Here is a 46,860-nt window from a genome sequence, read left to right as displayed (position 1 = left end):
TGACGGGCAGGATCTCGGCGTCGAAGAGGCCGTCCTTGCGGGCGGCGGCGGCGCGCTGGTGGCTGCGCAGCGCGAAGCTGTCCTGCCGTTCGCGGCCGACACCATAGCGCTCGGCGACCTCCTCGGCGGTCTCGCCCATGGAGAGCACGCCGTGCAGCTGGTGCATGCGCGGGTTGGTCAACCGCCAGCCGAGCCGGGTGTCGTAGGTCTCGACCTTGTGCGGCAGTGCCTCGTCAGGGCGCGGCAGTACGAAGGGGGCGCGGCTCATCGACTCCGAGCCGCCGGCCACCACCACCTCGGCCTCGCCGGCGGCGATGGTCCGAGCAGCGGCGGTGACCGCCTCCATGCCCGAGGCGCACAGCCGGTTGACCGTGGCTCCGGGCACGGACTCCGGCAGGCCGGCCAGCAGCACCGCCATCCGGGCGACGTTGCGGTTGTCCTCGCCCGACTGGTTGGCGGCGCCCCAATAGACGTCGTCGATGCGGACCGGGTCCAGGGCGGGCACATCGGCGAGCAGGCCCTTGAGGACGGTTGCGGCGAGGTCGTCAGGGCGGACGGTGGACAGGGCGCCACGCAGCCGGCCGATGGGGGTGCGGCGGGCGGCGGCGAAGTACACGGGGCGCACGGGGACTCCTGGTTGGGTGGGCGGTGGTGGTGGGGAACGGTCAGCTCGACCGATGCCGTCGACACCGGTGGAGGCGGCTGCGATGAGCGACTTCCGGACCTGACTGGTACCTCGTAGAGGGGCATCTCGCCGGCGTCGGGGGCAGCTCGCCCACCGGGTACTCGTCGGTGCGTCCCCAGCCGCCGGAGATGTGGAGGGCGTTGTTCCCGCACCGCACCGCGGCCTCGCTCGTGTACGGCTTCGCCACCGTGGCTCGGTGACGAACCGGGGGCCCGCAGCCGATGTGAGCGGCGACCCGCCAGGTCGGCGGCCGGGCGGCGCCGATGTTTTCGATCATCTTCCGGAACACCTGGTGCCCGGCGGCCGGCGTGCCGGCCTTCTTCCGCTCCCCGCGTAGCGCACGGCTGCCTCCAGGCTGGTCCCAGCGCGCCGGCACAGCGGGCCGGCAGGGACGTACGGACCTCGACCAGGTCGCGCCTGCGGCCTGCTCCGCTGTGAGTACATGATCCATGGAGGTACACCTCGCCGTCGGGTGCAAGGGAACGCGCTGTGAGGGCGACGGGCGCCGACGAATTAAACTAGCGCTGCAAGTTTTTTTGGACTGTAACCCGTAGCGCCACTGGTTGTGAAGGGGGACCCGCCCCGGGCACGCCGCACCGCGCCCGCGGCGGGGCCCATGGCGCCGAACCGTCGCCGCGCGACGCGAGGGAACCGGTCGCCGCGTCGGCGCTGGACAAGGGCCGGAGGCCGGTCGCGGCCGGTCGTGTGGGCATCGCGAGCGCGACCCCGGCGGTCCGCCGGTGAGCGCGAGCAGCCGTCGACCCTTGTAACCGATCGACGTTCGGTTTACTCTCCCCAGAAATAACCGAACACTGATCGGTCACCCCCGAAAGCTGCCCGACGCACAGAGCGCGGTTCACGACCGTTACCGCGCCGCCACCGGGCCATCCCCCTCGTGTTCATCCGTTGCATCCGTCCGGCGCAGCCGACTCTCCGACTCACTGAGCCGCCTGCGGGCTCGCTCCGAGTCTCGTCAGGCCGTCGGTCCCGGACCCCATGTCCGCCAGTCCTCAGCTGACCCATGTCAGCGCTTTTCGTGTGATTGCAGGAGACCGTATGGCAGCCTTGTCACTTGCGGCTACGCTCGCCGAGCCCGCCCGCCGCTCCCCCGGCAGTCCCGCGCTGGTCGAAGGCGGCGTCCGCCTGGCCTATGGCGAGTTGTGGGCCGATGCCCTGCGCTACGCCGCCGCGCTGCGGAAGCAAGGCGTGCGCCCCGATGACCGTGTGGCCTTGCTGTGCCCCAACACTGCGGACTTCGTTCGCGCCTACTACGCCATCCTGGCCCTCGGCGGTGTCGTCGTGCCGGTGCCGACGCTGCTCAACGCGGACGAAGCCGCGTATGTCCTCGAGCACTCCGGCGCCCGAACGCTCGTCGCCGAGGTGAGCTATCTCGATCTCGGCCGGGAGGCGGCGCACAAGGCGGGGGTCTCCTTCCTCCCCCTCGGGGACCGTCACAACAGCGGGTCGTTGGACGCGCTCGCACGCTCGGCCGACCCTCTGCGTACGTACATCCCCCGGGACACCGAGGACCCAGCCGTCATCTTCTACACCTCCGGCACCACAGGACGTCCCAAAGGTGCTGTACTCACCCACTTCAATCTGGTCATGAACGCGACGGTGAATGCGTTCGATGCCAATGGTCTGCGCTCCGACGACGTGGTGCTCGGCTGCCTGCCGCTGTTCCACACCTTCGGCCAGACCGTGGCCATGAACGCCACCTTCCGCGCGGGCGCCGCGCTCGTGCTGCAGCCGCGGTTCGACCCGGACGGCGCCATCGCCCTCATGCGGGACCACGGGGTTACCGCGTTCTACGGCGTACCGACGATGTTCGTCAGGCTCCTGGACAGCGCGGCGGGTCGCCAGGATCTCCCCCAGCTTGGCATGTGCATCTCCGGTGGTGCGTCACTGCCGGTCGCGGTGCTTGAGCGCTTCGAGGAGACCTTCACCACCACCGTGTACGAGGGCTACGGCCTCTCGGAGACCTCTCCGACCGCGAGTGTCAACCAGCCCGGGTACGGGAGGCGGCCGGGAACCGTCGGCCACCCCCTGTGGGGCGTGGAGGTGGAAATCGCCGACGCCGACATCGAGGACTGCATCGAGTTGCTGCCGCCCGGCGCGACCGGTGAGGTCGTCATCCGCGGTCACAACGTCATGGCCGGTTATCTCGGCGACCCGGAGGCCACCGCCGCGGCCATCGTCGACGGCTGGTTCCGTACCGGCGACATCGGGCGCAAGGACGCCGACGGGTTTCTCTCGATCGTCGACCGCAAGAAGGACCTCATCATCCGCGGCGGCTTCAACGTCTACCCCCGCGAGGTCGAAGAAGCCCTGATGCGCCACCCCGACATCGCCCAGGCAGCCGTCATCGGCATCCCCGACGACGAACGCGGCGAGGAGATCTGCGCCGTTGTCGTGCCGCGCACCGGCCGTTCCATCGATCCCGACGCCCTCATCGCGTGGACCCGCGACCGGGTGGGCCGTCACAAGTACCCCCGTCGCATCGAGGTCGTCGACCAACTGCCGCTCGGGCCCAGCCACAAGGTGCTCAAGCGGGAACTGCGTCGGCAGTTCACCCAGCAGGCCACCCCCCGTGCTACCGAAAGGACCGTCACTTCATGACTGCTCAGAACACCACGACAGACCCTCAAAAACCTGTCGATACGGGGGCGGTTCCGCGCTCCGAGGTGCGCCGTGCGGCCCTCACCGCCATGGCCACCTCCGCCATCGAGTGGTACGACTTCTTCATCTACGGCACGGCAGCCGCGCTCGTGTTCAGCACAAAGTTCTTCCCGTCGTTCAGCCCCGTGGCCGGAGTGCTCGCGGCTTTCGCGACCTTCGCCATCGGCTTCGCCGCCCGCCCGCTCGGGGGCATCGTCTGCGGCCACTTCGGCGACAAGTTCGGCCGCAAACCCGTTCTTGTGGCGACACTGATCGTCATGGGCGGGGCGACCACGCTGATCGGTCTGCTACCCACCTTCTCCGTGATCGGGATCGGGGCACCCATCATCTTGGCGCTGCTCCGCTTCGCCCAGGGCCTGGCGGTCGGGGGGCAGTGGGGCGGTGCGATGCTCGTCGCGACGGAGTACGCACCGCCCGGGCGGAGAGGACTGTACGGCAGCTTTGTGCAACTCGGCGTGCCGATCGGCCTGATCCTCGGCAATCTGACCTTCCTCTTCATGACCAGCGTGGTCGCCAAGGACGACTTCGAGGCGTGGGGATGGCGGGTGCCGTTCATCTTCAGCGTGGTGATGATCGCGCTGGCCATCTTCGTCCACAAGCGGCTGGAGGAGACCCCGGCCTTCCAGCGCGCGGAGCAGCGGCTGGCCGAGGGCAAGGAAGCCCGGCGGCGCTCGCCGGTGCTGGAAGTGCTGCGCACCCAGCCCAAGCAGATCCTTCTCGCCGCCGGCTCGTTCCTCGTCGTCAACGCCGCTTTCTACCTGCTGGTCACCGGGATGCTCGACTACGGCAGCAGGCACCTGGGAATGAGCCAGAGCACCGTGCTGGCTGCCGTGCTGCTGGGCAATGCTGCCCAGCTCGTCGCGCTCCCGGCCTTCGCGGCGCTCTCGGACCGCATAGGCCGCCGCCGCGTCTACGCGGCCGGGGTCCTGGCCCTGGGCGTCTGGGCATTCCCGATGTTCCAGCTCATCGACACCAAGCAGTTCCCGCTCGTCGTCCTGGCCCTGGTCGGGGGCGTCACGTGCCTGTCGGTGGCGTACGGTCCGCAGGCCGCGCTGTTCGCCGAGATGTTCAGCGCCGAGGTTCGCTACTCCGGCGCCTCCCTCGGCTACCAGATCGCCTCGGTGCTCGGCGGCGGTCTGGCACCGTTCGTGATGGTTCTGCTGCTGGAGGCCACGCACACTTCGATGTCGATCTCCCTCTACGTGGCCGTGATGGCGGTCGTCGCTCTGCTGTCGCTGTGGCGGATCAAGCCAGTCCGCGATCCGGCGGAATAGCCGTCGCTTTCCCCTGCAACCCGGTGACGGGTGGGTTATGGACGTGGCGGCCACCGCGCGATGCTTCGAGTACGACCACGTACTCGGGTGTGCGGTGGCCGTCATGCCGTACACGCTCGCCAGGGCCCGGTCCGCCCAGCCGCCCCGGCCCGCCCAGCCGCTCCGGTCCGCCGGTCGGACCGGCGCCCTGCCCTCGAGTTGTTCCTCGACGGTCGCACGGCACTGCACGCCCGGGTTGCCGCATCTGCGGAGGATCACGGGGAGTCCTGACGGTCCGGCCGCAAGGCCGCTCGATGTGCGAGTGGCGGGAGGAGCAGCCGCGGCAAGGATCGGCGATTGCCCGGCAGCGGTCGGCGGCCCGGCAGCGGTCAGGCGGTTTCCTCGGGGTGCAGGCGTCCCAGCAGCTCATGGAGACTGCGGCGGCCCTCCTCGTCGAGACGCGCGAAGGCTGCCGAGGTGGCACGCATGTCGGCGCGGATGCGGCGGACGGCCTCCCTTCCCTCTTCGGTGGCGACCACGTTCTTGATCCGCCGGTCGGTCGCATTGAGGTGCCTGGAGACCAGTCCACGTGCCTCCAGCCGGTCGACGAGCCCGGTGATGTTGGAGGCGTCGCAGGCGAGCAGTCCTGCGAGGGCGCGCATGGGCAGCGGTTGCCGTAGCAGGATGAGCATCTTGGCCTGGCTCAGGGTGAGCCCGTGTTCTGCGGCCGCCGCTGCCAGATCCCGGTAGTAACCGGCAGCGGCGCGCGCCAAGCGCTCCATGAGTTCGTCGGGGGCAAGGGCGTTGCCCAGCGGGGCGGAGCGGTCGGCGTGCGGGACAGGGGTACGGGCCATGTCGCAAGTGTAGGCGAAGCTCAAAGTTTGACTTTCTCAACCATTGAGGTTTAACGTCGGGCCACTGCTTGGTTGTATCAAGCATCTAATCATTGACCGATCCTCGTCGTCGATCTCCCGCCACGACGCCCGCACCGGAGAAAGCGCCCGTGTCACAACCCCTTGTTCCGCCGCCTGGCCGACGCCGAGTCGAGACCGCAGTCGTCCTCACCCTGAGCCTCGCCGCGATGATCGTGTCGATGATGCAGACGCTGGTGGTGCCGATCCTCGGCCTGATGCAGAGCAGCCTCGGCGCCAGCTCGGCGGAGGTCAGCTGGGTCACCACCGCTACCCTGCTCTCCGCTGCGGTCTTCACCCCGTTGCTCGGCCGCTTCGGCGACCAGCGCGGGAAGAAGCCGACCCTGATCGGCGTGCTGGCGGTGATGATCGTCGGCTCGGTCCTGGCCGCCACGACCGATTCGCTGCTCTGGCTGATCGTCGGCCGCGTGTTGCAGGGTGCCGCCACCGCGATCTTCCCGCTCGCTCTGTCGGTGCTCCGCGAGGAGGTACCTGCCCGCCGGCTGCCGGGAGCGATGGCGCTGGTCAGCGGCACCCTGGCATTCGGCAGCGGCTTCGCGCTGGTCACCACCGGCCTGCTGACGCGAGGCGAGAACGCCGACTATCACCGCGTCTTCTGGCTGGCCGCCGGCCTCGCAGCGGTCACCCTGCTCGCCGTCGCCCTCCTCGTACCGGCGAGCCGCAGCAAGACGGGCGGACGCACCGACATACTCGGCGCGCTCACCCTCGGCCTCTTCCTGGTTCTGCTGCTGCTGCCGATCTCCCAGGGCCACGAGTGGGGCTGGACCTCCGCCCGTACGCTGGGCAGCTTCGCAGGAGCGGTCATCATGGCCGGCGTCTGGAGCCTCACCGAGAGCCGCGTCCGCGAACCCATGGTCGACATGAGGATGTTCCTTCACCGCCCGGTGCTCTTCAGTAACCTCGCGGGCCTCTTTGTCGGGTTCGGGATGTTCACCCAGTTCCTCGGCATCTCCTACCTGGCGCAGATACCGGAGAACGTCGCGGGCTACGGCTTCGGCGCCTCCGTGCTCCGCGCCTCCGTCGAGTACCTGCTGCCCAGCACCATCGCCTCCCTCGTCGCCGCCCAGTTCGGTGGCGTGCTGATCCGCAGGATCGGCCCACGCCGCACCCTCGCCCTCAGCGCAGTGATCGGCATCGCGGGCTTCGCCTGGCTGGCCGCCGCACACTCCTCGACCCCCTCGGTCATCGGCGCCGGAATGGCCGTCGGAACTGCCATCAGCCTCGGCTACGCCGCGATGCCCGCCCTGATCGTCGCGGGGGTGCCACCCCACCAGACCGGCATCGCCAACGGCATCAATTCCATCTCCCGGTCCGTCGGCAGTTCGATCGGCAGCGCGCTGATCACCTCACTGCTCGCCTCCAGGACCATCGAGCACCTGCCGGCCGGAGTGCCCCCGCTGCCCGCCGAGAGCCAGTTCACCCTGAGCTTCACCATCGCCGGTGTCGCCTTCGCGCTCGTCCTGGCCGTCGCGCTGGTCGGCCTCAGGCAGCACCAGCAGGTGCCCCGTGAGGAACACCACGTGCCCACCACCGAGCCGGCCGCTGCCACGACCGCTGCCTGACGAGCCCCACCGCACCACCGCACCACCGCACCAAGGAGCACCACCATGAAGGCCATCACCTACCGCACCTACGGCGGCCCGGACCTCCTGGACGAGCACGTCGTGGCGGACCGCAATCTGCACACCCGCCAGAACCCCGCTTCCTCGGCGCAGCTCGCGCGGAACCTCATCGACATCCTGAACCGCCGCTGACCCCCTTTGCGGCCGCCGGCGACCGGGTCTGCCCGCGGACTTCCGCGCCGGCAAGCGACCGGCGTCCGCCCGTACCGCTGCCTTGTGCGCCGGCAACAGCGCCCACCCGTCCACGCATCGCACCCACCCAGTGAGGGGACCATGAGCAACTCTGTGTCCGAGCAGCCCGCCGAGCTCGTCGCGCGGCTGCGCGCCACCTTCCGCACCGGCACCACCAAGCCTCTGACCTGGCGCACCGGCCAACTGCACCGGATGCGCACCCTGCTCACCGAACACCGCGACGACATAGCCGCCGCCCTCCGCGCCGACCTGGGGAAGAGCACCTCCGAGGCATACCGCACCGAGGTCGACTTCGTCATCCGCGAGATCGACCACACCCTCGACCACCTCGAGGGCTGGCTCCGCCCGGAACCCGCCCCGGTCCCGGCGCACCTGGGAGAGGCGACTGCGTGGACCCAGTACGACCCGCTCGGCGTCGTCCTGATCATCGCCCCCTGGAACTACCCCGCGCAGCTGCTGCTCGCTCCCATGGCCGGTGCCCTCGCCGCAGGCAACGCCGTGGTGGCCAAGCCCAGTGAACTGGCCCCGGCCACCTCCGCGGTCCTGGCCCGCCTCCTGCCGCAGTACCTCGACACCGACGCGGTCGCCCTGGTCGAAGGCGGCGTCCCGGAGACCACCGCTCTCCTCGAAGAGCGCTTCGACCACATCCTCTACACCGGGAACGGCACCGTGGGGCGCATCGTGATGGCCGCAGCCGCCAGGAACCTCACCCCCGTCACCCTCGAACTGGGCGGAAAGTCCCCGGCGTTCGTGGACCGCGACACCGACCTGGACACGGTCGCCGCCCGCCTGGCGGCAGGGAAGTTCCTCAACGCCGGACAGACCTGCGTCGCCCCCGACTACGTCCTCACCGATCCCGGAACCGCCCGCGCCCTGGAAACCGCCCTGGCCAAGGCCGTCGACACGCTGTACGGGCCCGACCCGGCCGCGTCCGCGGAATACGGCCGTATCGTCAACGACCGCCACTTCGACCGGCTGACCACCCTCCTCGACTCGGGACGGCAGGTCATCGGCGGCGGGTACGAGCGGGAGGCCAAGTACATCGCTCCGACCGTCCTGGCCGAGGTGTCCCCGGACGCGCCGGTCATGCAGGAGGAGATCTTCGGCCCGATCCTGCCGATCGTCGAGGTGGCCGGTCTGGACGAGGCCATCGCCTTCATCAACGACCGCGACAAGCCACTGGCCCTGTACGCGTTCACCGAATCGGACACCACCCGGGAACGGCTGACGGCCGAAACCTCCTCGGGCGGCCTCGGATTCGGTCTGCCGGTGGCCCATCTCACCATCCCGGACCTGCCGTTCGGTGGCGTCGGGGAAAGCGGCATGGGCAGCTACCACGGCCGCTACTCCATCGAGACCTTCAGCCACCGCAAAGCCGTCCTCACCAAGCCCCTCAGCTGATCCGACCCCAGCCGTGCACGAGACGGCGGAAAGCGACATTCCCACCATGAACACCCTCCCCACCACCAGCCGTGAATGGCATCTGGTCGCCCGCCCGAACGGTGTGCCCCGGCCGGAGGACTTCGCCCTGCGCGAGGTTCCCGTCACCGAGCCCGGCTCCGGTCAGATCCTCGTCCGCAACCTGCACCTGTCGGTCGACCCGTACATGCGCGGCCGGATGAACGACGTGAAGTCCTACGTCGCTCCTTTCCAGCTGGACCAGCCGATGGACGGCGGTGCGGTCGGCGTCGTCGTCGCCGTGGGCGATGACTCCTCCGCCGGGACCGTCGCAGTCGGTGATCACGTCCTGCATGGGCTCGGCTGGCGCGAGTACGCTCTCCTCGACGCGGTGGACGTCGTGAAGGTCGACCCCCGGAAGGCCCCGCCGAGCACGTACCTCGGTGTCCTGGGCATGCCCGGACTGACCGCCTACGCAGGCTTGCTGCGCGTTGCGGACTTCCACGAGGGCGACACCGTCTTCGTCTCGGGCGCGGCCGGTGCGGTCGGCAGCCAGGTCGGGCAGATCGCCAGGCTCAAGGGCGCCAAGCGGGTCATCGGCAGCGCGGGCTCGGACGAGAAGGTCGAACTCCTCCTCGAGAAGTACGGCTTCGACGCCGCCTTCAACTACAAGAACGGGCCCGTGGCCGAGCAACTCAAGGCGGCGGCCCCGGACGGCATCGACGTCTATTTCGACAACGTCGGCGGCGACCACCTCGAGGCCGCGATAAGCGCCCTCAACGTGCACGGCCGCGCAGCGCTGTGCGGGGCCATCGCCCAGTACAACGCGACCGCGCCGGCCCCCGGCCCGCGCAATCTCGCCCTCGCCATCGGCAAGCGCCTCACCCTGCGCGGCCTCCTGGTCGGAGACCACTACGACCTGCAGCAGCAGTTCGTACAGGAGGTCGGCGGCTGGATCCGCGACGGGTTGCTGCACTACGAGGAGACCGTCGTCGCGGGCATCGACAACAACGTCGAGGCATTCCTCGGCATGCTCCGCGGCGACAACACCGGCAAGATGGTTGTCACCTTGCCGGCACAGGCCGCGGTCGACAACTGACGACCGCGGGCGGGCTGCCCGGCAGAGTCCGCACTCCTCTCAGCCCCGTGGGCCCGGCATCCTCCTGCCGGGCCCACACCGGGGTACGCACGGTGTCAAGAAACGGACGTCGGCTCTGGTCTTCCGCATGAGGTTGGCCGCTCACAGCCGGCCTCTGTCGTCGGCGGCCTCCTGGACGGGCAGGAACCGCTCCACGGTGACCCGGCCGTCGTGGGGGTGGACTCGCCGAACACGGACCACCGGACGGCATCCACACCGAGAGACGTGATCGTCAGTCGACCAGCCCGGGCTCTTTGACCGGGCGGATCAATGTGTATGCATGGACATCGCGCGGCCAACGGTTGAGCTTGGCGCGTCCTTGGTCTTTGAAGAGTCACTTTCTTTTGCCGGTGCAGTCGCAGGGGGAGTTTCGCGGCTGTGGGCGGTGCATACGAATGCGTCCTTTTCCGGCCGCCTTTGCCTCGTACATGGCCAGGTCGGCGTTGTGCAGGAGTTCCTCCGGTGTGATCCCTGGAGTGGCTACCGCGATTCCGATGGAAGCCGAAACCACCGCCTCAGTGCTGCCGATGCGGTAAGGCGTCGTCAAGGACGACAGGACTCGCTCAGCTACTTCCCTGGTCCGTGAAGGGCATCTCCCCGCCTCTCCCTCCAGTAGTGCGGCGAACTCGTCGCCGCCCAGGCGAGCGACCGTGTCGCCTGCCCGTACAGCTGCCTGGAGCCGACGGGCAGCCTGGACAAGCAGGGCATCGCCTGCCGCGTGTCCGGCCGAGTCGTTGACGGCCTTGAAGCCGTCCAAGTCCAAGAAGAGCACTGCAGGCGGAGTAGTGTCGGCGCTCCGCTTCAGCAGTGCGTGTTCGACTCTGTCAGCGAACAACGCACGGTTGGGCAGGCCGGTCAGCGCGTCGTGGAATGCCAGGTGCTCGAGCTGTGCCTGCAGTACGACGCGCTCGGTCACATCGCGACTGTTGAAGATCAGCCCTTCGGAGTGGTGGCTGATCGTCGACTCGACGTGACGCCATCGCCCATCAGCGGTCCGAACCCGACAGGACACGCAGCGCCCAGGGCCACGAGTGCCTGACTCGGCCTCCTGCCGCAGCGTCTCGACGGCTTCCAACAGCGGCGCCAGGTCGTCAGGGTGGCTGTAGAGGGGCAGCCGGTCGCCTACGAGCTCCTCGGGCCGGTATCCGAAAATCTCGCGGACGGCCGGACTGACGTAGAGCACGCGGCCATCCAGACTGACGACGGTGATCACATCGCTCGAGCCATCGACCAGCGTGCGGTAATGGGCCTCGTGGGCAGCAGCCTCTCGCGTGAGACGCAGATGGTCGGCGTGGGTGACGCCTTGCCGGGCGCCGAGCCCAAGAAGCACAGAGCCTGCCAAGGTGACCATCACAACATCGGTGTGGCCACCGGCAAGCGTGTGCGCCGCCATGGCCAGCGCGCAGACGACCACGGGTGCAAAGGCCGCCACCACCCCGATGACAGGCATCTCCCGCTGATCGACTCCCACGACGCTGGCACCGCCAGGCATCCACGGCGCGGCGGCAACGAGGAACAAGCCGGTCATCGAGCAGGTCGCCACGAGAGGAATCCCGCACCAGGTGCCGGGTGCGGACAGGAGGATGCGCAGCATGTCGCTCACGGCCAAGAGGGCGAGGGCCACGGCCGCCACAGTGACCGCTGTTCGCTCCCTGGGCCTCAGGCAGAAGCGCAAGGCGACCAGTAGTCCCAGGACGAGGATGTCTGTCACCACGCGTCCGAGATCCAACAGCGAGCCCGACACATCAGCGCCTGGGTCGGCGCGGTGCAAGAGCAGCACCCAGCCCAGCGTGAGCAGCGACCCTGCGATCATCCATCCGTCCAGGAGCCGCCGTAACCAGACCAGGGTCGTGCCGCTGTCCGTGGCTGCCACCACCAATCCGGCGACAGCCAGCCCCAGACAAACGGCGATCCCGGCGACCGCCAGCAGTTCAACTCCGGAATGAAGAACACCAGCAGACCATCCCCGAGACGAAGGAAGCTGACCTGCCACCAGGTGGTGCAGACCGCCTGCTGCCACCGAAACAGCGAGCAGCAGCAGGCGAAGACGCACCCTCCCCGTGGCCGTTCGGGCACGTGCGAGGTGGGAAAGGGCAGCTACCGCGTGCGCAGCCGACACGCCTGTGTCGACTCCCAGCAACGCTGCCAGCGCCCCACACCCTCCCACGGCAGCAGCAACCGCAGAGCCCATCCACATGGCCTTGACCACCCCTGCCCCCTGCAGCCAGCCGATACGGGCAACATGATGCAAACCGCCTCGACCAGCCCATCCCTGCAACATGCGAACCCCCGAGGGTGATTGAGCTCAAAGGGCTGACACAAACTCCCGGGATTGCTCGGGTGGGTTGAGAGGGTATGAGGATCTATTCCCCGGGTCGCATGACTGCTTGGGGTTTCACCTGAAATGGCGACAGCCTCTGTGTACCGATGACGTCGCCGAGGTCGAACTGGTAACGATGACGACCGGTCGGCCGTGGGCGGAGATGGCTGTTGCATTCAAGGCAGTGTCCTTGCTGGAGTGCTGAACGGTCCGGCCCCACCGTGGCGTGCGGTGGGACTCGGGAGGGAAGGACGTTACGGCTGCTGCTCGCAGGCGCGCGGGGCGCTCAGTGACAGAGGCCGACACGTGCAGCCACGGCGGTTGCGCAGGCTCGACACGGGGCCGAGCAGCGCGCACAGCTCGCTCTCACGGCGCGTGCCGACGGCGCGCGCCCGCCGGGCCCGGGAGCACGCACGGCTTCAGGGCCCACCAGGGCGCTCTCAGAAGACCGGCGGTGGTCTGCCCTCACGTGTGCCCTGCTTGACCTTCCGGCCGTACCTGCCTGCAGGAGATCGTCGTGCAGGCAGGCGCGGCACAGTACGCGAACGCGCCGGGGAACGCCGGGGAGCCACCATGCACGCGAGCAGGTTGCAGGGACACGACGCGGACCAGAGCCGCACAAGGTCGGCCTGCTCGCCGGGGTCGGCGATCGCCCCTTCACTCTCGACGACCCGGCAGGGCTCGTCCCCCCACTGAAGTGAGCCAACCTTCATGCACGAACTGACCGCCCCAGCTCAATACTTCCTCGATCTGCTCGGTATTTACGGTTTCGCGTTGTCGGGTGCATTTCTCGGCGTGCGCAAGGACTTCAACCTCTTCGGGACGGTCGTCGTCGCCGAGGCCGCCGGACTGGGCGGTGGCCTGGTACGAGACCTTGTCCTCGACGTCCCCGCGATCGCCTTCACCGATCCCGGCTATCCACTCGCGGCACTTGCCGCAGCCTTGATCGCCTACCTCGGTCGGCCCCTTCGACGTCAGCCCTATCTGTTGGACGTACTGGACGCGGTCGGTCTTGGTCTGTTCAGCGTCACCGGCACGATCAAGGCCCTCCAGCACGGCATGGAAGCCGTCCCGTCGGCCGCGCTGGGAGTCACCACCGCCATGGGAGGAGGCATCCTCGCCAGCGTGGTGGCGAAGGAGCTACCTCCCCTGGTGCGCTGGGACAGTGACCTGTACGCCACCCCTGCCATGACCGGTGCCGGAGGGGTGTCCGCGCTGCACGCGGCGGGGGCACTCAACGTCACCACGGCAGCCGGCGCGGCCCTCACGGCGTTCACCTTCCGCCTGCTGGCGGTTCGCTTCCACTGGCGCCTGATCCGTTCGGCCACCTGGCAGACAGGCTTCTCTCAGCCGACTCTCCTCCCCGACACCGCCCCCCGCCGCACACCGTCCTCGGCCACCGCCTGCGCGGACACACTCCGCCTGAGAGCCGTCGGCGTCCCCTCCAGCCGGACCACCCAGCTGCCGCGCGGACCGATACGGCTTCCCGACACGCTGCCCGCAGTGCAGACCGGCCCCGCCGGGGCATCGCGCCCGGGAGCCATCGATCCCCGACTCCGCATGACACTCCATGGCTCGGAATCCCCGCAGACACCAGATGTCAGCGGTCACGGGATTCCCCCTCGCCCCGCATCCTGAGCACCACGTCGTGCCGTCGCGGCATCGGACAGCGGTCAGGCGAGGCGGTCGGGAAGCGCCGCGAGGCTGACGTCGGTCCAGATGAAGCAGTCCCTCTGGTGAAGCAGTCCCTCTGGTGCTGGTCGGCGCCGAGTTTCACGACGTGGTCGGCCTTGGCAGCCGGACCGAAGTGCCATACCAGCGCAACGTAGGTGGTGCGGAGGGCACGCTCTTGGGCACTGCGGCCCGGTGAAGGCCTCTCCGTGCGCAGCCATGGGTGGTGGATGCCTCGCGACCCCGTGGGTACGCGACAAAGAGCGTCCGTGACGCCCGCGTTCGTGAACCGCAGCCACGCAACCAGTAACGGGAGGCCAGATGAACGCCCGTCAGTCACCGTTCCGACCGGAAATCAGGGTTTCCGGCGAGACCGTGGCCGGCCGGTACCGACTGGACCGCCCCGTCGGGTCGGGAGGAGTCGCCGACGTTTACCGGGGTGTGGATCTGCGCCTCAGGCGGTCGGTGGCCGTGAAGGTCTTCCGGCCCGGCACAGAGGTGGAGATGGAGGAACGCTTCACGGAGGAAGCCGTCCTCCTGGCCCGTCTGCAGCACCCGGGGCTGGTCACCGTCTACGACGCGGGACGGCACGAAGGCTGCGCCTACCTGGTCATGCAGCTCATCGAGGGCCCGACCTTGCAACAGCGCATAGCCACCGCGGCCATGACCCTCACGGAGGTCTGCGAGCTCGGCACCGTCCTGGCACACGCGCTCGCGCATGTGCACGCGGCTGGGGTCGTACACCGTGACGTCAAGCCTTCGAACATTCTGCTGGACGCGGCAGGCAGCCCGTATCTCACCGATTTCGGTATCTCACGGCTGGTCGACACCGCAACGCGCACCGCCTCCGGTGCGCTGATCGGCACCGCCGCCTACATGGCACCCGAACAAGTCCTGGGCCGGGGCGCCGGACCCGCCTCGGACATCTATGCCCTTGGCCTTGTCCTGCTGGAGTGCGTCAAAGGCGATCTCGAATATGGTGGCGCTCCCCTGGAATCCGCGGTAGCCCGACTTCACCGCTCGCCGGTCGTTCCCGACTCGCTGCCGGAGGAACTTGCCGGTCTCCTGCATGCCATGATCACCCTGGACGAGAACGCCCGCCCGGACGCCCACCGCTGCGCCGAGGCCCTGGCTGCCCTGTGCGGTTCCCGTGGACTCACCCGGGTCCCGGCCACCGCCAGGAACTCTCCCGGTGACGCGGATGCGGGAGGAATCGGTACGGTCCCCGCCGAGGTGAGGACCACGAAGAAGAGGGCCAGGCCGCAATTCCCGGAGGCGGCGCCGGGGCGGAGCCGTCGCCTGCTCCTGACCACCGGCACCGCCCTGCTCGCCGCCATCCTGGGTGGCACGCTCACCGCTTCGGACGGGCCTCGGAGTCCTGACAGAGACGAAGCCGCCTCCCGGTCCTCGGAGTCTGCGCCGGCGGCGGGGCCCACTTCCCGGGCTCCTTCCACCGAGAGCAGCGAGACAGCAGGGCGACCGGCCGCATCCCCCTCCGTCGCCCCCGCCTCCCGGGACCGGTCATCCGCCGACAGAGCCGGTACGGCGAAGGCCTCCCAGGGAGTGCCAAGCGGGCCCAGCAGCGGCTCGGACACCGGGACCCCTGTCAGCGGTGCGGGTGATCGCCGTGGCAACCTGCGCCCGGGTGCAGTCCCGCAGAAGGAGGCCAAGCCGCAGAAGACACAAGGGGGAAAGGCCACCAAGGGAGCAAAGGACGACTGACGCCACCGCAGCGGCCCGGCGGCTCCGTGACGAGCCAACGCAAGAAGCTCGGGTATCGACGCCGCAGCCCGTCTCTTGAGCGGCCCGGCGGACCTCGCGCAGGTGCGCCCCCGCCATGTCTCACCCCGCGCGCACCATTCTCATGAATCGACCGGCCGGGGTTGATCCGGACCTCCTGCGCACACCGTACTCCGCGGCCGGTCACACCCACTCCGGCCAGGTCCTTTGTCAGTGCCCGGCCGTAGAATCAAGGTAGTTCGTGAAGGTCCAACCGCCGCGCCAGGAGGTCGCCGAATGGCCGTAGCCGCAGTCACGAAGAAGCCGACCACGCAGCACACGACGAAGCCGACGATCGAACCGCTCCAGCCTTTGAAGAAGAAGCCGTTGCCGGCCGGGCAGCCGCGCGAATGGTACGAGTCCCACAACCGCAAACTGAAGGCCATGCGCCTGGCCATCGCCCTGCTCAACGCGGGTGTCTATCACACGGAGCAGGCCCCCAACCGCAGGATACGCACCACCGCGGCCCGGATCGGCATCCACCCGCCGTCCAACGCAACCTGCCGACTGGTGCGTTCACTGATCCGCGACGGGCGCTGACCCGCTGGTCGGCGGCCTGCCCGCATCGCAGGATCGGGCAGGCCGCCGGTCTCGGCGATGCGCTGCTTCCCTGGCGGACACGCCCCCAGCCGTCGTGCCCCGACGCCACCCCTGGGCCACCCGGGCCACCGGCACAGGCCAAGCGCCGACACGCCGTCGCAGGGCTCACCGACGCATACCGCAGCCAACCCGGCCATTTACCAGCAGAACCACATCAGAGTCGATCACCGTCACAGAGTCCTGCTCGGTCGGCTCACCGGCCCGCTCCTCGTCCTGGACGAGGCGTCTTCGACGGCCAGGACCCGTACGTTCGGCCACACAGGATGCGCGCTTCCCCTGCGAGCACTGCGGCAGCGACGATCAGCACCGCTACCGAGCAGTTTCCGTCCAGCGACGTAGTGAGGGGCTGCATGGTTCTTCCCTCCCCCGCCAGGCGGAGCGCCCTGCGCGAACACTCGCCCGCCTCTGGCATGCCCATGCCGCACGGTCACCCGCCACCGTTGGAACCGGACATGACGAAGCGGACATGAAGCGGGGTATCGGCTCTCTTGTTCGATATTGCCGAACCCTGGTCGATGATGCCCAGGAGGCGACGCGGGCATGCCAACATCTGCGTATTCCCCGAGTGCCATTGGAAGTCCAATACAAGGTATTGATTTCCTCATTGGAAACCAATGAATAAGCGGCCTACCTTCGAGTCATCGCCTCGCTGACGATCTGGGTTCAAAGCGTCAGGCACCACAGAGCGTCGGCGTGCGCAAGCCACCATCCCGGGCCTCGAAGGCCCTTCTTTCCCGGAGTGACTCACCATGTCGAAGATCCTTTTCGTGATGACCGGCGTCGACTACTGGACGCTTGCCGACGGCACCAAGCACCCCACCGGCTTCTGGGCCGAGGAGGCTGTCGCCCCGTACGAGACGTTCAAGGCCGCAGGGCACGAGATCGTCGTCGCCACCCCCGGCGGCGTCGTACCCACCGTCGACAAGGGCAGCCTCGCCCCCGAGGTCAACGGAGGCCAGGAAGGCGCCGACAAGATCGCGAACACGCTCGCCTCGATCACCGAGCTCCAGCACCCGATCACGCTGGAGGACGTCAACCTGGACGACTACGCGGCCGTCTTCTACCCCGGTGGCCACGGCCCCATGGAGGACCTCGCCGTCGACCCCGCCTCCGGGCAGATCCTGATCGACACCCTCGCCTCCGGCAAGCCGCTCGCCGTCGTCTGCCACGCCCCGGCCGCGCTCCTCGCCGCCACCACCGAGGACGGCAGCAACGCGTTCGCCGGCTACAAGGTCGCCGCCTTCACCAACGCCGAGGAGACCCAGGCCGGCTTCGCCGACAAGGCGAAGTGGCTGCTGGAGACCCGTCTGGTCGAGGCCGGAGTCGAGGTCCGGGCCGGCGAGCCGTGGGCCCCGAACGTGGTCGTCGACCGCAACCTCGTCACCGGTCAGAACCCGTCCTCCTCCGCCCCGCTCGCGGTCGAGGTCCTCTCGAAGCTGGCCTGACCCATGGGTACCGACCGGCTCGACGAGATCCTCGACGCCACCTACGACTGCCTGACCCGGTACGGCGTACGGCGCACCACGATGGACGACATCGCCACCACCATGGGCGTGTCCCGGTCAGCGGTCTACCAGTACGTCCGCAGCAAGGACGACGCCTTCCGGCAGCTCGCCGGGCGCCTGCACGACCAGGCGCTCGTCCGGGCCCGGGAGGCGGCCTGCGACCAGGACACCCCGTACGCCGAACGGATCCGGGGCGTCCTGGCCGCCAAGCTGGACCTCGTCCTTCACCTCGCCGGGGATTCCCCGCACACCGCCGAACTCCTCGACGCCAAAGCCCGGCTCTTCGGCGGGATCTGCACCGCCTTCACCGCCGACCTGCGGCGTCTGCTCATCGGCCTGTTCACCGAGACCGGCACCGCCGAAGGCGTGGAGCCCGCCGAGGCCGCCGACATCAGCATCGCCCTGGTCATCGGACTGGAGAACATGCCCGATGCCCGGCGGCTCCTGGGCCCCGCGTCCGGCGCGCTCACAGCCGGGCTCCTGGGCGCGCCCGCAGTGGTCCGCTGACCCGTTCCGCCCCTTTCTCACTCCTGTTGGAGCGTTGCCATGCCCGTTTCCAGCCGTGAATGGCACCTCGTCGCCCGTCCGGCCGGTGAGCCGACCCCGGCGGCTGCGTCGGCGAGAGCGGCAAGGGCAACCACCACGGCCGCTACTCCATCGAGACGTTCAGCCACCGCAAGGCCGTCCTCGACGCGCCGCTGAGCTGGACCCCTGACCCCGGGCAGCGGCCGGTGCACTCCTGGACGCGCCCAAGCACCGGCCGCCGCCCGGCCCCCTTCGGCCGCGCCCGGCCTCGTACCGCGCGCCGACGTCCGGCGTCATCGCCGAACTCCTGGTCCCCGGCCACGCGGTCCGTACCACCCTCGGACTCTCCGAAGGCGACACCCCCGTGGCGGACGGCCGTCGCCCCCCGAAAGGACTGACCCGATGCAGCACGTCACCCTCAACAACGGCACCACGATCCCGCAGCTCGGCTTCGGTGTCTGGCAGGTCGCGGACGACCAGGCGTACACCGCCGTCACACACGCCCTCGCGGCCGGCTACCGGCACATCGACACCGCCCGCATCTACGACAACGAGCGCGGCGTCGGCCGCGCCGTCCGCGACTCCGGGCTCGCCCGCGAGGACGTCTTCCTCACCACCAAGCTGTGGAACGACGACCAGGGCCACGACGCCGGCCTCAGGGCCTTCGACGCGAGCCTGGAGCGCCTGGGCACCGACTATGTCGACCTGTACCTGATCCACTGGCCCACCCCCGAGCAGAACCTGTACGTCGAGACGTACAAGGCACTGGAGAAGATTTACGCCGACGGGCGCGCCAAGGCCATCGGCGTGTCCAACTTCACCCGCCGTACGCTCACTCGGCTGCTCGAGGAGACCGGCATCGTGCCCGTCCTCAACCAGATCGAACTGCATCCGTACTTCTCGCAGGAGGAGATGCGCGCCCTCGGCGCCGAGCACGGCATCGCCACCGAGGCGTGGAGCCCGCTCGGTCAGGGCGGAGCCCTGCTCGCTGAGCCGGCACTCGCCCGGATCGCGGCGAAGTACGGCAAGACGCCGGCCCAGGTCGTCATCCGCTGGCACCTCCAGCTCGGCAACGTCGTCATCCCCAAGTCCGTGACGCCGTCCCGGATCAGGGAGAACGTCGACGTCTTCGACTTCGAGCTGACCGCCGGGGAACTCGGCGACATCGCCGCGCTCGACAACGGCGGCCGGATCGGGCCCGACCCCGACACCTTCAACCTGCTCGGCTGAGAGGAGACCCTGATCATGTTCAGCCGCTTCGTCACCGTGAAGATCAAGCCTGGTGTGCGGGAGGACTTCCTCGCGGCGATCACCCGCAACGCCGACGCGTCGGTACGCGACGAGCCGGGCTGTGTCCGCTTCGACGTGTGCGCCGACCGCGAGGACCCGCTGCGCTTCCACCTCTACGAGGTGTACACCGGCGCGGAGGCCGCCGAGGCCCACCGGTCCACCCCGCACTTCCTCGCCTGGCGGGCCGCCGCCGACCAGTACGTCGCGCCCGGCACCCAGGTCAACCACAGCACCGATCTCGTGCACTCGGCACACTGAGGAACCCCCATGAACGCCATCGAAGACGCCGACGTGCTGGTCGCCCGGCTGCGGGCCACATTCCGCAGCGGTCGTACGAAGCCGATCGCCTGGCGCCGCGAGCAGCTCACCCGGCTGCGTGCCCTGTTCACCGAGAACCGCGAGGCCATCGCGGACGCGCTCCACGTCGACCTTCACAAGCCGCGCGCCGAGGCATACGCCACCGAGGTCGACTTCCCGGTCAGGGAGATCGATCACACGCTGGAGCACCTGGAGGAGTGGCTGCGCCCCGAGCCTGTCGACCCGGCCGCGCTGGCCCATCTCCCCGTGGGGTCATCCGCCGGAACGCGGTACGAGCCGCTCGGCACCGTGCTCGTCATCGCCCCCTGGAACTACCCTGTCCAGCTCCTGCTCGTCCCGGTCGTCGGAGCGCTGGCTTCCGGCAACACGGCCGTCCTCAAGCCGAGTGAACTCACCCCCGCCGGCTCGGCATTGATCGCCCGCCTCGTGCCGCAGTACCTCGACCCGGACGCCGTCGCGGTTGTCGAGGGCGGTGTGCCGGAGACGACGGCCCTGCTCGCACAGCGCTTCGATCACATCTTCTACACCGGCAACGGCACCGTCGGCCGGATCGTGATGCGCGCTGCCGCCGAGCACCTCACCCCCGTCACCCTCGAACTCGGAGGCAAGTCACCGGTGTTCGTCGACCGGGGTGTGGACCTGGCCGTGGTCGCCGACCGGCTGGCCGAAACCAAGTTCCGTAACGCCGGCCAGACCTGCGTGGCCCCCGACTACATCCTGACCGACCCGGTCACCGCCCGCGCCCTCGTGGCCGCGCTCGCCGAGGCAGTCGAGATCCGCTACGGGCGCGACCCGCAGACCTCGGATACGTACGGCCGCATCGTCAACGAGAGGCACTTCGACCGGATCGCCGCGCTGCTCTCCTCCGGACCGATCGCCTTCGGCGGAGAGACCGACCGCGCCGACCGCTACATCGCACCGACCGTCCTGGCAGACGTCAAGCCCGACGCCCCGGTGATGCGCGAGGAGATCTTCGGCCCCGTCCTGCCGATCCTGACCGTGGCGGACCTGGACGAGGCGATCTCGTTCATCAACGACCGCGACAAGCCGCTCGCCCTCTACGGCTTCACCGAGAACGAAACCACCCGGCAGCGCCTCGCCGACGAGACCTCCTCCGGCGGCATCGGCTTCGGACTGCCCATCGCCCATCTCCGCATCCCCGAGCTGCCGTTCGGCGGCATCGGCGAAAGCGGCATGGGCGCGTATCACGGCCCGCACTCGATCGCCACCTTCAGCCACCGCAAGGCACGCCTCGACGTACCGCTGGGCTGATCACTCCCCCGACCTGCTCCGCCGCACTCACCACCGGGCTCCGGCCGCGAACCGGGAGCGATCGCTCGTCGCCTTCGTCGCCCTCACGGGGCTGCGGATCGACTCCGCACCGGGCCTCCTCGCGCTCCGCGCCACAAGCGATACCGAGCCGGCCCCCGCAAGCCGTCTCTGTCTGAAAGGACCGCTCCATGAGCACCCCGACCACTGCTCGTCCCGCTGACGCCTCCGGCACCTTCGACCTCGGCGGCGACCTGACCGTCAACCGCCTCGGCTACGGAGCCATGCAGCTCACCGGCCCCGGCGTCTGGGGCGACCCCAGCAACCCGGAGGAGGCGGTCCGCGTCCTGCGCAGCGCCATCGAGCTGGGCGTCAACTTCATCGACACGGCCGACTCCTACGGCCCCTTCGTCAGCGAGCGCCTGATCCGTGAGGCCCTGCACCCGTATGCCGACGACCTCGTCATCGCCACCAAGGGCGGCCTGACCCGTCCGGGCCCCGGCGACTGGCGTCCGGTCGGCCGCCCCGAGTACCTGCGCCAGCAGCTGGAGCTGAGCCTGCGCCATCTCGGCCTGGAGCGCATCGACCTCTACCAGCTGCACCGCATCGACCCCCAGGTCCCGCTCGCCGACCAGCTCGGCGAACTCGCCAGCCTTCAGGAGGAGGGCAAGATCCGGCACATCGGCGTCTCCGAGGTCTCCGTCGAGCAGCTGAAGGAGGCCCGCAACCACGCGGAGATCGTCTCCGTGCAGAACCTCTACAACCTCGCCGACCGGTCCGCCGAGGACGTCCTGGAGTACGCCGAGGCCGAGAACATCGCCTTCATCCCCTGGTTCCCCATGGCCACGGGCGAGCTCGCCCGCACAGGCGGCCCGCTGGACGCCGCCGCCAAGGATCACGGCGCGAGCCCGTCACAGCTCGCCCTCGCCTGGCTCCTGCGCCGCTCACCTGTGATGCTGCCCATCCCCGGCACCTCCCGCGTCGCGCATCTGGAGCAGAACCTCGAAGCAGCCAGGGTCACGCTCACGGACGCCGAGTTCGACGCACTGAGCAACGCCGTCTGACCACCGCGACCCACCCTCGACGAAGGAGCACCTCATGAAGATCGGCATCATCGGCGCAGGCAACATCGGCGGCAACCTCACCCGGCGCCTCACGGCTCTCGGCCATGACGTGTCCGTGGCCAACTCCCGCGGCCCCGAGACCCTCACCGCCCTCGCCGAGGAGACCGGCGCCACCCCCGTCACCGTCTCCGAGGCGGCCCGTGACGCCGAGATCGTCGTCGTCACCATCCCGCTCAAGAACATCCCCGACCTCCCGGAGGGCCTGTTCGGACACGCGGCTGCGGGCTTCGCCGTCATCGACACCGGCAACTACTACCCGCGCGAGCGCGACGGCCGGATCGACGCCATCGAGGACGGCGGCATGACCGAGAGCCGCTGGACCGAGCAGCACCTCGGCCACCCGGTGGTGAAGGCGTTCAACGGCACCTATGCCCAGGACATCCTCGACAAGCCCCGCCCCGCCGGCGACCCCGAGCGGATCGCGCTGCCGGTGGCCGGAGACGACGAGGCGGCCAAGGAGGCCGTACGGGCACTGATCGACGAGCTGGGCTTCGACACGGTCGACGCCGGCGGCATCGACGAGTCCTGGCGCCAGCAGCCCGACACCCCCGTCTACGGCCTCCGGGCCGGGGTCGAAGCCGTGACCAGGGCCCTTGCCGACGCCTCCCCGGAGCGCCCGGCCGGCTTCCGCGCCTGAGGCCGGTCGCGGCAGGGTCGGCGGGGTCGCGGCCGGACGGTCCGGCGGCGGCCCCGCCGACCCATGGCCTACGAAGCGACCGTCCAACTCACCCTTGTACGCCAAGCGTTGTCCACACATCTCATACACGGCCTGGTACCCCCGTATCGTCGCTTCGCGGCTCGTCCTCGATCGCCGGCCGGACTGTTCATAGCCGGTCCGGCGATCGAGGACGAGCCAGGCCGAAGGCCGCGATCAAGAGGGCGGCCCTGGGCGGCGGAAGCCGTTTCGGGAAGGGGCGGGACTGGGGAAACCAACCCTCACCGCTCCACCAGCATCCGCTGCAACTCCCGCGCCGCCCGCGGCGGAGCCACATCGCTGCGGTGCGCCAGCGCAATCGTGCGGTGCAGCCCTGGCCGGGCGAGCTCAGCGACCCGCAGGCCGGCCCCGGCCCGCTCCGCCACCATCCGCGGCACCACGGCCACCCCGAGCCCCGCCCGCACGAAGCCGAGCACCGCGTCCATCTCGCCGCCCTCCACCGCGAACTCCGGCTCGAAGCCCTCGGCGCGGCACGCCGCCACCGTCAGCTCCCGCAGGTCGTAGCCGTGCCGAAACATGACGAGCCGCTCGCCGCTCAGATCGGCCACGCGCACCGAGCGGCCCAGGCCCGGAGCGTCCCGGGACGAGACCACGACCAGGTCCTCGCGCAGCAGCTCCACCGTGGTGAGGGCGGGCGAGGGGGTGGGCAGGGGGCGCACCACCAGGGCCAGGTCCAGGGCGCCGCGGGCCAGTTGGCGGACCAGGTCGTGCGAGCCGCCCTCCTCGATCAGGAGCTGGATGCCGGGGTGGCGGTCGTGGAAGGCACGAAGCACCTCGGGGAGCAGGCCCGTGCACACGCTCGGGGTCGCGCCCAGGCGGATGCGGCCGCGGCGCAGCTGCGCCAGCTCCTGCACCTCGATGCGAGCGGTGTCGGCGTCGGCGAGGATACGGCGGGCCAGAGGGAGCAGGGCCTCGCCCGCGTCGGTGAGGGCGATGTTGCCGCGGGCCCGGCTGAACAGCTCGACGCCCAGCTCCTTTTCCAGGGCGCGGATCTGCTGGGAGAGGGAGGGCTGGGAGACGTGCACCTCCTCGGCGGCGCGCGTGAAGTGCCGCGTCTCGGCGACCGCGACGAAGTACTGGAGCTGCTGGAACTGCATGTACGCCAGCCTAGACAGGACGATAGGCAGCATCTATCGAGATGAGCAGTTCCATGTCTTGGCCCGATCGGGACTTCCGGCCTTAGCGTTCCTGACATGGCTCTGGCAACGCGGACGGAGAAACGGCCGTCCATGACCCGCACCGTGTGGAACTCCACCATCGGCAAGAAGACGGTGATGGCGGTGAGCGGCGTGGTGATGCTGCTCTTCCTGCTCGCCCACATGGTCGGCAACCTGAAGGTCTTCTTCGGCCCGGGGGACTTCAACCACTACGCGCACTGGATCCGCGAGATCGGCGAGCCGGTCCTGCGCCGGGAGTGGGCGCTGTGGATCCTGCGTGTCGTGCTCGTCGTCGCGGTCGTGGCGCACGCCGTCTCCGCCTACCAGCTCACTCGGCGCGGCATCAAGGCGCGCCCGAGCACGTACGTGCACCAGCGGCCGGGCGCCGGCTATGCCACGCGCACCATGCGCTGGGGCGGCATCATCCTGGGCCTGTTCGTCGTCTGGCACGTCCTCGACCTGACGACCGGCACCGTGCACCCGGGCGAGTATCAGCACCTGCACCCGTACCAGAACGTGATCGACACCTTCTCCACCTGGTACGGCAACGTCGTCTACATCGTCTCGGTGCTCGCCCTCGGCTTCCACGTGCGGCACGGCTTCTGGAGCGCCGCGCAGACCCTCGGCGTGGGCAACGCGCGCCGCGACCGCGTCCTGAAGGCCCTCGCAAACGTCCTCGCCCTGGTCCTGACCGTGGGCTTCGTCTCCGTCCCCGTTGGCGTCATGACCGGAGTGGTGAGCTAGCCGATGAACTCTTTCGCCGAGTACGAGACCGGGGAGCCGGTCGTCGACCGCAAGGCCCCGGAGGGCCCGATCGCCGCGCGCTGGGACACCCGCCGCTTCGAGGCCAAGCTGGTCAACCCGGCCAACCGCCGCAAGCACACCGTCATCGTGGTGGGCACCGGGCTCGCGGGCGGCTCCGCCGGGGCCACGCTCGCCGAGCAGGGCTACCACGTCGTGCAGTTCTGCTACCAGGACTCGCCGCGCCGCGCCCACTCGATCGCCGCGCAGGGCGGTATCAACGCCGCCAAGAATTATCGCAATGACGGGGATTCCATTCACCGCCTCTTCTACGACACCGTGAAGGGCGGGGACTTCCGGGCCCGGGAGTCGAATGTCCACCGGCTCGCGCAGATTTCGGTGGAGATCATCGATCAGTGCGTGGCCCAGGGCGTGCCCTTCGCGCGCGAGTACGGCGGGTTCCTCGACACCCGCTCCTTCGGCGGCGTGCAGGTCTCGCGCACCTTCTACGCCCGCGGCCAGACGGGCCAGCAGCTGCTGCTCGGCGCCTACCAGGCCCTGTCGCGGCAGATCGCCGCGGGCAACGTCGAGATGCACCCGCGTACGGAGATGCTGGACCTGGTCGTCGTCGACGGACGGGCCCGCGGCATCGTCGCCCGCGATCTGGTCACCGGACAGATCAAGACATTTCTCGCCGACGCGGTGGTCCTCGCCTCCGGCGGCTACGGCAACGTCTTCTACCTGTCGACGAACGCCATGAACTCCAACGCGACCGCCGTGTGGCGGGCGCACCGGCGCGGCGCCTACTTCGCCAATCCCTGCTTCACCCAGATCCACCCGACCTGCATCCCGCGCACCGGCGACCACCAGTCGAAGCTGACCCTGATGTCGGAGTCGCTGCGCAACGACGGCCGCATCTGGGTGCCCAAGGCCAAGGGTGACAACCGTCCCGCCCACGAGATCCTCGAGGACGAGCGCGACTACTACCTGGAGCGCGTCTACCCGTCCTTCGGCAACCTGGTGCCGCGTGACATCGCCTCGCGCGCCGCGAAGAACGTCTGTGACGAGGGCCGCGGAGTCGGCCCTGGCGGCCAGGGCGTGTACCTGGACTTCGCGGACGCCATCAAGCGCATGGGCCGCAAGGCAGTCGAGGCCAAGTACGGAAACCTCTTCGACATGTACCAGCGGATCACCGACGAGGACCCGTACGAGGTCCCCATGCGGATCTACCCCGCGGTGCATTACACGATGGGCGGCCTGTGGGTCGACTACGACCTGCAGACCACCATCCCCGGCCTGTTCGCCATCGGGGAGGCCAACTTCTCCGACCACGGCGCCAACCGCCTGGGCGCGTCCGCGCTGATGCAGGGGCTCGCCGACGGCTATTTCGTGCTGCCGTCGACAATCAACGACTACTTGGCGCGCCACATGAAGGACACGCCGGTCGACGACACCCACCCCGAGGCGGTCGCCGCGGTCAGTGAGACCAAGGAGCGCCTGGAGAAGCTCCTTGCCGCCGACGGCGACCGCACCCCCGACTCCTTCCACCGGGAGATCGGCGAGCTCATGTGGGAGTACTGCGGCATGGCCCGCACCGACGAGGGCCTGCGCACGGCGCTCGACCGCATCCCCCGTATCCGCGAGGAGTTCTGGGGCCGGGTCAAGGTGCCGGGCACAGGCGAGGAGTTCAACCAGTCCCTGGAGAAGGCCAACCGCGTCACCGACTACCTCGAACTCGCCGAGCTGATGTGCCTCGACGCGCTGTACCGGTCGGAGTCCTGCGGTGGCCACTTCCGCGAGGAGTCGCAGACCCCGGACGGCGAGGCCTCCCGTAACGACGACGAGTTCAGCCATGCCGCCGCCTGGGAGTTCACCGGCTCCGGCGAGTCTCCCGTCCTGCACAAGGAAGAGCTGGTCTTCGAGTACGTCCACCCCACCCAGCGGAGCTACGCATGAAGCTCACCCTGCGCGTCTGGCGCCAGAAGAACCATGACGCCGAAGGCGCCATGTGCACGTACGAGGTGGACGACATCTCGCCGGACATGTCGTTCCTCGAAATGCTCGACGTCCTCAACGAGGAGCTCATCCTCAAGGGCGAGGACCCCGTCGCCTTCGACCACGACTGCCGCGAGGGCATCTGCGGCGCCTGCTCGCTGGTCATCAACGGTGACGCCCACGGTCCGGAGCGCACCACCACGTGCCAGCTCCACATGCGGTCGTTCCAGTCCGGCGACACCATCGACATCGAGCCCTGGCGGGCTGCGGCATTCCCGGTCGTGAAAGACCTGGTCGTGGACCGGTCGTCCTTCGACCGGATCATCCAGTCCGGCGGCTACATCACCGCCCCGACCGGCACCGCCCCGGACGCCCACTCCACCCCGGTGCCGAAGCCGGACTCGGACTATGCCTTCGAGCACGCCGAGTGCATCGGCTGCGGTGCCTGTGTGGCGGCGTGCCCCAACGGCGCCGCCATGCTGTTCACGTCCGCGAAAATCAACCAACTGAGCGTCTTGCCGCAGGGCTCGCCCGAGCGCGAGTCCCGTGCCTTGGACATGGTGGGCCAGATGGACACCGAGGGCTTCGGCGGCTGCACGCTCACCGGTGAGTGCGCGACGGTGTGCCCCAAGGGCATCCCGCTGACCTCCATCTCCCAGATGAACAAGGAGTGGCTGCGCGCCCATCGCAAGCCGAGGGCGGCCCGTTCGTAAGCTCGCGAAGGAACTGAGATCGACCCCCGGGAGCGGACGTCATGGTGGCAGCCCGCCGGGTGATCCACCCGTCCGCGGGCTGCGTGGACGCTCCTTCGATCTGATTCACGCGCGTGCGGTTCTCTGCCATCTCCCGGCCCGAGACGAGGTCCTTGCACGTGCTTTCGAGTGGCTCACTCCCGGCGGTTGGTTGCTCGTGGAAGATGTCTACACTCTCCCTGTGGGCTCCAGTCCGTACGCAGCCATGAACCGCTACGCCAAGGCCGCCCAGAATGCTGCACAGATGCGCGGTGCGGACATGCAATGGGGTAACAGAGTTCCAGGAATCCTGGCCACGCTCGGATTCGGCCACGTCGCCGCAGAAGCCAAACCCCGTCTCGTGGGTACGGGCGGACTACCGGATGACCTCTGGCGAATCAACCTGAAGCAGGCCGGAAGGCGCCTGGTCAGCGACGGGCTACTCACGCAGGACGACCTTGACGAATGCCTGGCTCTCCTCGACAACCCGAGCTTCGTCGTATCCGGTATTTCGGCATCGCCGCCTGGGGACAAAAACCGCCGGCGTAGCCACGACAGCGGGCGAATATCCGGCAGCAGCCGTAGCGCGGCACCGGGAGCCGGCTCGACCGCCCGCTCCAGCCGCTTCCCCCTACACCGCCCCGAAGCGACCCGCCCGGTCGTAGCGTGCTTGCCGAGCGTCGTCCTGGCAGCAACTCGATGTGGGTTGGGTCGTTCCTGGGTGCCGTGCACCAGCACTCCCGAGGCAGCCATTGCCCCGCGGGCATCGCGAAGGGACTGACGGCGGCGGGATTGGCATCCGCCGGTGAGTGGGCGCGGACACGCAGTGAGCCGATAATGAGCGGAAAGTGGGCGTTGAATGGTCTGGCGGCCCCCGGCCCGACTGGCACATCATTTCGGTATATCCAGGTGCTGCATCCCATGGCCGGGTCCGCGGTGTGATCGTGGCGACCGGCAGCAGTCCCGCGAACGTACTCATGACTACCGGAAGTTGACCATGGTCGAGACACGGCGTGATGCCTCCCCGAAGCCCGCGAAAGAGAATCCTCTTCCGCTGATCGGCACTCCTGCCTTCAAAGCCGAAGCCCACACGCGGTATGCCGAGCTGCGGGCTGCCGGCCCGATCCACCGGGTCCGACGGGCCGACGGCTTTCGGGGCTGGCTCGTCGTCGGATACGAATTGGGCCGCGAAGCTCTGGCGCATCCACTGCTGGGCAAAGACCCCGCCCCCTTCGCGGAACGGCTCAAGTCGGTGGGGCAGCACATCCTGCTCGCAGGCACAGGTCTGGGCGGCAACATGCTGATGTCCGATCCGCCGGAGCACACCCGGCTCCGGCGCCTCGTAGCGGGTGCCTTCACTCCTGCCCGGGCCGAGGACTTCGCGCCGAGGATCCGGGCCATCGCCGACAAGTTGCTGGATAGCATTGCGCCGCTCGGAAAGAGCGATCTGGTCGAGACCTACACCGGCCCCCTGCCCATGGCCGTCATAGCGGAGCTCCTCGGTATTCCCGCCGAGTGCAGGGACGACGTTCGCAACTGGACACGCACGGCCATCGGCAACCCTTCCGATGCTCAGCGCACAAGTCTGTTGTCGCTCAACACCTTTCTCCGTGAACTCCTCGAGGAGAAGCGCCGCCATCCTGGCCCTGACCTGCTCAGTGAGCTGATCCATGTTCACGAAGGCGAGGACCGCCTCTCCGACACCGAACTTCTGGGAACGGCAGTGATCCTGATGGCCGCCGGTCATGAGACAACCGTCAATCTGCTGGGAAATGCCGTGGTCGCCCTGCTCGAACACCCGAAGCAGGCAGGGTTGTTGCGGAAGCATCCTGAACTGCTGCCTGGCGCGGTCGAGGAGTTTCTTCGCTACGACCCCCCGCTGGAGAACACGCCGACCCGGTTCGCGGGTGAAGAGGTGGTGCTGGGCGGTGAGGTCATCCCCCGCGGTGGTGTGGTGACGATAGCCCTCACCTCCGCCGGCCGGGACGCACCGATGGGGGCGGGCGAACGTCCGGAGGAACTGGACGTCACACGCAGCCAGGTGAAACACCTGGCGTTCGGCCACGGCATCCACCACTGCCTGGGCGCGCCGCTCGCGCGCATGGAAGGTGCCGTCGCCCTGGGCGCGCTGCTGGAGCGCCTGCCCGATCTCACCTGGGACGCACCGGAGGAGCCGCTGCCCTGGATACGGGAAGGAATCACCCGTGGTCCGCTTTCCCTGAAGGTGCGTTACACACCACAGCCATCGCTGTCCGAGTCTTCGAAGGGAGCATGACGCCACGCGGTGAGGAAGTAGCGGAACCGGTCGGCGCGAGCCGCGGACGCGGTGCGCCTGCGGCGCCCCACGGCACGCGCCGTCGATCGCAAACGTACAGTGGACGTCATGCCTTCGCAGGACTGGCCGGTGCCGCGTCTGTCCAGCCGCCTGCGCGCCTCGGCGGCGCGTGGCTTCGTGGGCCGGGCGAGCGAGCTGTCCCTGTTCCGGTCTTGTATCAGGAACTCCTCGGGCTCCTCGGACGCGTACCGCGTGCTGTACCTCCACGGTGTCGGCGGTGTGGGCAAGACGACCCTTCTGCGGCGGTATGAGGATGAGGCATGGGCCGCGGGCCGGCAGGTCATGCGTATCGACTGCCGTACGATCGCCGCCTCACCCGCGGCGTTCCTGGCCCACGCGGCACCCGCCCTCCGGGACCCACGGGCAGTGCTGTTGATCGACACCTTCGAACGGTGTCAGGGTCTCGAGGCATGGCTCCGCGATGAGTTCCTTCCTCAGCTCCCTGAGGGCGCCCTGGCCGTCCTGGCCGGGCGGCGGAGACCGGACCCCATGTGGCAGGCGGATCCGCGGTGGCGAGGAACGTTGAAGGTCGTCGATCTACGGGACCTCTCCGGCGAGGAGGCCTCCGCGTTGCTCACGGCCCAAGGCGTGCCGCCGTCGCTGCATCCGTCGGTTGTGGCCCTCGCGGGCGGTCACCCCCTGGCGCTGTGCCTGGCCGCCACGGTGGCCGACGGCAGGCCCGGGGCGGCCGCGCCCTCGTGGGAACCGGCCCACGATGTGGTGGGAACACTCCTTGCACAGCTCGTCGGTGATGTGCCGTCGGCCGTGCACCGGAGCGTATTGGAGATCTGTGCGCATGCTCTCTTCACCACCGAGGGGCTTCTGCGTGCCGCCCTGCCCGGACATGACAGCGGCGCGCTGTTCGCGTGGCTGCGCGAGCTGCCGTTCGTCGAGGCCGGCCCGTTCGGTCTCTTCCCGCATGACGTCGTACGCGAAGCCCTCGACGCCGACCTGCGATGGCGCGACCCCCAGGGGTATCGGGACATGCATCACCGGGTGCGGCAGCACCTGGTCGACCGCGCCCACGAGGCGGAAGGGCCGCATGTCCTGCCGGCCATCTCGGCTCTGACCCATCTGCACCGCAGGAACGGCTTCCTGTCCCGCTATCTGACCTGGCGGGACGACGGTGAGATCTACGAAGACGGCGTGCGGCCGGACGACACCTCGGCGGTGACCGAACTGGCCCATGCGTGCGCGGGGCCGGAGACAGCCGCGATCACGGATTTCTGGATACGGCGCCGACGCGAGGCGTTCCGGGTCTGCCGACGATCGGACACCGGGGAACTGGTCGCGGTCCTCACCTTTCTCCGCCTCGCTCAGGAGGATGAGGAGGAGAATGCGGCGGATCCCGTCACGGCCGCCGCATGGAACGATGCCCGGAGCACAGCGCCACCGCGTCCTCGCGAACACCTCCTGATCGCCAGGGTGATCACGCGGCAGGAGTTCTCCACGGGAGCCTCCCCGGTCATGGATTTCTTCCTGCACCGCATGGTGTCCGAGTTCATCCATGTGCGAGGTCTGGCCCGCTCGTACGTGGTGCTGCCCGAGAACGCCTTCTGGGAGCCGCTCATGGGCTATATCGACCAGCACCTCCTGCCGACGCGGGAATGTGTCGACAACTCGCCCTACTCGGTGTTCGCACACGATTGGCGTATCGTCCCGGCGGAGCGGTGGCTCGAGTTCAGCAGAAAGGTCGAGATCTCAGGACCTCGGCGGAGTCGGCTGAAACCCGGAAATGCCCCGGCGATGATATCCCGCCCGGACTTCGACGGCCATATTCGCCGTGCCCTGCAGTCCCTGAACCGCGCCGACGACCTGTCCGCCAATCCCCTGGCACGGAGCGAACTCGTGAGGGATGCGGCGACTGATGATCCTGCCGAGGCCCTGCGCACCATCATGACCCGGACGATTCATTCCCTGCGTGAGGATCCGCAGGCGATGAAACTGCACCGAGCCGTCGAGATGACCTTCCTCCGTGGTGCACCGACGCGGGAAACTGCGGCCGAACGGCTTGGCCTGCCGCTGAGCACCTACCGAAGGCACCTCACCGCCGGCGTCCAGCGCGTCGGTGACCTGCTCTGGCACCGCCTGCACCAGAAGCGACCCGACATCAACGACGCGGTCGGTAGCCGGCCCCATCCATGACGCGGACCGGTTCATGCCGCGTTCCTTCGGCAGCCCAAGGGCCTGAGTACCGCCCATCCCGTCCTCACAGCACGGCGGTGAACCGCCCGGTCGCGGTCTTGCGCAGCCGGCCCCGGTCGGCCAGCCGCTTCAATGTGCTCCGCATCGACTCCCGCAACCGCGGCTCCGTGCCCACGCCGAGGAGTCGGCGTACGTCCTGGGCCATCTCGTCGGCCGAGCGGACAACCCCGAGGACCTTCTGGTACTTCTCGGGCCGAGCGGTCTCGTCCATGCCTTTCTCCCGGTGCGGCCCCAGCAGCACCGCCCGGCCCGCCACTTGCCCGGGAGCCGGTGCGAGAGCCTCGCTAGCCTCGGCCTCGGCCTGCTCGTTCAGCCGGACCAGCACGCGCTCCGCGACGACGAGTTCCTCTCGTTCGGCACGGGCCGCCTCCAACTCCTTGACCAGCCGTTTCTTGCGGCAGCTTCGGCCGTTGTGGCGCGAACTGGTCGAGGCAGTGCCCGACGTCCCCCTGGCGCAGCACCGCCAACGCGGGCTTGGTCTTCTGCGGCGATCTGACCCGCTGGACTTGCGCCTCTACCGGACAGTGATCGAGATCCGTGACGCGATGCTCGACCTGCGTGCCTTCGTCCCCCAGGCAGTGCTGGACGATGTACGAGCCCACCGTGAACATGGAAGTGCGCCCTCCGCCGAGGTCTGTCCCCGCGTGACCGCCTGCTGGTTGCGGATAGCGCGACATGCGAAGGCAGGCAGCGTGCCCCCGCTGCGCGGTGATCTGACCGGCCCGGTCCTCGGAGGGGCGGACCGGCCCAGCGAGATCGAGTTCCTGCGCCAAGTCGCGAAGGCGGACACCTCACCCCGCATCCGCGAACTTTCCAACCCGCCTCTCAGCCGCCCGATAGCGACACACAGAGATCGGAGAGCTTGTACGACATGGAGATTCATGGCTGTTGCAGCGACCAGTTCAGCGCCGTACGGGAGGTATTCGCCAACTCCCTCCGTGAAGGAGCAGACCTTGGTGCCTCGGTCGCGATCTACCTCGACGGCGAACCCGTCCTCGACCTGTGAGGAGGATACGCCGACCAGGAACGGACCCAACCATGGCAATGCGACACCATCACCAACGTGTGGTCCACCACGAAAACGATGACCGCGCTGTGTGCCCTCGTCCTCGCCGACCGCAACGAACTCGACCTGTGCGCCCCGGTCGCGAAATACTGGCCCGAGTTCGGTACTGCAGGGAAAGACCACATCGAGATCCGGCACGTGCTCAGCCACACAGCTGGACTCCCCGACTGGGACCAACCTATGACGCTCGACGACCTGTGCGATTGGGAGAAGGCCACCACCCTGCTGGCCCGCCAGTCGCCCCGCTGGGACTCCCGCACGACGTCTGGCTACCATCGGTTCACTCATGGCTTTCTGATCGGCGAGGTCATCCGCCGCATCTACGGCGAATCGACAGGAAGGTTCTTCGCCGACCAGATCGCTGCCCCACTGAACGCCGACTTCCACATCGGCCTGGCAGCCGAACATGATCACCGTGTCTCCGAGGTCATCCCGGCACCCGGCCCCGCGCCCGCAGCCAATCCGCGGGTCAGCATTCCGGTTGGCGCGTACGTGACTGCCCAGGACACCTGGACCACCCAGTGGCGCCGCGCCGAGATCCCCGCGGCGGGAGGCTACGGAAACGCACGCTCCGTGGCCGCAGTCCAATCGGTACTCGCCTCGGGAGGCCAGACATCCTCGGCACGCTTGCTCTCCGAAGCTACCTGCCGCGCCGTGTTCGACGAGCAGTCCCACGGCATGGATCTCGTGCTCGGCATCCCCCTACGCTTCGGCATGGGCTACGCCCTCAACGCACGTGACGCACCGGTCAACACTGCCAGTCTCCACACCTGCTACTGGGGCGGAAGGGGCGGATCACTGGTCATCAACGACCTCGACGCGCGCATGACCATCGCGTACGTGATGAACCAGATGACCCACCTTGGCCTCACCGACCCGCGCAGCCACAAGCTCCTCCAGGCCGCATCCAAGGCCGTGACACGCTGATTGACAACGTGTCCTCCCGTCGGCCTGCGATCCCGCGCTGATCTGCCCTTGCCGGAATCCGACCCGTGATCCAGACCGGAGCGGTCGCAATGGACCGCATCTTCCACGCCGGCGCGGACCGACAGTCACGCAGCTGGTCACGCACATGCGGTAGGGGCGGTATCCCGAGAAGGGATACCGCCCCTGGCCTGCGTCTGCACCATCGGGACGACAGGATTTGAACCTGCGACCCCTTGTCCCCCAGCGCCGACACGGCCTGACGCCCTGTTATCGCCGCTCCTGCTGCGTCCAGGTGGTGCAGGTCAGGTCCTGTGCGTGCGGCCCTGGAGCGGGATCTCCTTTCAGAGAAGGGATTTGAGCTGCTTACGCAGCTTCTTCATTGCCCTTGACGATCACGATGTAGTGGGCTTCACGACCCAGGAAGCAGGCGGCGTGCGCGCGGCGTCGCTGGTGACGACCACGCTGGCCAGGTCGGCGACGGTCTCCAGCAGCGGAGGGAAGCAGGTGATTTTCGTTGGTCTTCTCCTGCACGTCCAACTGCGCCCGGACCAGGCCGGTGACGTGGTCCAGGGCGGCGAGCAGGTGGATCCAGCGGCCCCCTGGCGGCTCCGCGCAGGCTCTTACCGTCCACGGCCAGCCCGCGCAGCTCGCCCGTGTCGATGCTGGGGCGACGGTCGACGAGCCAGCGGCCGACCGCCTGGTCCAGTACGTCGCCGTCGATCCGGGCCAGAAGACGCCGCACGGTCGTGTCGGCCGGAAGGCAATGCTGCGGACCTCAATGGTATTGGATGGGCCATCGGCCCGAGTGGCCGGGCGGCAGAGCGACGTCGCGCCGCGCTGCGGTGTAGAAACTCTCGCGAGTCGCACGCTGATTCACGAGCAACGTCGACCACGCATTGGGGTTGTGGATCCGGTCGCGTACGAACCGCTCCATCTCGGCGACCGACCCAGCCCATCCGCGAGCCAGTCGACAACGATCTGTGCGCCGAGCAGCAGCATCGCCTCCCACGCCAGATCGCGAGCTTCGGACGCACCGCCCAACCGTGTGCCGCCCCTCGTCGGGTGTCAACGGATGTGGGAGCCCCCCAGAGCGAGCGCCGCGTGGCTCCCCCATCTTCAGGGGAACGCTGCAGCTCTCGGGCCGCCGGATAGCCAGCCCCGAATCCAGGGCCACGCAGCACCACTGCGCACCCCCACCAGGCCCACCCCCCGACGGCACAGTCATCCATCCCGACCGACTCGGCGGTGTGATCCACTACGCCCTGGGCACATGGGTGGCCGAGTATCGTGCACCCGCAGGGCCACCGGGCTCGCCAGTCCGGTGACGCGGCGCCGTCGCCGACAGCACCCCGCGGCTGGCGGCAGCGCCGCCGGGCCCGACCGCCGGCAACGCCAAATGGCATGTGCAAGAGCCCTTGTGCAACCTGCGCCAACTAGGTACTTTCCGTTTCCACGTCATCCGGCAAGCCGACCAGGCCGCGGCTCACCGACGAGCGGGACAGGGGCCTCCCACGTCCTCGTCCGGCTCGCCTCCCTCTAGGAAGCGACCGCGACCGTATCCGCCCTGCCGGACATCGCCCCTCAGTCGGGAGACGGTCCGCCGACAGGCGATATGAGCCGTTGGCATGCCGGGCTCACGTCAGGGCGGTGAGGAGCAAGGGAGCGCACGTGGCACATCCGACACCTCCGCCCGACCCGACCCCCCGCCTCGAGCACCTCGACCTGATGCCGCCCGTCGGCGCCGACCGGCTCGGACAGCGCCCGGACCCCCCTGAGCGCTGGCCCGGCACGGTAGGCCCGCCGACCTCGCCCGGCTTCCTGCAGTCGGCAAAGACCTGGCTGTTCGAGTTCGCTCCACCACGCTGGCGGCACGAGGAGACGCTGCACCGGCATCCCGTCGAGCTGGCCCACGTGGTCAGCCTGCACCTCCAGGCGGACATCATCGCGATGCAGGCGGGCCTGAGCGAAGTCGCCCAATCGGTCCTGGCGGAACCCGCTCGGGCAAATCCTTCCGAAATAACCGACTTCTACGCATGCGAACGTGACTGGGCCTGCGCCATGCTCGAGCAGGTCAAGCTGGTTGAGCAGGCGTTGAGGGCCGTGTGCGACAGTGCCTCAAGGAGGCTCCCGACCGCCGGTACGGGCAGGGCACGTAGCCGCGCCCCGATGCCGCGGCAGCGACCGGCCACAGCCTGAACTGGGCAGCTGCAGGCGCCATCGTCTGCAACCAGCCGCGCTCCCGGTCGTCGCGTCGCGCGCCGAGGCAGTCCACTGCACACCGTGCCACCGCCCGGGCGGAGGCGGCGGCACGCGGTCCGGGCGGAGCCGCCGGTGCCTGCCGGACGGCTCGGCGCGGGCCCAGGGCCGGGGGTCTCGAAACCCAGGCCACACGGGTTGACCTGTGGGTTCGCGAAATTGAGCCATAAGCGGGCCAGTATCACTGCTCATGCTGTGCCGGCCGAACGCGGCGAGGGAGCCGTGGTCTGCCGATCATCGAGAACGCCACCACGGCCACGCAGAGTAGTTTCCAGGGAGCGGAGCGTTTGAGATTATGCGCAGCTGGCTGATCGCTCTCGGCATCGCCGTGGCCTGCATGCCGGCCTGCTGGGGCGTGCTCTTGCTGCTGGCCCGCCGCCTGCCTCCTGGCATTTGCGCGACCTGGCCGCCTTCCTCCCCGACTGCCTCACCACCGTCCGCCGCCTTCGCGCGACCCGCGGGTCCCGCGCCGGGCGAAGATCGCCGTGCTCATCGCAGGACTGTGGGTGGCCAGCCCCATCAACCTGATCCCCGAGTTCCTGCCCGTCATCGGCCCCCTGGACGACATCGTGGTCGTCGCCCTCGCGCTGCGCTACGCCGCCCGCCAGGTGCCGGGCGATGCCCTCCTCGCCGCCTGGCCCGACGACACCCATCTCCTGGAACGGCCCCTCGGCCCCACCAAGGCCCCCCAACCACTACCGGGCCGGCCAGACAAGGAATACAAACTCTCCCCCTGCAAGAATCTTCAACGATCACGCACGCCACGCACTTAGGGACTCGGCATGCTGGGAAGGGGTGCGGTCAACACTGGCACAAGGAACTGAACCGGGTGAGGAGAGCACACCGCCGTCCTCCCGGCTGGGTCGACGCCCCTTTCGCCGAGGACGCGCAGATCCCGGCATTGTCTGAGATCCTGTCCGAGTGCGCTGGGCACTCTCGCCTGCTCCGCCCGGTGACCGGGCCTGAGCGGAGCGAGGCCCAGCAGTCCGCAGCCCTGGCGACAGCTCACCGCTACGGCTGCGGGGTCGGCATTCGTGTACGCGTGCCAGGGGAGTGGGACGGTCGTACGACAGAGGCCGTCGGCCAACTCCTGGCCCAGGCAGACCCGGACGTGCCCGTCGATCTGCTGCTGGACCTGGGCAGTGTCCTCCTCGGCCGCCCCGGCGCGGGCAAGGAGGCATTGCGAGCCCTGGATGCCGTGCTCCCCCTGGCGACCTGGCGGACCGCCGCCGTGCTCGGCGGGAGCTTCCCCCAGGTCACGGACGACATGCTGGAACTGGGTGAGCTGCACGAAGAGCCCCGCGGCGACTGGCACATGTGGCACGAGATACGGGCGAGCGGCCGCGACTACCTGTCACGGCTCGCGTATGGCGACTACGGCGTGCAGCCGGTCACCGCTCTCGCCCAGAAGCGGGGCGGCGGAGGCCCGCCCTGGGGTGTCCTCCGCTACACCACCGGCAACTGGTGCGCGCTGTGCAAGGTGCTGAACGCAGGGCCCGACCGCACGGCGGGCATCCGGACGGCGGCTCGCCGGATCCGCGATCTGCCCGAGTTCAGGGGAGTGACCGCCAGCGCCGGGGCGACCTGGCTGCGTAACTGCGCCGAGGGTCCAGTGACGTCCAGTAAGGGCACGGGCCAGGTCATGGACTGGCTGCGGGCCGGGAACGTCCAGCACATGACGTACATCGTTCGCTGCCTACTCCAGCGCTGACCCGGCCTCGCACCCTCCCGGCCCGGCACTTCGCGGGCTCAGTCGAACAGCGGCGCCAGCGTGTCCTCGCCCGCCAGGACCCGCCACGCCGGCACCCGCACCGTCCGGATCACTTCGCACGCTTTCGCCCCATGGCCGCCCGACGGCAGACCAGTCAGCAGGTCGCCCCGCGCATGCGTCAGCCGCAGATGCCGCGCCGGGTCCCGGCCGGGTGGCGGGCCCGTGTCGATCAGCACCGCCGTGTTATCGCCGCCCGCGGTGAACAGCAGATCCACCGTGTGGCCGCCGACCACCGCCGCGCGCTCCAGATCGGTGATGCCGCGTCCGCCGAGGTACTGGTGGAGCCGGTCGGCGAGCTCCTCGCGGAACGCGATTCCCGGGCCGGCCGCACCCTGGGCGCCGCCGATGCCGTCCCCGGCACCCGGGCCGCGGTCATCTCCGGTCCCCGCCCCCAGCAGCACCGAGCGCCCGGCGAGCAACGCCGGAAGACCGCTCTGCCCCTGCCAGAACGCGTGGCTGCCCACGGTGATCAGCTGTGACTTGGCCCGGGTGATCGCCACGTTCCACAGGTTGACCTGGCTCGCCACCCAGTACGTCGTCCTGGGCGGGGTGTTGAGTGTGGCCACCGGGCTCAGCACCATCACGTCGCGCTGCCCGCCCTGGAACGCGTGCACCGTCCCGACCCGCACCCGGTCGTCGTCGCGCCACACCCGCGCCAGCGCCTCCTTCTGCGCCCGGAACGGCGTCACCACACCCACCGTGGCGTCCTGCGGCAGCCGCGCGAGTAGTTCGTCCACCACCCGCCGCGCAACGGCCGCCTCGGCGTCGTTGCGCCACGACTGCCCGCCACCGCCCCGCGCCGATTCGCCGCCTGGCACGTCCACCCAGCCCAGCACCGGCGCCGGAGCGGCCGCACCCACCGGGTCGAGCGCCGGAACCCGTCGTCGTACGTCGGTGAGCACCCGCAACTGGCCCGCGTAGCAGTAGCCGTTGACGACATCGGCGATCTCCGGGTGGCACCGGTAGTGCTCGTCGAGCAGCAGGGCGGTGTCGCCGTGCTGCGCGGCGGCGTGGTACGCGGAGTACACGTGGTACGTGAGCCGGTGGTCCTCCAGCTGCGCCGCACTCAGCCCGGCCCGGACCCGTGCCTGCCGCTCCTGCTGGGGCGCGATGGCGGCGATGTGGCCCAGCTGCATCGGGTCACCGATGATCAGTGCCCGCCGGGCCCGGAAGAGCAGCGGCAGCACCGACGGCACGGAGCACTGGCTGGCCTCGTCGATGACGACGAGGTCGAACAGCTTCGGGGTGAGTTCCAGCTGCCGAACCGAGTGGGTGCTGATCGCCCATCCCTTGATGTGCGTCATCAGGTTCCGCTGGCTCTTCTGGTACCCGGAGCGTCCTCGCAGCGCCTGAAGCCGCTGGCCCATCAGCCCGCGCGCCCGCGCCAGTGCCTCCGCCGACACCGCCCGGGACAGTTCCGCGGACAGCTCCGACAGCGAATCCGCCATCTCCAGCCGCGACTGCTTCAGCAGTTCCTCGTCCCACCCGGTGTGCCTGGGTACGAGCTCCCGCAGTCGGCGCTCCACGGCCACTGCGTCCGCCAGGGCCTCCAGCAGCTCCGGCAGCACGGGCTGCTCGCCGGCCCACCCCGGCCACCGCGCCCCGTCGCTCTCCGAGGTACCGCCCGCCGCGACCAGCGCGGCCAGGGCCCGCGCCCTGCGCCACCGGCCGAGCAGCCACCAGGGGGCCCCGGCCACCTTCCGGGCCCTGCCCTCCCAGCGGCCCAGCGCGGCCGTGCCGTCCTCGGCCGCAGCCGCAGCCCAGACGCTCTCCAGGAGCGCCAGCGGCAGTTCCAGCGAGTCGGCGCGTTCCCCCCGTTCCCGGAGCAGATCCAGCAGCTGCTCCTCTTCGCCGACGCGGAGTTCCGCCTCGGCCTGGTGCCCGGCGGCCCGTCCACGGGTGTTGCGCAGTTCCCCGCCCACCGTCGCCGAACTCCGTCGCGGTCCTTCCACGGGCTCGCCGAGCAGCCGCTCCAGCTTCGCCGCTTCCCGCTCCAGCGCCTCCGCGTTGCCCGTCCGCATCAGCAGCCCCGGCGCTATGGCGTCGCAGCGTTCGGCGACGACGTTCACTGCCTCGTTGTTCGTCGAGGCGACCAGCACGGACTGCCCCGCGGCGACACAGGTGGTGACGACGGCCGTGACCACCTCACTCTTGCCCGTTCCGGGCGGCCCTGTGGCCACCGTCAGCGCCCGCGTCATCGCCGAGGAGACCACCAGCTCCTGGCTCTCGTTGCACGGCCCCGGCGCCACCACGACGGCCGCGGACCCCGCCCCCGCGTCCGCCTCACCGCCGCTCAGCAGTGCGTCCAGCGCGGTGCCGGGGATCTGCCCGGTCCGCGCCGACATCTGCAGCAGGTTGTCCACCAGGGCCTGTGTGGCGTTCGCCTCCACACCCGACGGCACCAGCAGCACGGCCGCGTTGTGCACGCCGGGCCGCAGCGCCTGCATCACCGTCCGCTCGCTGAGCGCGTACGGATCGAGCGGCTCCAGCTCCGGCAGCCCCAGCTCCTCGAGCAACTGCCGTACGGCCCGCAGCATCTGCGTGTCGTTGCCCTCCTGCCAGGTCGGCTGCCAGCGCGCGACGAGGTCGGCCGCGTCGTCCTCGTCCAGCAATTCCGAGACGACACCGGTGTGCAGGGACGGAACCCCGGTCGGCCGGAGCACGTCCCGGCCGTTCTCGTCCGGTGCGAGCTCCATCTGCTGGATCAGCAGCGGCGCGATCCGCACCGCCGTACGCCTCCCCCGGCCGCCTCCCTCGCGTACGGGGAGCGTGACGGCCGGATAGCCGTACCAGTACTCCTGCTGCGTTCCCGTATCGCCGCCCGCCTTGCCCCGCCGGGCCTGGGGCCTGGGCAGTTGGGCAGGAGCCGGGAAGGTCGAGCCCCGCCCCGACTGGATGGTCTCCTCGCCCCTGCCCAGCAGGAAGTACCCCGCATCCCGCCCGCTGTCGCGGTCGGGCAGCATGCCGGCCGCCGCCTCGGAGGTGAGGCAGTGCACGTAGTAACGCATCAGGCGCTGCCAGTCCACGCCGTCCCGAGCGTCCAGCGCCGCCAGTTCCCGGGCCTTCGCCAGGGCGGGGGAGAGCCGCGGCGCGTCCGCGGCGTCGCGCGGCAGTGCAGGGAGGTGGACGGGGCGCGCCACCGACCGCGCGAACGGCAGGCTCCGCGTGGCCCGGATCGTGGACTTGGTGGGCCGCTGCTCCTCGGGCACCCCATTGCGCGCCATCTGCGCCGTCAGGTAGTCGAACAGGTCGTCCGGCGTGATCCAGCCGCCGCCCTTGATCCGCCCGTTGCGCAGTCCCTCCACGATCTCACCGGTGAATCGGGACGTGCCGAGCGTGGACCCGGGCGGCGCCATCGCGGACGCGGACTGCAGCGCGTCGGACGCGGTGATGAAGTACACGCCGGTCGGCCGCAGCAGGGTGCTGGGCGCGGGCTGCTGGTCCGTGCCCGGGGCGCCCTTGGCGGTCCAGCCCTGGACGACGGAGCCGCTGGAGCAGCAGTCCAGCAGCACGAGCTTCGACGAGGCCCGGCAGGACTGGAGCATCCGCTCCAGGAACTCCGCCGGCACCGCCGTGCCCGGCAGATCCTCCGGGTCGGCGTCCCGGGTGAGGAAGTACAGCTGGTTGTCGTCCTCGCAGAACTCGCCGTGCCCGCTGAAGTACAGCAGGGCCGTCTCGCTCGGCTGCCGCTCCTCCAGAAACGTCTCCACAGCGTGCAGCATCTCCGCGCGGGTCGGCTCGGCGACCATCGCGCAGTCGTTGTACATGCCGATCTCGGTGTTCTCCAGCACCGCCCGCATGTAGTGCAGGTCGGCCCGGACGGGCGGCAGATCGTGGTAGGCGTCGCTGTCGTACGTGGAGACGCCGATGAGCATGGCGTACCGGTCGTTGTCGGTCATGTGCGCTCAGCCCGTCGCCGTTCCGTTGCCGTCGCCGTCCGCGTTGTCGCCGGGAGCCCTGCCGCCCGCGTCGTGCGCGTGCCCGGTGCCGCCCGCGAGGAACCGCTCGATCCGCTCGTCGTCCTCGCGCGCCTCCTTCCCGGCGATGTGGAGGGTTGCGCCGTCGGGCCGCTTCACGACGATCGTCCGCTGCGGTACGCGGGCCAGCCAGATCTGCACCCCGGCCGCGACCAGTGAGCCTGCACTGATCACCACCCCGATCGTGTCGACGGACAGCCCACCCTTGTCCGTACCACCGGGCGTGCGGTGCCCGGGGACGTCCAGCACTGCGCCCGGGTCGTCGGCGATCGCAGCGAGGAGTTCGCGCGCCTCCTTGCGTGCGCGTAACGGGTCCTCGTCGAGGATGGAGATCCGGTACCCGGGGCGGTCGTCGGGCATGGTCGTCACAGCACTTTCCCTCGGTCTTCCGCGGTGTGGACGGGTCGCATGGCGCACGACCGCACGGCCGCATGAGGTTAGTCCGCGGGTCGGACAACGGGCGTGTCCTTGCCGAAAACTGCTGGTCGTTGGCGTGAAAACGGCTGACCGGTGGCGGTCGCCCGTCCTTCACCGGAGGTGCAGCTCCGCCCATACGGTTTCCCGGTGCGCCGACGCGCGGGTGACCGTCCAACGGGTCGCCATCCGCGCGACGATGAGCAGGCCCCGGCCCGATGCGGCCTCGCCCGGCGGCTCCTGGGAGGACAGCACGGCTACGCGTTCGGTACAGGTGTCGGTGACCTCTACGCGGAGGGTGCCCCCGGTCTCGGTCAGGCGGACGTGGAAGTCCCGGCCGGGTACGTGCCCGTGGCGGGGTTGGCGGCCGGCTCGGCGTTGATCAGCCCAGCGCTCCTTTGGCCTGGCAGTCGTACCGGTGGCCCCAGGCATCGAGCCGGTGCGAGACAAGGCGGCGGGTAAGGCGGGCGCCGCGCCGCGAGGACGTGAACCGCATCGAGAACTGCGTGTGTCAATTTAACGGCATGGAGGCAGAGCTGCTGAACTCCGGGGGCCGCCAGCGCACCGATGCCACCCATGTACTCGCAGCGGTCCGCACGCTCAGCCGGCTAGAGCTGGCCGGGGAGACACGGCGGACCGCGCTGGAAGAGCTGGCGGGGGCCGACGGGGACTGGCTACGTCGCCGTGGAACGCGTCGGATGAACTGTGGGATGGCGCCGTTGATGCAGGAGCTCGTCCGACACTTCCGCCCTCCCGGCCTGCGGAAACCGGAAGAGGCCGGCTCGTGGCAGCGACTGCACGAGGCCTGCAGATCCCCTCGCCCGCAGAGGACAGAGGATAGGTCGTCACTCACCTCATTCAATCGCATGTACAGGTATGGCTAGTTTCTGGTAGGAAGTCCACCGTGACTTTGAGCGCCTATGAACGGAAGGCCCGGCTTACCCCGGGCTTGTTGGGCATTGCGCCCGTCACTATCACGGCCGTAACGCTCGGCACGAAGGCCTACCCAGCTGTGTCCATCGCACTTGGTGCTCTCTCGGCTGTATCGGCGGTTACCTGTTCTCAGTCCAGGTAGGCAACGCGGGACGGGCCGCCCAGGACGGGATGTACGAGCAATGGGGCGGCCGTCCCACGCCCCAACTGCTGCGCACCTGCAGGAAGGCGGCAACCCGACGCAGCGCGACATCTGGCGACGGGCGATCGCGGCGGTCACTGGGGTGCAACTGCTGAGCAGGCGGCGCGAAGCGGCCAACCCTGTGGCCGCCGATCAAGAGATCGAGGCTGCCACCGATCAAGTGCGCTACCTAGGGCAGGACTCCCGCTTTCCGATGGTGGCCAACGAGAACGCCGCGTACGGCCTTGAGCGCAACATGTGGGGCTTCCGTTGGGTTGGGCGCAATGTGGCGCTGGCCTGCCTGGTAGCTATCGTGCTGGCCTTCGTCTTCAGACACACCTCCCTCCACGTGGGAGCGTCCGTGCAGGTTGGAGGCCTCTCCCCCGACTACGCCATACGGGTGACACTGAAGGGCGGAATGACGCGCTCCGTGCCCGTACTGGTGAAGCACGGCGAAGGAGCGGAACAGGTCGAGGACTAACTTGCTGTCACCCTGGACAACATCCCCGCCAACGGCTTTCAGATATACATCAGGAGTGATCAGATGCAAAGTTTGCGCTTGTCTGCGCGCTTTGATCAGGGATCGTTGGGAACCACCAGCTGTCGTTGAGAGGTGTGTGAGTGATGTCGGCTACGGCAGGCGGAGAGTTCAACAGGGTCGTCAATAGTGATCTAAAGCCGGTTGCAGTGGTGGCTCAGTGCCTTGACAACCAGTGGGTACCGCGGGAGCTGCTCGGTTCCATGCTTGAGCATGGCCGGTCGTTGCGGCACGCCAAAGTGGCCGACGCGCGCCTGCGAGCAGTACGTCACGAGTACCTGCGGGCACTCCTGAATTCTCAGCAGGTCATCGTCAACCGCGCATTCTTCCTCAATAATCATGCCGTGTATCAGGATTTCCAGAATGGCGGCGTTTCACGCGAGGCATTCAAGGCATTGCTCGGCGATTCAGTGATCGTTCCCTATTTGTACAACGAGACCAGCCTGGTGGAGGAGCGGGAGTTCACTGTTCAGTCCGAGGGAGAACGGGCGTGGCGGGAGGCTGTCGGTGATGTAGCGACAGGGAGCTGCCTGCGACTGTCCTGGGACAACGATGAGAACGCACGGCTCACCCGCCTTAAACTCGGTACTTCATTCCACCGACACCTGCTGACCATGTCAATGTTCGAGGCCGAGCCCCTGCAGCGTGACTTCGAGCTCGATGAGGAGGACACACGGCGGTTGCAGGCCCGGCTGAGAGACGTCTCCCGGTGGGCGCTAGACAGTGAATCAGTTACACGAGAGCGCTTCTACAAGGCGTTTGTCGTAGCTGACGATACCAACCCGGCAGAAGGTAAATACGATCGGACGAAACCATTTGCAGCCGAGCTCAAGCAGCTCGGCGATTTGAAGTACAACACCGCCCTGGCAGATGCTTTGAGCCGTTACCCGCTGACACCTGCAGACTCACTGGACCGTACGGCTCTGCAAGAGGATCGCATCATCTCCAGGAGCGGAGGTGTGTCGGCGGACGAACTTCTTCATATGCTCCAGCAACAGGCGTTCGCTCTGATTCAAAACCCACTGAATGTCGGGTTTACCGGGCTCGAGCTTGACCACGTGTGGCGGGCGAGGGGAACTGATGAGTGGACGCTCTACAAGGACAGTCTCCTGTATCTCCTCCAAGAGCCTGAGCGCCTGCTGGAGACGCCTGAGGAGTTCACGGCCCGCGGCCAAGACGTATACAACCGGTACGTGTCTCTTGCCGAGCAGCTCAGTGGGATCGTTGGTAGGCGACGCGAAGGTGTAGTAGATCGGTGGCAACCGATCATCAAGTTTAGTATTCACACGCTAGGTTCGGTCATCTCCGTCATGTTCGATACCGACCCGTACATCGAGGTAGCGGGAGAAGTAGCCGATTCCATCGCGGCGGAGGCCTCTAAGGCCGTCGTCCGTTTCGCTGTGGTCGGCCGGGATCAGCGGCGGGCGGGAAAGCAGCTCGAGACAAGCGTCGATCTGATGCAGGTGAAGTTCGACAGGACCAGAGACGAGTGGAACGGCCTGATCAGGCGAATGGAAGAATCAGGCTTTTCATCGCATAGGACGGTTCACCGACCTGACGACGATGCCACCCTCAACGCTCCTGACGAGAGTGAAGACACCGGTTGAGTTTCAGAGAAGGTGTCGGAGGCGGGCTTGAGTGAGGGCGGCGAGGGTGAAGCCGTCAGTGATGGTGCCGTCGATGATTTTTCTGTCGAGTTCGTCGGGAGTGAAGGTGACCAGGCTGCGGATTCCCGCTGCTGTCTCCAGTGGGCCTGTGGCGGTCAGCCGGGCGAAGAAGAGGTGCACCAGTTGGGAATGCAGGCCGGTGTCCGGATGGACGGTGCCGATGGGTGTGATCGACTCCACCCGTGCCGAGAGTTCCTCGTCGAGTTCCTTCAAGGCGTTGCTTTCTGCGGTGAGCCCGTCGGTACCGAAGCCGCGAGGGATTTCCAGCGTCCAGGCGCGAATGGCGTGGCGATAGTTTTCCAACAAGAGAATGCGGCCATTTACGACAGGCAGGATCGCGCCGCTGGGGGCATCAGCGGTGCTGAGGATCCGCAGGTAGGTGCCAAGGCGGCCGTCAGGGAAGCGGACCGGGTCCCGCAGCAAGCGGAGGTAGGGGTCCTGATACACCAGGCCTAGGGCACCGGCGTTCGCGGGGGCCTGGCTGGGATCGACAATATCGATCGCACCCGAGCCTTCCTCGTTGCGGAATAGATCTGGCTGTTCCCGTCGCAAACGGATATAGCCGTCCATGGGGTCGTTCTCCTGAACATAGGTCACAGACGAAGTATGAGGCGGCTAAGCCCGCACAGGGAAGTGACCTGCCTGCGCAGTCAGGTCGGCGGAGCGGCTTTGGGCTGGAGCTGCTTTGGGCTGGAGCTGCTTTGGGGCGAGTGATCATGGCCCCGTAAGCTGATGGCGCGTCGGGCAGTCTGTGGACCTGCCCGGTAAAGCACGACGTTGGGGCCATGATCTTCGAGGCTCGCCCCATGGTGGCTGCCTAAAGCCCAAGACCGGGAAGTTAGCCGGGGGACGTGGCGTGTCAAGGGCGGAGATGGGCTGGGTTGACGTGGCAACGGAGCCCCTGTCGGACTGTGAGTGTCGAAGTCGCAGTTCGAGGGAGCTCCGTTGTCT

At 68.8% G+C, this 46,860-nt stretch carries 37 protein-coding genes and 3 pseudogenes; 30 read left to right on the top strand and 10 right to left on the bottom strand.

The genetic code is table 11. The features are described from left to right. Positions 1–625: thiolase family protein (locus tag ACTWQE_RS20505; protein ID WP_443330444.1), on the bottom strand; the 625-nt coding region annotated here is incomplete at its 3' end. A 40-nt stretch (positions 626–665) separates the two neighbouring features. Then, entirely contained in the window at positions 666–1,136 is a 471-nt protein-coding gene (locus tag ACTWQE_RS20500) for an acyl-CoA dehydrogenase family protein (RefSeq protein WP_443330443.1), read from the bottom strand. A gap of 605 nt (positions 1,137–1,741) precedes the next feature. Between ACTWQE_RS20500 and ACTWQE_RS20495 the strand changes: the two genes are divergently transcribed. Together ACTWQE_RS20495 and ACTWQE_RS20490 are read left to right on the top strand one after the other, a co-directional pair. After that, a complete protein-coding gene (locus tag ACTWQE_RS20495) occupies positions 1,742–3,304 on the top strand; it encodes a long-chain-fatty-acid--CoA ligase (RefSeq protein WP_443330442.1) in 1,563 nt (520 codons plus the stop codon). After that, on the top strand, positions 3,301–4,638 hold the full coding sequence (locus ACTWQE_RS20490; RefSeq protein WP_443330441.1) for an MFS transporter: 1,338 nt from the start codon (positions 3,301–3,303) through the stop codon (positions 4,636–4,638). The genes ACTWQE_RS20495 and ACTWQE_RS20490 overlap by 4 nt, the downstream gene beginning before the upstream one ends. A 368-nt stretch (positions 4,639–5,006) precedes the next feature. On the opposite strand, the gene ACTWQE_RS20485 is transcribed toward ACTWQE_RS20490, so the two are convergent. Continuing rightward, a complete protein-coding gene (locus tag ACTWQE_RS20485) occupies positions 5,007–5,471 on the bottom strand; it encodes a MarR family winged helix-turn-helix transcriptional regulator (protein ID WP_443330440.1) in 465 nt (154 codons plus the stop codon). A 149-nt stretch (positions 5,472–5,620) separates the two neighbouring features. Here ACTWQE_RS20485 and ACTWQE_RS20480 point away from each other — a divergent pair, with 149 nt between their 5' ends. From ACTWQE_RS20480 to ACTWQE_RS20465, 4 genes are all read left to right on the top strand, one after another. Next, on the top strand, positions 5,621–7,111 hold the full coding sequence (locus tag ACTWQE_RS20480) for an MFS transporter (RefSeq protein WP_443330439.1): 1,491 nt from the start codon (positions 5,621–5,623) through the stop codon (positions 7,109–7,111). 45 nt (positions 7,112–7,156) lie between these two features. Beyond that, a complete protein-coding gene (locus ACTWQE_RS20475; RefSeq protein ID WP_443330438.1) occupies positions 7,157–7,303 on the top strand; it encodes a hypothetical protein in 147 nt (48 codons plus the stop codon). 141 nt (positions 7,304–7,444) lie between these two features. Next, complete coding sequence (locus ACTWQE_RS20470) at positions 7,445–8,764, top strand: aldehyde dehydrogenase family protein (RefSeq protein WP_443330437.1); 1,320 nt, start codon at positions 7,445–7,447, stop codon at positions 8,762–8,764. A 46-nt stretch (positions 8,765–8,810) separates the two neighbouring features. Next, positions 8,811–9,860: an NADP-dependent oxidoreductase gene (locus ACTWQE_RS20465; RefSeq protein WP_443330436.1), complete on the top strand. Its 1,050-nt coding sequence runs from the start codon at positions 8,811–8,813 to the stop codon at positions 9,858–9,860. 373 nt (positions 9,861–10,233) lie between these two features. On the opposite strand, the gene ACTWQE_RS20460 is transcribed toward ACTWQE_RS20465, so the two are convergent. Continuing rightward, positions 10,234–11,952, bottom strand: a complete 1,719-nt coding sequence (locus ACTWQE_RS20460; RefSeq protein ID WP_443330435.1) for a diguanylate cyclase domain-containing protein — start codon at positions 11,950–11,952, stop codon at positions 10,234–10,236. 978 nt (positions 11,953–12,930) lie between these two features. Between ACTWQE_RS20460 and ACTWQE_RS20455 the strand changes: the two genes are divergently transcribed. The 10 genes and pseudogenes from ACTWQE_RS20455 to ACTWQE_RS20410 all read left to right on the top strand — a co-directional run. Next, the gene (locus ACTWQE_RS20455) at positions 12,931–13,857 is read left to right on the top strand and encodes a trimeric intracellular cation channel family protein (RefSeq protein WP_443330434.1); all 927 of its coding nucleotides are present in this window, start codon (positions 12,931–12,933) and stop codon (positions 13,855–13,857) included. A 354-nt stretch (positions 13,858–14,211) separates the two neighbouring features. Then, positions 14,212–15,612, top strand: a complete 1,401-nt coding sequence (locus tag ACTWQE_RS20450) for a protein kinase domain-containing protein (protein ID WP_443330433.1) — start codon at positions 14,212–14,214, stop codon at positions 15,610–15,612. A 294-nt stretch (positions 15,613–15,906) separates the two neighbouring features. After that, positions 15,907–16,209, top strand: coding sequence for a hypothetical protein (locus ACTWQE_RS20445; RefSeq protein WP_443330432.1), 303 nt, complete (start codon positions 15,907–15,909; stop codon positions 16,207–16,209). A gap of 809 nt (positions 16,210–17,018) precedes the next feature. Beyond that, a complete protein-coding gene (locus ACTWQE_RS20440; protein WP_443330431.1) occupies positions 17,019–17,714 on the top strand; it encodes a type 1 glutamine amidotransferase domain-containing protein in 696 nt (231 codons plus the stop codon). Positions 17,715–17,717: 3 nt separating this feature from the next. Then, positions 17,718–18,281: a TetR/AcrR family transcriptional regulator gene (locus ACTWQE_RS20435; RefSeq protein WP_443330430.1), complete on the top strand. Its 564-nt coding sequence runs from the start codon at positions 17,718–17,720 to the stop codon at positions 18,279–18,281. 420 nt (positions 18,282–18,701) lie between these two features. Next, positions 18,702–19,529, top strand: coding sequence for an aldo/keto reductase (locus tag ACTWQE_RS20430; protein ID WP_443330429.1), 828 nt, complete (start codon positions 18,702–18,704; stop codon positions 19,527–19,529). 15 nt (positions 19,530–19,544) lie between these two features. Next, on the top strand, positions 19,545–19,847 hold the full coding sequence (locus tag ACTWQE_RS20425) for a putative quinol monooxygenase (RefSeq protein WP_443330428.1): 303 nt from the start codon (positions 19,545–19,547) through the stop codon (positions 19,845–19,847). 9 nt (positions 19,848–19,856) lie between these two features. After that, positions 19,857–21,179 (top strand): aldehyde dehydrogenase family protein, encoded by a 1,323-nt coding sequence (locus ACTWQE_RS20420; RefSeq protein WP_443330427.1) that lies wholly within the window; start codon positions 19,857–19,859, stop codon positions 21,177–21,179. Between the two features lie 188 nt (positions 21,180–21,367). Further along, positions 21,368–22,240: an aldo/keto reductase gene (locus ACTWQE_RS20415; RefSeq protein ID WP_443330426.1), complete on the top strand. Its 873-nt coding sequence runs from the start codon at positions 21,368–21,370 to the stop codon at positions 22,238–22,240. 28 nt (positions 22,241–22,268) lie between these two features. Beyond that, positions 22,269–22,937: pseudogene (locus tag ACTWQE_RS20410) on the top strand (NADPH-dependent F420 reductase); the annotation flags it as partial. 299 nt (positions 22,938–23,236) lie between these two features. Here the strand turns inward: ACTWQE_RS20410 and ACTWQE_RS20405 are convergent. Further along, entirely contained in the window at positions 23,237–24,112 is an 876-nt protein-coding gene (locus ACTWQE_RS20405; protein WP_443330425.1) for a LysR family transcriptional regulator, read from the bottom strand. 96 nt (positions 24,113–24,208) lie between these two features. Between ACTWQE_RS20405 and ACTWQE_RS20400 the strand changes: the two genes are divergently transcribed. The 6 genes from ACTWQE_RS20400 to ACTWQE_RS20375 all read left to right on the top strand — a co-directional run bounded on the left by ACTWQE_RS20400 (position 24,209) and on the right by ACTWQE_RS20375 (position 32,119). Continuing rightward, the gene (locus tag ACTWQE_RS20400; RefSeq protein ID WP_443330424.1) at positions 24,209–24,916 is read left to right on the top strand and encodes a succinate dehydrogenase; all 708 of its coding nucleotides are present in this window, start codon (positions 24,209–24,211) and stop codon (positions 24,914–24,916) included. Between the two features lie 3 nt (positions 24,917–24,919). Further along, positions 24,920–26,869, top strand: coding sequence for a fumarate reductase/succinate dehydrogenase flavoprotein subunit (locus ACTWQE_RS20395; RefSeq protein WP_443330423.1), 1,950 nt, complete (start codon positions 24,920–24,922; stop codon positions 26,867–26,869). Continuing rightward, complete coding sequence (locus ACTWQE_RS20390; RefSeq protein ID WP_443330422.1) at positions 26,866–27,621, top strand: succinate dehydrogenase/fumarate reductase iron-sulfur subunit; 756 nt, start codon at positions 26,866–26,868, stop codon at positions 27,619–27,621. Before ACTWQE_RS20395 ends, ACTWQE_RS20390 begins: the two co-directional genes overlap by 4 nt. Then, positions 27,593–28,420 (top strand): class I SAM-dependent methyltransferase, encoded by an 828-nt coding sequence (locus ACTWQE_RS20385; RefSeq protein ID WP_443330447.1) that lies wholly within the window; start codon positions 27,593–27,595, stop codon positions 28,418–28,420. Before ACTWQE_RS20390 ends, ACTWQE_RS20385 begins: the two co-directional genes overlap by 29 nt. Positions 28,421–28,636: 216 nt before the next feature. Beyond that, on the top strand, positions 28,637–29,914 hold the full coding sequence (locus tag ACTWQE_RS20380; RefSeq protein WP_443330421.1) for a cytochrome P450 family protein: 1,278 nt from the start codon (positions 28,637–28,639) through the stop codon (positions 29,912–29,914). 108 nt (positions 29,915–30,022) lie between these two features. Continuing rightward, a complete protein-coding gene (locus ACTWQE_RS20375; protein WP_443330420.1) occupies positions 30,023–32,119 on the top strand; it encodes an ATP-binding protein in 2,097 nt (698 codons plus the stop codon). A 64-nt stretch (positions 32,120–32,183) separates the two neighbouring features. On the opposite strand, the gene ACTWQE_RS20370 is transcribed toward ACTWQE_RS20375, so the two are convergent. After that, on the bottom strand, positions 32,184–32,552 hold the full coding sequence (locus tag ACTWQE_RS20370; RefSeq protein WP_443330419.1) for a hypothetical protein: 369 nt from the start codon (positions 32,550–32,552) through the stop codon (positions 32,184–32,186). 4 nt (positions 32,553–32,556) lie between these two features. Between ACTWQE_RS20370 and ACTWQE_RS20365 the strand changes: the two are divergent. From ACTWQE_RS20365 to ACTWQE_RS20340, 6 genes and pseudogenes are all read left to right on the top strand, one after another. After that, positions 32,557–32,952 (top strand): annotated as a pseudogene (locus tag ACTWQE_RS20365) (DUF6545 domain-containing protein); the annotation flags it as partial. Positions 32,953–33,050: 98 nt separating this feature from the next. Further along, positions 33,051–33,185 (top strand): hypothetical protein, encoded by a 135-nt coding sequence (locus ACTWQE_RS20360; protein ID WP_443330448.1) that lies wholly within the window; start codon positions 33,051–33,053, stop codon positions 33,183–33,185. 12 nt (positions 33,186–33,197) lie between these two features. Next, positions 33,198–34,172 (top strand): annotated as a pseudogene (locus ACTWQE_RS20355) (serine hydrolase domain-containing protein); the annotation flags it as partial. 1,668 nt (positions 34,173–35,840) lie between these two features. Continuing rightward, positions 35,841–36,368 (top strand): hypothetical protein, encoded by a 528-nt coding sequence (locus tag ACTWQE_RS20350; RefSeq protein ID WP_443330418.1) that lies wholly within the window; start codon positions 35,841–35,843, stop codon positions 36,366–36,368. Between the two features lie 545 nt (positions 36,369–36,913). After that, on the top strand, positions 36,914–37,201 hold the full coding sequence (locus tag ACTWQE_RS20345; RefSeq protein ID WP_443330417.1) for a YkvA family protein: 288 nt from the start codon (positions 36,914–36,916) through the stop codon (positions 37,199–37,201). Next, positions 37,147–38,139 (top strand): beta family protein, encoded by a 993-nt coding sequence (locus ACTWQE_RS20340; protein WP_443330446.1) that lies wholly within the window; start codon positions 37,147–37,149, stop codon positions 38,137–38,139. The genes ACTWQE_RS20345 and ACTWQE_RS20340 overlap by 55 nt, the downstream gene beginning before the upstream one ends. 38 nt (positions 38,140–38,177) lie before the next feature. Here ACTWQE_RS20340 and ACTWQE_RS20335 read toward each other — a convergent pair whose 3' ends face one another. The 3 genes from ACTWQE_RS20335 to ACTWQE_RS20325 all read right to left on the bottom strand — a co-directional run bounded on the left by ACTWQE_RS20335 (position 38,178) and on the right by ACTWQE_RS20325 (position 42,845). Continuing rightward, positions 38,178–42,098: a caspase, EACC1-associated type gene (locus ACTWQE_RS20335; RefSeq protein WP_443330416.1), complete on the bottom strand. Its 3,921-nt coding sequence runs from the start codon at positions 42,096–42,098 to the stop codon at positions 38,178–38,180. A 6-nt stretch (positions 42,099–42,104) separates the two neighbouring features. Next, entirely contained in the window at positions 42,105–42,536 is a 432-nt protein-coding gene (locus tag ACTWQE_RS20330) for an effector-associated constant component EACC1 (protein WP_443330445.1), read from the bottom strand. A gap of 168 nt (positions 42,537–42,704) precedes the next feature. Beyond that, a complete protein-coding gene (locus ACTWQE_RS20325) occupies positions 42,705–42,845 on the bottom strand; it encodes a hypothetical protein (RefSeq protein WP_443330415.1) in 141 nt (46 codons plus the stop codon). Between the two features lie 860 nt (positions 42,846–43,705). On the opposite strand from ACTWQE_RS20325, the gene ACTWQE_RS20320 reads away from it, so the two are divergent. Both ACTWQE_RS20320 and ACTWQE_RS20315 read left to right on the top strand, forming a co-directional pair. Further along, a complete protein-coding gene (locus ACTWQE_RS20320) occupies positions 43,706–44,185 on the top strand; it encodes a hypothetical protein (protein ID WP_443330414.1) in 480 nt (159 codons plus the stop codon). 143 nt (positions 44,186–44,328) lie between these two features. Beyond that, positions 44,329–45,849 (top strand): hypothetical protein, encoded by a 1,521-nt coding sequence (locus tag ACTWQE_RS20315; protein WP_443330413.1) that lies wholly within the window; start codon positions 44,329–44,331, stop codon positions 45,847–45,849. 3 nt (positions 45,850–45,852) lie between these two features. Here the strand turns inward: ACTWQE_RS20315 and ACTWQE_RS20310 are convergent, their stop codons facing one another. Next, the gene (locus ACTWQE_RS20310; RefSeq protein ID WP_443330412.1) at positions 45,853–46,506 is read right to left on the bottom strand and encodes an NUDIX hydrolase; all 654 of its coding nucleotides are present in this window, start codon (positions 46,504–46,506) and stop codon (positions 45,853–45,855) included. Positions 46,507–46,860: the final 354 nt, after the last annotated feature.

This window comes from Streptomyces sp. 8N706 (assembly GCF_052245415.1).
In the GTDB taxonomy this organism is placed as follows: Bacteria; Actinomycetota; Actinomycetes; order Streptomycetales; family Streptomycetaceae; genus Streptomyces.
This window is presented reverse-complemented; position numbering and strand designations above follow the sequence as displayed.

Bases quoted from the DNA above. Each gene is read 5' to 3' on its own strand.
- ACTWQE_RS20500 (WP_443330443.1), bottom strand. From the start codon at position 1,136: ATGGATCATGTACTCACAGCGGAGCAGGCCGCAGGCGCGACCTGGTCG.
- ACTWQE_RS20495 (WP_443330442.1), top strand. From the start codon at position 1,742: ATGGCAGCCTTGTCACTTGCGGCTACGCTCGCCGAGCCCGCCCGCCGC.
- ACTWQE_RS20490 (WP_443330441.1), top strand. From the start codon at position 3,301: ATGACTGCTCAGAACACCACGACAGACCCTCAAAAACCTGTCGATACG.
- ACTWQE_RS20485 (WP_443330440.1), bottom strand. From the start codon at position 5,471: ATGGCCCGTACCCCTGTCCCGCACGCCGACCGCTCCGCCCCGCTGGGC.
- ACTWQE_RS20475 (WP_443330438.1), top strand. From the start codon at position 7,157: ATGAAGGCCATCACCTACCGCACCTACGGCGGCCCGGACCTCCTGGAC.
- ACTWQE_RS20470 (WP_443330437.1), top strand. From the start codon at position 7,445: ATGAGCAACTCTGTGTCCGAGCAGCCCGCCGAGCTCGTCGCGCGGCTG.
- ACTWQE_RS20465 (WP_443330436.1), top strand. From the start codon at position 8,811: ATGAACACCCTCCCCACCACCAGCCGTGAATGGCATCTGGTCGCCCGC.
- ACTWQE_RS20455 (WP_443330434.1), top strand. From the start codon at position 12,931: ATGCACGAACTGACCGCCCCAGCTCAATACTTCCTCGATCTGCTCGGT.
- ACTWQE_RS20450 (WP_443330433.1), top strand. From the start codon at position 14,212: ATGAACGCCCGTCAGTCACCGTTCCGACCGGAAATCAGGGTTTCCGGC.
- ACTWQE_RS20445 (WP_443330432.1), top strand. From the start codon at position 15,907: ATGGCCGTAGCCGCAGTCACGAAGAAGCCGACCACGCAGCACACGACG.
- ACTWQE_RS20440 (WP_443330431.1), top strand. From the start codon at position 17,019: ATGTCGAAGATCCTTTTCGTGATGACCGGCGTCGACTACTGGACGCTT.
- ACTWQE_RS20435 (WP_443330430.1), top strand. From the start codon at position 17,718: ATGGGTACCGACCGGCTCGACGAGATCCTCGACGCCACCTACGACTGC.
- ACTWQE_RS20430 (WP_443330429.1), top strand. From the start codon at position 18,702: ATGCAGCACGTCACCCTCAACAACGGCACCACGATCCCGCAGCTCGGC.
- ACTWQE_RS20425 (WP_443330428.1), top strand. From the start codon at position 19,545: ATGTTCAGCCGCTTCGTCACCGTGAAGATCAAGCCTGGTGTGCGGGAG.
- ACTWQE_RS20420 (WP_443330427.1), top strand. From the start codon at position 19,857: ATGAACGCCATCGAAGACGCCGACGTGCTGGTCGCCCGGCTGCGGGCC.
- ACTWQE_RS20415 (WP_443330426.1), top strand. From the start codon at position 21,368: ATGAGCACCCCGACCACTGCTCGTCCCGCTGACGCCTCCGGCACCTTC.
- ACTWQE_RS20405 (WP_443330425.1), bottom strand. From the start codon at position 24,112: ATGCAGTTCCAGCAGCTCCAGTACTTCGTCGCGGTCGCCGAGACGCGG.
- ACTWQE_RS20400 (WP_443330424.1), top strand. From the start codon at position 24,209: ATGGCTCTGGCAACGCGGACGGAGAAACGGCCGTCCATGACCCGCACC.
- ACTWQE_RS20395 (WP_443330423.1), top strand. From the start codon at position 24,920: ATGAACTCTTTCGCCGAGTACGAGACCGGGGAGCCGGTCGTCGACCGC.
- ACTWQE_RS20390 (WP_443330422.1), top strand. From the start codon at position 26,866: ATGAAGCTCACCCTGCGCGTCTGGCGCCAGAAGAACCATGACGCCGAA.
- ACTWQE_RS20380 (WP_443330421.1), top strand. From the start codon at position 28,637: ATGGTCGAGACACGGCGTGATGCCTCCCCGAAGCCCGCGAAAGAGAAT.
- ACTWQE_RS20375 (WP_443330420.1), top strand. From the start codon at position 30,023: ATGCCTTCGCAGGACTGGCCGGTGCCGCGTCTGTCCAGCCGCCTGCGC.
- ACTWQE_RS20360 (WP_443330448.1), top strand. From the start codon at position 33,051: ATGGAGATTCATGGCTGTTGCAGCGACCAGTTCAGCGCCGTACGGGAG.
- ACTWQE_RS20335 (WP_443330416.1), bottom strand. From the start codon at position 42,098: ATGACCGACAACGACCGGTACGCCATGCTCATCGGCGTCTCCACGTAC.
- ACTWQE_RS20330 (WP_443330445.1), bottom strand. From the start codon at position 42,536: ATGCCCGACGACCGCCCCGGGTACCGGATCTCCATCCTCGACGAGGAC.
- ACTWQE_RS20320 (WP_443330414.1), top strand. From the start codon at position 43,706: ATGGGGCGGCCGTCCCACGCCCCAACTGCTGCGCACCTGCAGGAAGGC.
- ACTWQE_RS20315 (WP_443330413.1), top strand. From the start codon at position 44,329: ATGTCGGCTACGGCAGGCGGAGAGTTCAACAGGGTCGTCAATAGTGAT.